Origin of the sequence: Methylobacterium thuringiense (genome assembly GCF_022179645.1) — a bacterium.
In the GTDB taxonomy this organism is placed as follows: domain Bacteria; phylum Pseudomonadota; class Alphaproteobacteria; order Rhizobiales; family Beijerinckiaceae; genus Methylobacterium; species Methylobacterium thuringiense.
This window is the reverse complement of sequence record NZ_BPRA01000008.1, coordinates 110,328-165,016: the sequence shown is the minus strand read 5'-3', so window position 1 is coordinate 165,016 and position 54,689 is coordinate 110,328. Positions and strand designations below refer to the sequence as shown.

Genomic DNA, 54,689 nt, shown 5'->3' with positions numbered 1-54,689 from the left:
GCGGCGAGGCCGAGCCCGGCGAAGGCGGCCTGGGCGACGGTGCGGACCCGCGCGGCTTTCCGGCGTTCCGCACCGGCCGTCGCATCGTCCGCCGGACCGAAGGGCGCATCCAGGATCATGGCGTGTCTCCTGGCGGCGGCGGGCATGTTCGGCCTCGGCCTTCGACGTCGCCGTGGGAGGCGAGCAGCCTCGTGAGGCTACGGTGCGAGCCTTAACGAAGTCCGATCGGGGGCTCCGGACACGAGGCCGGACCGGCCGATCGCACCGAACGCAACGGCAGGTGAGGCGGCGTTTACCAATCGCGCATTAGAACTTCGTTCACGACGTCGACCGGCCGCCGCCGCACTCGTACGCGTCGCGGAGTTCTCGATGAGCCACCACACCGAGACGCTGGTGATCGGCGCCGGACCGGCCGGGCTGACGGCCGCCTATCTTCTGGCGAAGGCGGGCCGCGAGGTCACGGTGCTGGAGCGCGACCCGGCCCAGGTCGGCGGCATCAGCCGCACCGTCTCGCACGAGGGCTACCTGTTCGACATCGGCGGGCATCGCTTCTTCTCAAAGTCGAAGGCGGTGGTGGACCTCTGGGACGAGATCCTGCCGAACGACTTCATCGACCGCCCGCGCCTCTCGCGGATCTTCTACAAGGGCAAGTACTACGCCTACCCGCTCAAGGCCTTCGAGGCCTTGAAGAATCTCGGTGTGATCGAGAGCGCCGCCTGCGTTCTCTCCTACGCCTATGCCCGCGCCAAGCCGGTGAAGGATCCGAAGACCTTCCACGAGTGGGTGCGCAACCAGTTCGGCGAGCGGCTCTTCTCGATCTTCTTCAAGACCTACACCGAGAAGGTCTGGGGCATGTCCTGCGACGCGATCTCGGCCGATTGGGCCGCGCAGCGCATCAAGGGCCTCGACCTCGCCTCCGCCATCGTCGACGGGGTCTCCCGCTCCCTCGGCCTGCGCCGCAGGCAGAAGGCCGGCGGCCCGGTGATCAAGACGCTGATCGAATCGTTTCGCTATCCCCGCCGCGGCCCCGGCATGATGTGGGAGGCCGCCGCCGAGAAGACCCGGGCGAACGGCGGCAAGGTGCTGCTCGACCGCGGCGTCGAGCGTCTGACCTGGGATGCACGCCTCGGCCTCTGGACCGTCACCGCGCGCCGCGGCGACGGCAGCCTCGAAACCCATACGGCGAAGAACCTCGTCTCCTCCGCCCCGATCCGCGAGCTGGTGGATTCGATCCGCCCGACTCCGCTCTCGATCTTCAACGCGCGCTCCCTGAAGTACCGCGACTTCCTCACCGTCGCCCTGATCGCCAAGGCGCGCGAGGATTTCCCGGACAACTGGATCTACATCCACGACCCGTCGGTGAAGGTCGGCCGCGTGCAGAACTTCCGCTCGTGGTCGCCGGAGATGGTGCCGGATGCCTCGCGCACCTGCCTCGGCCTCGAATATTTCTGCTTCGAGGGCGACGGGCTCTGGAACGCGCCGGATTCCGAGCTGGTGGCGCTGGCCAAGCGCGAGATCGCGCAGATCGGCCTGCTCACGGAGGACGACGTCGTCGACGCCTGCGTCGTGCGCCAGCCCAAGGCCTATCCGGTCTACGACGAGGACTACAAATCCCACGTCGACACCATCCGGCGCGACCTGGAACGCGGCTATCCGAGCCTGCACCTCGTCGGCCGCAACGGCATGCACAAGTACAACAACCAGGACCACGCGATGATGACCGCGATGCTCACGGTGAAGAACATCGTCGCGGGCGAACGCCTGTTCGATACCTGGTGCGTGAACGAGGACGCGGAGTACACCGAGGCCGGCGTCTCGGGGGCCCAGGAGGCCCTGGCGAGCGAGCGGCTGGTGCCGCGGAAGGTGGCGTGAGGCCGCCACCTCCTCTTCCGCACAGGGGGAGAAGGCTTGGTGGCTAAGTGTCTCTCACAAAACTCTCGCTGCACCGTTGGCGCCAGAGAGAGAACTCCCGGTGATCGGGAGTTTTGTGAGGTGCACTAATCCACCCGCCGCATCACCAGCGACGCGTTCGTCCCGCCGAATCCGAAGGAGTTCGACAGCACGACGTCGACCTTCTTGCGCTTCGCCTCGTGCGGCACGAGGTCGATCTTGGTTTCGACGCTCGGGTTGTCGAGGTTGAGCGTCGGCGGCATCACGCCGTCGCGGATCGTCAGCACCGAGAAGATCGCCTCGACCGCGCCGGCCGCGCCGAGCAGGTGGCCGACGGCGGATTTCGTCGAGGACATCGCGACCTTGGGGGCGGAGTCGCCGAGCAGGCGTTCGACGGCCTTGAGCTCCAGCTCGTCGCCGGCCGGGGTCGAGGTGCCATGGGCGTTGATGTAGTCGATCTGGCTCGGCTGCAGGCCGGCGCGCTTGAGCGCGGCCACCATGCAGCGATAGCCGCCGTCGCCGTCGGGCGAGGGCGAGGTGATGTGGTAGGCGTCGCCCGAGAGGCCGTAGCCGACCACCTCGGCGTACATCTTGGCGCCGCGCGCCTTGGCGTGCTCGTATTCCTCCAGCACGACGATGCCGGCGCCCTCCCCCATCACGAAGCCGTCGCGATCCTTGTCGTAGGGCCGGGAGGCGCGGGTCGGGTCGTCGTTGAAGCCGGTGGAGAGCGCCCGGCAGGCGGCGAAGCCCGCGAGCGCGAGGCGGTTCACCGGCGATTCGGTGCCGCCGGCGACCATCACGTCGGCATCGCCCAGCGCGATCAGCCGGGCAGCGTCGCCGATGGCGTGCGCGCCGGTGGAGCAGGCCGTGACGACGGAATGGTTGGGGCCCTTCAGGCCGTGCGCGATCGAGACCTGGCCCGAGGCGAGGTTGATGATGCGGCCGGGGATGAAGAACGGGGAAATCTTGCGCGGACCCTTCTCGTGGAGGGTGATCGACGCGTCGTAGATGGAGCCGATGCCGCCGATGCCGGAGCCGATGAGCACGCCGGAGGCGCACTGGTCCTCGTAGGTCTGCGGATGCCAGTCGGCGTCGTCGAGGGCCTGGCCGGCGGCGGCCATGGCGTAGACGATGAAGGGGTCGACCTTGCGCTGCTCCTTGGGCTCCATCCAGCGATCCGGATTGAAGGTCCCGTCGGAACCGTCGCCCAGCGGAATGGTGCAGGCGATCTTGCAGGCGAGGTCGTCGACCTCGAAGGCGGTGACCTTCGAGGCGCCGCTATCGCCGGCGACCAGACGGCTCCAGGCATGCTCGACGCCGCTCCCCAACGGCGACACGATCCCCAGCCCCGTCACGACCACCCGACGCATCATGCTATCCCGAACCGATCCCCGTCATCACCGGAAACGCCCGGAGCGGGAGACCGGTTCGACCCGCCCGGGCGTCGTGCCTTGCAGTTCGGCCTCAGGCCGAGTTCTTCTCGAGGAACTTGATCGCATCGCCGACCGTCTGAATGGTCTCGGCGGCGTCGTCCGGGATCTCGACGTTGAACTCTTCTTCGAACGCCATCACCAGCTCGACCGTGTCGAGGCTGTCGGCGCCGAGATCGTCGATGAAGTTCGCGCCTTCGGTCACCTTCTCGGGCTCGACGCCCAGGTGCTCGACGACGATCTTCTTCACGCGCTCAGCGATATCGCTCATCGTTTTTTGTCCTCGTCTTCTCAGATCGATGGTGAAGGCGCCGTGGCCACCCGTCCCGCTCAGGGGATCTTGTCAGGTAGCCGGTGTCCGATCGCGCGTGTTCTCGCAAGCCGTAACCCGCTGAACCGTCAACTCCCCTCGCACGGCTGAGCCGGGTGTTAACACAGGGCTTTGGCTCTGGCGAGAGCGGGTTCAGAAACCGTTCATCGCCGTGGTTTTCGGGTCGTTTGCGCTCTGAACGCGATGCTGCGGAGCAGCAAAATCCGCATGTTCAATACATCGCCATGCCGCCGTTGACGTGCAGCGTCTGGCCGGTGACGTAGGCGGATTCGTCGGCCGCCAGATAGACCGCCGCCGCGCCGATTTCGGCGCCGGTGCCGAGACGGCCCGCGGGCACGCGGGCGAGGATCCCCTCGCGCTGCTTCTCGTTGAGCGCATCGGTCATCGCCGACGTGATGAAGCCCGGCGCGATGCAGTTCACCGTGATGCCGCGGGTGGCGACTTCGGCCGCGAGCGCCTTGGTCATGCCGACGAGGCCGGCCTTGGCGGCGGCGTAGTTGACCTGACCCGGATTGCCCGTGGCGCCGACGACCGAGCCGATGTTCACGATGCGGCCGTGGCGGCGCTTCATCATCCCCCTTGTGGCGGCCCGCGACAGCCGGAAGGCCGCGGTGAGGTTGACCGCGATCACCGCGTCCCACTCGTCGTCCTTCATCCGCATGGAGAGGTTGTCGCGGGTGATGCCGGCATTGTTGACCAGGATGTCGAGCCCGCCGAGGGCGGCTTCCGCCGCCGGCACCAGCGCCTCGACGGACGCCTTGTCGGAGAGGTCGGCCTCGACCACCGCGACGCGCTCCCCGCCGAGTTCGGCCGCGAGTTCGTCGAGCACCGCCCGCCGCGTGCCGGAGAGCGCCACGTGGGCGCCCTGCGCATGAAACGCCCGGGCGATGGCGCCGCCGAGACCGCCGGTGGCGCCGGTGACGAGGGCCTTGCGGCCGGTCAGATCGAACATCGTCAAATCATCCTCAAGCGTAGGCGGCGACGTCGTCGGCCGTGCCGATGGCGCCGGCGGTGGCTCCCGGCGCGATCCGCTTGACCAATCCCGTCAGGACCTTGCCGGCGCCCAATTCGTAAAAGCGGTCGACGCCGGAGGCCGCCATGGCGGCAACGCTCTCGGCCCAACGCACGGTGCCGGTGACCTGCGCCACCAGTGCCTCGCGGATCGCCTCCGGATCGCTCAGCGGTCCGGCGGTGACGTTGGCGTAGATCGGCACCGACGGCGCCCGCATCGAGACCTGACGAAGCGCCTCGCGCATGGCGTCGGCCGCCGGACCCATCAGACTGCAGTGGAAGGGGGCGGAGACGTTGAGCAGGATCGCGCGCTTGACGCCGCGCTTCTGCGCGATGGCCACGGCGCGCTCGATCGCATCCTTGTGGCCCGACAACACGACCTGCCCCGCGCCGTTGTCGTTGGCGACGCCGCAAACCCGACCCTCTGCAGCCTCCTCGGCGATGGCGTGGGCGGTGGCGAGGTCGGGGCCGATCAGCGCCGCCATGGCGCCCTCCCCCGGCGCCACCGCACGCTGCATCGCCTCGCCGCGGATGCGCAGCAGCCGGGCGGTGTCGGCGATCGAGAAAGTGCCGGCGGCGGCGAGCGCGGAATATTCGCCGAGCGAATGGCCGGCGACGCAGGCGGCGTCCCGGGCGATGTCGAGACCGCGCTCGCTTTCGAGCGCCCGCACCACCGCGAGGCTCGCCGCCATCAGGGCCGGCTGGGCGTTGGCCGTGAGCGTCAGCTCCTCGACCGGCCCCTCGAACATGATGCGCGAGAGGTTTTCGCCGAGGGCGTCGTCAACCTCGGCGAAGACGTGGCGCGCCGGCTCGGAGATCGCGGCCAGCGCCTTGCCCATGCCGACGACCTGGCTGCCCTGGCCGGGGAAGATGAAGGCTCGCGTCATGACGTTCGGTCCGTCTCGTGCCGCATCGCCGCGCGCTGCGCCGACGGGTCGGCGGGCGCGGCCTCAAGGCGCGGCGCACTCGCATCGCAGGCCGCGGGTGTCAACAATGCAACGCACAAGCCCGGCGGCGGCCCATCGCGATCGCCTCCACAGCGAGGCGGGCCGCGACAGGACCGGGCGCTTCCCAGTGCCGCGGGTGAGGGCAAGCGCTATCTTAATCGTGGAGACTGGGCTACAGAAGTATATCGTCAGCAACTCGTATCGGGCGCTGATGCCTGAGAGATGAGTGTGCTCCCGCCTGAAAGATTCAGGGGGGCGTATGCCGCGCTATTATTTCGATATCGACGACAGCATTTCGATCCATGACGAGCAGGGGCAGGATTTTTCGGATTCCGCCGCCGCTCAAGCGGAGGCGTTCCGTCGGGCTGCGGTCTATGGCGGCGACCCGGCCAATCTCGAGAAGAGCGGCGTCATCGTCGTCACGGTTCGGGACGGACCGGATTCGGTGGTGGTGCGGGTTCGCCTGATCTGTCAGGTCGACGATCGGAAACCCGGTGCCGGCGCGAATTCGGGCGTGCAGGGATCGATGCCGCATGTCGCATAGTTGGTGAAGCGATGCCGAGGGCAGCCCGCCCTCCGGCAAGACGCAACCCTTGGGTATGCTTCTTTATTTCTTCGACATCAGCGGCAGCGTCCGGATCGCTGACAAGACCGGGCGGCATGTTCGCGATTCGCTCGACCTGCGCGCTCAGGCCCTGATGGAGGCGGCGAGCGTCGCCGCACGCGAATCCCGTCACGGCAAGGAAGCGGAGATCGTCGTGACGGTTCGCGACCTCACGGGCGCGGTCTGCCTCAGGGTTCGCATGTTGTCCCAGGTCGACGTTCCATAAAGCGCCTTCCGGCCAAGTGGTTGCCGCTTGGTCGAAAAAGCGCGTCACGACAAAAGCTTAGGGACGCCGAGCCGATGCGGTCGGATCGGATACGGCTCCAGCAGTCAGCGTCTGGCGTTCCAGCTCGATCATCAGCATCTCGACCAAGGTCCGCACCCGCAACGGCGCGTCGGCGCCGACCAGCCTTTCAAGCTCCTGGCAGAGCCTGATGATCTCGGACATGTCTTTGGATTCGTCGGACATTCGGCCTCGCACGGTGCGACGGTCACGGATCTGCGCGCCGGGAAATAACGTCACGACGGAACGCTAAGTTGCAAGCCGCGTCGGCGGGTTTCATCGTGGATCACGACCGTACGATCGCGCCCGCAAGCATCGAGGCCAAGATACGGACGGCCATGTCAGGATTCGCGTGCATCGGATCGCCGCCTGAACGTTCGACACCGCCCCGATCTTGGAGAACGAAACGATCGACGCGTCACCGGAAAGCTTGCCGATCGGTCGGGTATCCTACGGAGCGGCCGGCTTTATATCTGTTGCGATCACATTCTTCGCTCAGGCTTCGTCGAAGAAGTCCACGCCGCCGGTGTCGAGGCTGTAGGCGGCACCGACCACGCGCAGCTGCCTGTGCTCCAACGGATCGATCAGGGCCGGCTCCGAGGCCGTACGCAGGCGCGAGACGATGCGCGAGACGTTGGCCCGGACCGCGTTCTCGACGAGATCGCCGGGCTTGTCCCTGACCGAGAGCACCGCCGGCACGATCGGCTCGATCATCCGTCCGATGGCGCCGGGATAGACGGTGTTGTTCTTTACGACGTCCACGGCGGCGAGCACCGCGCCGCAGCGGCTGTGGCCCATCACCAGGATCAGCGGCACGCCGAGTTGCGAGACGGCGTACTCGATCGAGCCGAGCGCCGCGGTGTCGACGGTGTTGCCGGCGTTGCGCACGATGAACAACTCGCCGAGCCCGCGTCCGAACAGGATCTCTGGCGAGACGCGGGAATCGGAGCAGCTCACCAGCACGCAGAACGGCGTCTGCGCGAGCGCGATCTCGATGCGGCGCTCGCGGCCCTGGACGGCGCGCACCGGGCTGTCGGTGGAGAAGGACCGGTTGCCGTCCTTCAACGCCTGCAGCGCCCGATCGGGCGTCAGATCGGTCTTCTTGTGGGAGAGTTCCGCGGCGAAGCCGGGCCGTGGAAGCGCGGTTGCCGCGAAGCAGCCGAGCCCGGCGGCGCAGCCGCAGCTCAGGAAGGCGCGTCGATCGAGCTGCTGGCCCACGGTGCACTCCCTCGTCGGATCGAACGACGGCGCTTCCTGTCCCGAAAGCCGTCCCGGACGGTAGCGTGCGGATCGCGGGTTGTAACCCGGATTCGCCCGGCCCGCCGCTTCAGCCCGCCGCCGCAGGTCTGCCGAGGCCGACGACGATCGATTTGGCGAAGGCGTCGACGAGGCCGGCCTCCAGCTTGCCCTCCATGCTCTGGAGGACGCGCAGGGCCTCGCTCTCGGGCATCGGCGCCTTGTACGGCCGCCGCTCGATCAGCGCCGCGTAGATGTCGCAGATCGTGAGCAGACGGACCGGATCGCCGATCGCCGACCCGCTCAGGCCGTCCGGATAGCCCGAGCCGTCGAGCATCTCGTGGTGATGGCGCGTCACCGCCAGCGTGATCGCATCGCAGGAGCCCGACGCCAGCAGGATCTCGTGCCCGATGGCGGCATGCGTGCGCATCACGGTGCGCTCGTCGGGATCGAGCCGGCCAGGCTTGTTCAGGATCGCCGCGGGGATCCGCGACTTGCCGACGTCGTGGACTAGCGCGGCGCGCACCATGCGCTGGGAATCGCCGCCCGACAGGCGGAGCGAGCGTGCGAAGCCGGCCGTGAGGCCGGCCACGAGCAGGCAATGCTGAAAGGTGATGTCGTCGTGCATGCGCACGACCTCCAGCCATCCGGTCAGACCGCCGTCCTTGACGGCGTCCATCACCGGATCGAGCCCGCGCTCGACCTCCTCCATGTCGATGCCGCCGGTCTCGGCCGTGTGGAACATGCTGTTGATGAGCTCGCCCGTGCGCGCGACGTGACGCCGGACGATGAGTTCGGCGATCGTGTCCTCGGGATGGATCTGACGGAACAGGGCCTCCACGACGACGCTCGGGTCGAGCGTGGCGGGAAGGCAGGCCGTCGCCCCCAGGGACTGCGCCTCGTGGACGGCCGCCGCCTGGCTGCTGCGCACGAGATGGATCGCCGGCAGACGCCGCCCTTGGAGGCGGCCGAGCAGCCTGTTGAGGCAAACGCGGGTCTCGGATCGCGTCGGCGTGACGTCGGCGATGATGCCGATGGTGGCGTCGAGATCCGCCCAGTGCTCCTCGACCCCGGCCAGACGGCAATCCGCGACCGGCGCGACGGCTTCCGCGAGATGGCGGCCCCGATCGGGCCGGTCGCTCAGAACCACGACGTTTCCGCTCGCCATCAGGCTTCGGTTCGCGTGCGTTCCCTTCATGTTTGAGCCTTCGTTCCATGGTGGCGTCGCGCTCTTGTGAGCCGAGATGGTTTTCAGAGCGTTCTCGTCGGCGGAGAAAGGCGCGTCCGCGATCGCGTCAAGATTCTGCTCCCCGAATACCGCAATCCTGCGGTCGTCCGGCAGGATCGGATACTTGAAGTAAAGCTTTGCTGCCGCGTCTCGAAACATCGCGAGAAATCCAGCAACGGCTCGAAAACCATGTATCGCAGTATCACGAATTCCGTCGTGTCGTCGACGGAGCGTCGCGGGCGAGCCGTCTTGCGCGCAGCTCTCCGAGATCCGTTCGGCGCGCCGACATTCGGGATCGAAGTGCATTTCCGGTGTCTGCGCACCCGAACGCCGCGTTCCGTCGGCCCGGGCCCGGAGCCCCCGGTCCGACCGGCGCGGGCCGCGCTTGTTGCAGGGCCGCATCGGGTGTAAGGAGCTGGTTCATACCGCAACACTCCGTATACCTTGGGAAGGGGCCGCTCCGCATGGCTCGCGTCACCGTCGAAGACTGCATCGAGAAGGTCGAGAACCGGTTCGAGCTGGTGCTGCTCGCCAGCCACCGTGCGCGCCTGCTCGCCTCCGGCGCCCCGCTGACCGTCGATCGCGACCGCGACAAGAACCCCGTCGTGGCGTTGCGCGAGATCGGCGACGCGACCATCACGGCCGACGACCTCAAGGAGCAGCTGATCCATTCGCTGCAGAAATACGTCGAGGTCGACGAGCCGGAGGCCGAGACCGTGCCGCTGCTGTCGAGCTCGCCCGCGGCCGCATCCGTTGCGCCGCCATCGGCCAACGGCGACGAAAGCGCGCCGAACTTCGACCGCATGAGCGAGGAAGACCTGCTCCGCGGCCTCGAGAACCTCGCGCCGCCGACCGAGACCGACGACGAGGGCGACTGAGCCGCCGCGTTCACACCGCGATGTCTGAACGAGCCCGGTCGCAAGGCCGGGCTTCTTCGTTTCGGCCTTCCCGGTGTGTCGGCCGCATAAACGCGACCCCATATCCACGCGATCGTGTCTGGTGCCGGGCGCGCCGATGCGGGAATACTCCCGCTTTCGGGTCTCTGGCCGTGTTTGCGGAAGGTGATGTCGGCGGATGATGCGCCAGTACGAACTCGTCGAGCGGGTCAAACGCTACAACCCGGCCACCGACGAGGCTCTCCTCAACCGAGCCTACGTCTACGCGATGCGCGCCCACGGCACCCAGAAGCGGGCCTCGGGCGATCCCTTCTTCGCACATCCGCTGGAAGTGGCCGCGATCCTCACCGATCTGCGGCTCGACGATGCCACCATCGTCGCGGCCGTCCTGCACGACACCGTCGAGGACACGGCGGCGACGCTCGAGGAGATCGGCCGGCTGTTCAGCCCCGAGATCCGGGCGCTGGTCGACGGCCTGACCAAGCTCAAACGGCTCGACCTCGTCTCGAAGCGCGCCGTGCAGGGCGAGAACTTCCGCAAGCTCCTGCTGGCTGTGGCCGAGGACGTGCGCGTGCTCCTCGTGAAGCTCGCCGACCGCCTGCACAACATGCGCACCCTGAGCTTCATGAAGCCCGAGAAGCGCGCCCGCATCGCCGAGGAGACCCTCGACATCTACGCGCCGCTTGCCGGCCGCATGGGCATGCAGGAGCTGCGCGACGAGCTGGAGGACCTCTCCCTCCAGAACCTCAAGCCGGAGGTCTACGCCACCATCGCCAAGCGGCTGGAGGCGTTCTCCGAGACCTCCCGCAGCCTGATCGCGACCATCGAGAAGGATCTGACCGCGCGCCTCGCGGTGCGGGGCATCCCGGCCGAGGTGAAGGGGCGGCTCAAGAAGCCCTATTCGATCTGGTCGAAGATGGAGCGCAAGTCCGTCGCCTTCGAGCAGCTCTCCGACATCGTCGGCTTCCGCGTCGTCGTCGGCACCACGCCCGAATGCTACGGCGCGCTCGGCGTCGTCCACACCAGCTGGCCGACCGTGCCCGGCCGCTACAAGGACTACATCTCGACGCCGAAGCAGAACGACTATCGCTCGATCCACACCACGGTGATCGGGCCGAAGCGCCAGCGCGTCGAACTGCAGATCCGCACCTACGCCATGGACGAGATCGCCGAATACGGCATCGCCGCGCATGCGCAGTACAAGGAGGACGGCGAGCGCGACGACGCCGAGAACCGCCCGAGGCTGGCCACCGAGAGTGGGGCCTACCAGTGGCTGCGCCGCACCATCGAACTCCTGGCCGAGGGCGATTCCCCGGAAGAATTCCTGGAGCACACCAAGCTCGAACTCTTCCAGGACCAGGTCTTCTGCTTCACGCCGAAGGGCCGCCTCATCGCCCTGCCCCGCGGCGCCACGCCGATCGACTTCGCCTATGCGGTGCATACCGACGTCGGCAACTCGGCGGTGGGGGCCAAGATCAACGGCCGCATGGCCCCGCTGCTGCACGAACTCGCCAACGGCGACGAGGTCGAGATTTCCCGCTCGGACGGCGCCTCGCCGCCGGCCGCGTGGGAGTCCCTCGTCGTCACCGGCAAGGCCCGCGCCGCCATCCGCCGCGCCACCCGCACCGCCGTGCGGCGGCAATATGCCGGCCTCGGCCGCCAGATCCTCGATCGCGCCTTCGAGCGCGCGGGCAAGAGCTTCACGGAGGAGAAGCTGCGGGGCTCCCTGCCGCGGCTCGCCCGCGCCACGCCCGACGACGTCTTCGCGGCGGTGGGCCGCGGCGAGATGTTCTCGGGCGACGTGGTCAAGGCGGTCTATCCGGACTTCAAGGATAACCGCAGCACGGGCTCGCCGGGCTCGGCCCAGGGCGGCGCCGACGGGGCCGGCCGGCTCAGCCGCAAGGACCAGACGATCCGCCTGACCTTTCCCGAGGGCGGGGCCGTGCCGGACGCAGGGATCCCGATCCGCGGCGTCGCCGGCGACCTGCCGGTGAGCTTCGCCCCGAATGGCGGTGCGGTGCCCGGCGACCGCATCGTCGGCATCCTGACGCCCGGCATCGGCGTGACGATCTACCCGATCCAGTCGGCGGCGCTCGCCGATTTCGACAACGAGCCCGAGCGCTGGCTCGACGTGCGCTGGGACGTAGAGGCCGGCTCCAACGAACGCTTCCCCGCCCGCCTCATGGTGGAGTCGATCAACGAGCCCGGCGTGCTGGCCCAGATCTCCCAGGTCATCGCCGACCACGACGGCAACATCGACAACGTCAAGATGACCCGCCGCACCCAGGACTTCACCGACATCGTCATCGATCTCGCCGTCTGGGACCTGAAGCACCTCAACGCCATTGTGATGGAATTGCGGGCGAAGCGCTCGGTGAGCCGGGCGGAGCGGATGAACGGGTGAGGTGGAGAGACACCGTTTGACGGAATAAGTTTTCGTACGTACAAAAAGCTGTGACGATCATCTACGACGAGTCGAAGCGACAGGCGAACATCGCCAAGCATGGATTCGACTTCTCGGAGTTCGAGGCGGCCTTCAGCTTCGACCGGTTCGTGACCCTGCCCGCCAAGGCCAGCAGGACTGGGCGCATCCGCTTCACGCTGGTCGGGACGTGGAAAGGGGCGACTGTCGTCGTCGCGATCGTCTCGCCACTGGGAACCGAGGCGGTCTCGCTCGTCAGCATTCGCCACGCCAACGCGAAGGAAAGGGCCGTCCATGACCAAGCCTGAACACGCCCCCGGCTACGTTCCGAACGAGGCCTACAGTCAGGAGGACTGGGACGAGGTCTCGGACAATCCGGAACTGACGGACGAGCAGCTGGCGCAGCTGCGGCCTGCAAAGGACGTGCTGCCGCCGGCGCTCTATGAGGCGCTGGTGAACCGGGGCGGCCGACCGCCGGCCGTCATCCGCAAGGTGCCGGTGACGATCCGGCTCGACCCGCACGTCGTCGACGCCTTCAAGGCCACCGGGCCGGGCTGGCAGACCCGCATGAACGACGCCCTCGCAAAAGCCGCCACCGGCCTTCCGCGTGCGTGACGGGCCATGACAGAACCAACCAGCGTTCGGGGCCGGTAGCCACGCATCATCCGGAGCCTTGCCTCCACGGCCCCCGCTTGCGAGAAGCCGTGCGCTTTTCCCGCTCCGCGAAGGCCCTGCCCGCATGACCCCTGAGGCCGTCCTCGACGAATTCCGCGATGCCGGCGCATTGCTGCAGGGGCACTTCATTCTCAGCTCCGGCCTGCACTCGCCGACCTTCCTGCAGAAGATGACGATCTTTTCCGATCCCGCGCGCACCGAGCGGCTCTGCCGCGCCCTGGCCGCGGCGATCACCGAGCGGTTCGGGCGGATCGACATCGTGGTCTCCCCGGCGATCGGCGGCATCATCCCCGGTTACGAGACGGCACGGCATCTCGGCGCGCGGGCGATCTTCGTCGAGCGCGATCCCGGCAAGCCGTTCCAGCTCCGGCGCGGCTTCAGCATCCCCGCCGGCACGCGCGCCGTGATCGTCGAGGACATCGTCTCCACGGGGCTGTCGGCGCGCGAATGCCTCGCCTCGCTTGCCTCCGAGGCCGGCGAGATCGTCGGCGCGGCCTGCCTGATCGATCGCTCGGGTGGTCGTGGCGAGATCGGCCTGCCGCTGGTTTGCCTCGCCGCCCTCGACATCCCGGCCTACCCCGCCGACGCGCTGCCGCCCGAACTCGCGGCCCTGCCCGCGGTGAAGCCCGGCAGCCGGGCGATCCCGGCGGCGTAAGCGCGGGAGCGTCGATCGTCTCGACGCGCGGTTGTTCGCAAAGGCTTCGTGCCCGCGGCCGCGCGATCGACGGGCCGGCGGCAAGCAAAACCTTGCTTTAGCTTGACAGAGCTGCCGATTTTTACCAAGACTAGTCGCTGTCGACTGTGTCTGTTTTTCGATGCAGGAAAGCTGTTTTTCCTCGCGGGCCGTCCCGCCGCATAAATTTGAAAGGTTTTAAAGCCGAATACACGTGCGCCCTCGCGGTCACGGGCGGCGTTGCCACACGCGCAAAACCCCATTCGGCTCCCGGCTGACATCAGTCGCGCCATCATCATTCCCATTGCCTTTCCAGTACAACGGATTTTTCAATGCCGGCACAGCAGCGCAGCGCCCTCTTCATCGACGGCGCAAATCTCTACGCCACCACCAAGGCCCTCGGTTTCGACATCGACTACAAGCGGCTCCTGAAGGAGTTCCAGGCCCGCGACAATCTCATCAGGGCTTTCTACTATACGGCCATGATCGAGGACCAGGAATACTCTTCGATCCGCCCGCTGATCGATTGGCTCGACTACAACGGCTATCGCGTCGTCACCAAGCCGGTGAAGGAGTTCACGGATTCGGCCGGCCGGCGCAAGATCAAGGGCAACATGGACATCGAGCTCGCGATCGATGCGCTCGAGCTCGCCCCGCATATCGACCAGATGTACCTGTTCTCCGGCGACGGCGATTTCCGCTCGCTGGTGGAGGCGATGCAGCGCCGTGGCGTTCGTGTGACCGTGGTCTCGACCATCCAGACCCAGCCCGCGATGATCGCCGACGACCTGCGCCGGCAATGCGACGAGTTCGTCGACCTGACCCAGCTCATCGCCCGCGTCGGTCGCGACCCCGGCGACCGCCCGGCCCGCCCCGCCGGCGACACCGGTCGCCGCGAATTCGCCGAGCGCGGCGGATCGCGTGCCTCGAGCCCGGCCCTGGAGAGCCGCTACGGCATCCGCCAGCCGGGCGATCCGGAAGACCCCGCCGAGGCTTGAACTGGTGTGCGGAAGCCCTGGTGATCAGGGCTTCCGCATCCACCGCATGGGCGGCGGCGCGCGGTCGCGCTTGCGCTGCGCGAGGGGTTGGATCACGCCTCCGCGTCGAGCCAGTCGATGACCTGCTCGGCGCTGCGGTCCGGCGGAAACACCGGATAGAACACCTTGGTCACGACGCCGTCGTCGAGGACCAGGGTGAGCCGCTTCAGGAGCACCGTGCCGCCGGCCTCGAAAGTCGGCAGCCGTGCTCCGAGCGCCAGGGCACGGTGCCTGTCGGAGAGCAGCGTGTAGGGCAGGTGCAGCCGCTCGGCGGCCTCGCGCTGGTAGTCGCTCGCTTGCGTCGACAGCCCGTGCACCTGCGCGACGCCGCGCGCGATCAACGCGCCATGCCGATCGCGAAAGGCGCAGGCCTGCGGCGTGCAGCCCCGTGCACCGGGAATCGCATCCCAATCCGCGACGAGGTTCGGCTGTCCCGGCTCGCCGGTGCGCGGATAGGCGAAGACGACGGTGCGGCCCGGAAGCCGCGCGAGCGAGATGGTTTGCCCATCGGTCGCCGTCAGCGCCACGTCCGGCAGTCGTCTGCCCTGCAGATGGTCGGCGGCGCCGTCATCGACAGGCGCCGGCAGATCGGGTGGCAGGGTGGAATAATCCTGGGTCACGCGCGCCTCCGACGGGATGGAGCCCACGAGATGATGCGCGGGAGCTGCCGCCGCAAGGGATGGGCGAGGACGGCGGTTTCATGCCCCCGGTCGTATTCTGTCGCCTCATGATCGAGAGGTGACTCTACTCATCTATAGGAATAATAGCGGATGAGCGTCACGCCGTCAACCGGTTTTCGCGCGCCCGTGACCAAGCGGAGCCATTCCGTGCGGCGTTCCTGCCAGTGGGACGGCATGGGACAGGCGGGACGTCCGTCCCAAACGTTCGCTTCGCCGAACGCGTCTTTTCAACCCTTGTCCCGCATCAGCCGCGCCTTGTCGCGCTGCCAGTCCCGCTGCTTGGTCGTCTCGCGCTTGTCGTGCAGCTGCTTGCCCTTGCCGAGGCCGAGCTCGACCTTCGCGCGGCCGTCCTCGTTGAAGTAGATCTTGAGCGGGACCACGGTCATGCCCTGGCGCTGGGTCGCGCCGATGAGCTTGTCGATCTGGCGGCGATGCAGCAGCAGGCGGCGGGGGCGCTTGGGCTGGTGATTGAAGCGGTTGGCCTCGAGATATTCCGGGATGTTGCAGTTGAACAGCATCAGGTCGTTGCCGGACGGCCCGGCATAGGACTCGCCGATCGTCGCCTTGCCGTTGCGCAAGCTCTTTACCTCGGTGCCGCTCAACGCGATGCCGGCCTCGATCACGTCCTCGATCGCGTAGTGATAGCGGGCCGAGCGGTTGTCCGCGACGACCTTGCGGTTGGGTTCGGTCTTGGGAGCCATGGTCTTCGGGATGCAATCGTGTCGGGGCCAAGCTGCCGGATATGGTGTCGATCGGCCCGTCCGGCGAGCCTTGCCGTCTCATCTCAGTGGCCCTTACGGCTGACGCCTTCAGGGCCCTCCGCCGCACGAGCGGCGACGCGCCGTCGCGCTTGCCGATGGCCGGTCGCAGCGAGGGTCGCAGCTTTCGGCCATTGGTATCAGTCCGCGATCAATCCGGCGAAGCGGAGCGCCGCGTCGACGGCCTGCTTGCAGCCCTCGGAGGGCGGCACCATCGGCAGCCGCACCTCGTCCGACATCAGGCCGAGCCGGGCCAGCGCGTACTTCGTCGGCACCGGATTCGACTCGTAGAAGAGCGCGGCGTGGAGCGGGGTCAGCCGGTCCTGGATCTGGAGGGCCTTGGCGTAGTCGCCTGCCAACGTCGCCTCCTGCAGGTCGGCGCTGAGGCGCGGCGCGACGTTGGAGGCCACCGAGATGCAGCCGCAGCCGCCATGCGCGTTGTAGGCGAGCGCCGTCGCATCTTCGCCTGAAAGCTGGATGAAGCTCTCACCCATGGCATGGCGCTGGAGGCTGACGCGGTCGATCTTGGCGGTGGCATCCTTCAGGCCGGCGATATTCTTCAGTTCGAAGAGGCGCGCCATGGTGTCGACGCTCATGTCAACCACCGAGCGGCCGGGGATGTTGTAGATGATGATCGGGATGCCGATGGCGTCGTTCACGGCCTTGAAGTGAGCGTACATGCCCTCCTGCGTCGGCTTGTTGTAATAGGGCGTGACGGTGAGCACCGCCTCCGCGCCGACGGCCTCCGCGTGGCGCGCCCGCTTCACCGCCTCGAGGGTCGAGTTCGAGCCGGCGCCGGCGATCACGGGCACCCGGCCGGCGGCCTGCTCGACGCAGATCTCGACGACGCGGTCGTGCTCCTCGTGGCTGAGCGTCGGGCTCTCGCCTGTGGTGCCGGTCGGCACCAGTACGTGCGTGCCTTGCTCGATCTGCCAGTCGACGAACTTGCGGAAGGCCGCCTCGTCGACGGCGCCGTCACGGAACGGCGTCACCAGCGCGGTCATCGAGCCTCTCAGGCGCGCACGGGTCTCGGTCATCCTGCTGGTCCCAGCCGTCTCTTGGTGTGCCGTCGGTCCGCCTCTGTGGGGCGGCGCCCGCAAATCGGGGCGGGCAGACATAGGCGCTCGGCCGACGCCGCGCAAACCCTTCGCAGACGCAGTTAATGCCTTCTTAACGCACGCGGGGCCAGCTTGACGTTTGGCCTCCCGACTCGGGGTGAACCATGGCGGTCTTTCATCGACCTCGCCTGACTCTCGCGGCGCTCCTGCTCGGTGGCGTCGCCCTCGCCGGCCCGGTGGGTGCGGCCGACGCCACCGGACCCGCCACGACGGCGGCGTTGCCGGCGAGCGATGCCGACGCCTCCTCCGCCGCCCTCAAGGACACCGCGCCCTCCGATCCGGTCGCCGCCGACGCGCTCAAGGTCGAGCCCTCGAAGAGCGAGGCCTCCAAGGGCGAATCCGCGACCGACGCGCCGCTGCCGGCCGCCGCCAGTTCCTACGCCTCGACCGACACGGAGACGCCCGTTGCCTTCCCGCTGCCGGATGCGTCGGTCTCGCCCGCCGCCCCCGTGCCCGAGGTGCCGGACCCGGCCCGTGCCCTGTTTGCCGGCGACACCGATCTCGGCCAGCTCCGCCAGGCGATCGACCTCTACCGCAAGGGCAAGTTCGCCGACGGCGACCGCCTGCGCGACGGCTTCAAGGACCCGGCGGCGCGCGCGCTCTGCGAATGGGTGGCGATCCGCGCCGGCACCGGCGTGGATCTCAGGCGCATCGCCGCCTTCCTGCGCGACAATGCCGGCTGGCCGGCGGGCCCGCTGGTGCGCCGCCGCGGTGAAGAGCGGCTGCTTGCCGAGAAGAAGGATCCGGCCCAGGTCCGAGCCTACTTCGCCACCGCCAAGCCCGAGACCGCCCCCGGAAAGCTCGCCCTGGCGCTCGCCTTCAAGGCCGACGGGCTCGATGCGGACGCCGCCGACCTCGTGCGCGACCTCTGGCGCAGCGAGAGCTTCGGGCGCGTCTTCGAGGCCAAGGTGATGGACGCCATGCCCGGCATCCTCACCACGATCGACCACCGCACCCGCATGGAGCGCGCGCTGCTGAAGGAGGACTGGGAAATGGCCGGGCGCGCGGCCGGCTATGCCGGCGGCTCCTATGCCAGCCTGGTGCGGGCGCGCCGCGTGGTCGAGGCCAAGGGCGCGGGCGCCCCGTCCGCCCTCAACGCTGTGCCGCCGAGCCTTCGCAACGATTCCTCGTTCATGCTCTCGCGGGCGCAGTACTATCGCCGCGCGGACAAATTCGAAGAGGCCGCCAAGATCCTGGCCGCCGCGCCGACGAACCCCGAGGTTCTCGTCGACGGCGACGAATGGTGGGTCGAGCGTCGCATCGTCGCCCGCAAGCTGATCGACCAGGGCGACACCAAGGCCGCCTACGCGGTGGCGAGCGGCCACAGCGCCCGCACCACCGAGAAGCGCATCGAGGCCGAGTTCCATGCCGGCTGGATCGCGCTCCGGTTCTCGGGCGACGCCAAGGCGGCGCAGGCGCACTTCGCCAAGGCCGCGGACATCGCCGAGACGCCGATCTCGATCGCGCGGGCCACCTACTGGCAGGGTCGCGCCGCCGACCAGCTCGGCAACGCGCGCGAGGCCAAGACCTTCTACGAGCGCGCCGCCGGCCAGCCGATCGCCTATTACGGCCAGCTCGCCCGCGCCCGGCTCGGCCAGTCGAGCTTCGATCTGCGCCGCGCCGCCGATCTCGACGGGGACGCCCGCAAGGCCTTCGACGACCGCCTGTTCGTGCGCGCCCTGAAGCTGCTCTCGGCCGCCGCGATGAAGGATCTGGCGCTGCCGCTCTACATCGACGCGGCAAAACTCCTGACCAACGAGGCGGAGGTGAATGCGCTGGGCGACGTCGCCCTGCAGACCGGCGACGCGCGGGCGCTCGTCGCCATCGGCAAGCTCGCGACGCAGCGCGGCCTGGCGCTCGACGTCCACGCCTACCCCACCATCGGCATCCCCGAATACGAGGCCTTCGTGGCCGTGCCGCAGGTGGAGCGCGCCATGGTCTTCGCCATCGCCCGGCAGGAGAGCCAGTTCGACCCGCGCGCCCAGTCCGGCGTCGGGGCGCGCGGCCTGATGCAGATGATGCCGGCCACTGCCTCGCGCACCGCCAAGCGCGTCAGCACCGCCTACGAGCAGGGCCGCCTGACCAGTGATCCGGCCTATTGCGCCCGGCTCGGCCAGGCCCATCTCGGCGAGCTGATGGAGGATTGGCGCGGCTCCTACATCCTCGCCTTCGCCTCCTACAATGCCGGCGGCGGCAACGTGAAGAAGTGGATCGACGCCTACGGCGACCCCCGCAAGCCCGGCATCGACCCGATCGACTGGGTCGAGCGCATTCCCTTCACCGAGACCCGCAACTACGTGCAGCGCGTGATGGAAAACCTGCAGGTCTACCGCAACCGCCTCGGCGGCAAGGGGGACGGCAAGAACGCCCTGCTGATCGAGCAGGATTTCGCCCGCGGGGCCAAGCCGGCGGCGAGCGCCGAGGCCGCGCCGGTCGCGCCGTAGCCGCGGGTTTTCTTTGGAGCTCTCGCCGAAGGTCACGCTCCTCAGGCCGTGCCGACCCGGTACTCGCGCGGCGGCCGCGTGCCGCTGACGGCGAATTCCCCGACGCTGCGCTCGCGGTAGATTCGCGGATTGTGCGAGGTCAGGGTGCGGGCGTTGCGCCAGTGGCGGTCGAGCCCGTGCTCTTCCTTCACCGCCGAGGCCCCGAGGGCGTCGAACAGGGCGGTGGTGGCCTCCAGCACGAGGTTCGTCACCACGGTGACGGCCTGGTTGATCTCGACGTCGGCGATCGCCGTGGCCGGCTCGGCCGCATCTCGGCCGCCGGCCCGGACCGCCTCGTAGGCGCGCTGCACGGCCTCGGCCGCCTTCAGCACGATCGCGCCCGCCGCATAGGCGTTGCTCCGCACGCGCCCGACGACCGCCAGGATCTGCGGGTCGTCCGCCGTGCGGCCGGCATTGCCGTGGCTGTAGACGCGGGTTCGAGCCTGGACGAGCCGGGTCACGTCCTCGGCGGCGGCGCGGCCGATCCCCGCGAGCGTCGCGAGATGCACGAGCTGGAAGAAGGCCATGGCATAGGGAAAGCGCACCGTTTCCGGCTTGATCAGATCCGCGCTCAGGACGACGCCGGTGAAGCGGGCGGTGCCGCTCGCGGTGAGCGCCTGCCCGAACCCGTCCCAATCGTCGTCGATCGCGACGCCGGGCGTCCGCGTCGGCACGGCGGCGATGACCGGCGCGCCGCTCTCGTCCTGCGCCGAGAGGTGGATCCAGTCCGCGAACAGCGAGCCGGTGGTGTAGAACTTCCTGCCGTCCACCACCCAGTCCTCGCCGCGGCGGCGCACCACGGTATCGAACTGCCCGACCTTGGCCGGCCCGGTCTCCGAGACGCCGCTGCCGACGGTCTCTCCGGCCGCGATCCGGGCGATCCAGCGCGCGCGCCACTCCGGCGACGCGGAGGATAGCACGTCCTCGGTGAAGCCGAAATGCGCGCGCAGGGCGTTGGTGACGTTCGAATCGGCCTGCGACAGCTCGATCAGCAGGTTGAACAGTTCGGGCAGGCCGGCGCCGTGGCCGCCGTCCGACGGATCGAGGCGAAGCGTCGTGAAGCCCGCCTCCTTGAGCCAGCCGATCTCGGCATGGGGCAGTGTTCGCCCGGCGTCTCGCGCCACGGCGGTGGCGCGAATCTCCGAAAAGATCGGCCGGAACCGCGCCGCGAGAGCGTCGTAGCGCCCGCTCGGACCCGCCCCCCAACCCGCATCTGTCTGCGACATCGCTCGGCCATCCCGTTCTGAATGCCGCCGCGCAGGAACGATGGGAGAAGCGACGGCCGGCGCGGCGGCCTCATGGAATCGGCAAATTCCGGGTAGAACTCAAGGTGTGGCCGCCTGTTATTGGGATCGTCTCGCCATTTTGAAATCGGTTTCTTCCAATAATCGAGCATATGCACGATCGTTCTACTGAGAATCTACAATATAGAATAAGAATCTATTTGATCGTCGCGGTAGGCCGTCTACGCTCGACGGCCGGTCCTCCGCCGTCCCAGCGCCCCGAGTTGTCCTGCATGATCCTGTCCCGCCGCCGTTTCGCAGCCTCGCTCGGAGGCGCGCTCGGCCTCGGCCTGGCGGGAGCCGGGGCGGGCCGTGCCGCCAAGACGGTGCGCTTGAGCTTCCAGCGCTCCTCGACCCTGCTGACGGTGCTCAAGACCAACGGGACGCTGGAGACACGGCTCGGCGCGGCGGGCAGCGGGGTAAGCTGGCACCAGTTCACCAAGGTGATCGAGCCGATGAATACCGGCGCGGTCGACCTCCATGCCGACGTCGCCGACGCGGTGCCGATCTTCACCCAATCGGCTCGGGCGCCGTTGACCTTCTATGCGATGGAGGCGGGCTCGCCCCGCGCCGACGCGATCGTCGTGCCCGCGGAATCCGAGATCCGCTCGATCGCCGACCTGAAGGGCCGGACGGTGGGCGTCTCGAAGGGCTCCGGCTGCCATTTTATCCTCGCCGCCGCCCTGAAGCGCGAGGGCCTGAGCTTCGCCGACATCAGGCCGGCCTATCTCGAAGCGCCGGACGGGGCCGCCGCCTTCGGGCGCGGCAGCCTCGACGCCTGGGTGATCTGGGATCCGTTCCTGGCGATCGTGCAGGCCAAGCGGCCGGTGCGCGTGCTCGCCGACGCCGGCGGCCTGTCGAGCTACAACCGCTACTATACGGTCAACGATAGCTTTGCCGCCGCGCATCCCGAGATCGTCGCCACGGTGTTCTCGGCCCTGGTGGAGGCTGGCCGTTGGGTGAAGGCGAATCCGAAGGAGGCGGTGGCCCTGCTCGCGCCGCTCTGGGGCGACCTGCCGCCCGAGGTCGTCGCCACCGTCAACGAACGGCGCAGCTACGCCGTCAAGCCGGTCGACCGCGCGGCTTTGGCCGAGCAGCAGAGCATCGCCGACACCTTCCTGGAGGCCGGCCTGATCCCGCGCAGGCTCGACGCCACCGACGTGCGGATCTGGCAGCCGCCGGCCGGGAGGGGCTGAGCCGCATGACTTTCGCCGAGAACGCAAATTGCCTAGTTTGCAACCTGGCCGAGAGTTCGCGGTCGAGGCCAAGAGATCGGGTGAATGCCGCGCTACTTCTTCGACATCGTCAACGGCGGCAGTGATATCGACAATGAAGGCAGCATCTTAGCGAATTTTGAGGCCGCCAGGGAAACAGCCGTTAGGATAGCGTTCGATGCCGCGATCTCCGCACCGCCGATCGACGGCGAACACCCGGCCGTTGTGACGGTGCGCGACAGCTCGGGACGCACGATCCACAGCGTCTGGATCCAGGTGTGCGAACAGGCTCATACCTGAACCGACGTGGCCCATCTCCTTGGTGCATTTGCTCCACAAGGCTGCAGGATCGAGCATTGCGGTGCCGCCTGCACCACCGCCAGCACCTCCTCCCTCGTCGCAACGAGGGCGAGGAGAGCGCTCATCGCGATCGAACCGCGTATCCGGAGCCGGCATGACCCACCCTCTCCGCTTCGGCATCTGGGCCGCCGTCCACGGCTCGCGCGCCGCCCACCACGACCCGGACGAACCGGACGACGCCGGCTGGGCTCGAAACCGTGATCTGGTGCTGGAGGCCGAGGCGCTCGGCTTCGACGCCGTGCTCGTCGCCCAGCACACAATGAATCCCTACGACGAGGGCCGCGACCAGCTCGAAGCCTGGACGGCCTCGGCGGCGCTCGCGGCGCTGACCCGCCGCATCGAGATCATCGCGGCGATCAAGCCGGGGCTCTACCACCCGGTGGTGCTCGCCAAGATGGCGCTGCAGATCGAGCATGTCAGCGAGGGCCGCTTCGGGATCAACCTCGTCAACGCCTGGAACCGCGCCGAATTCGAGCGGGCCGGCCTGCCGTTTCCGGCGCATGACGAACGCTACGCCTATGGCCGCGAGTGGATCGGCCTCGTCGACCGCCTGATGCGGGGCGAGCGCGTCGATTTCGAGGGCCGGCACTTTCGCGTCGAAGACTACCGGCTGAAGCCCGCCGGCACGTTCCGCCCGCGCCCGACGATCTATGTCGGCGGCGAGTCGGAGCCGGCGCGGGCGCTGGTCGCCGACCACGGCGACGTGTGGTTCATCAACGGCCAGCCGCACGGCGACGTCGCCGCCCTCATCGCCGATGTCGCCCGCCGGCCCGCCGCGCAGGGCCGCCTGCGCTACGGCCTCTCGGCCTTCGTCATCGCCCGCGAGACGGATGCCGACGCGAAGGACGAGCACGCGCGCCTGCTCGACCTCAGCCGCCGCGACGAAGCCTTGCGCGCCGACACCCGCGCCCGCACCGACACGGCGAGCGTGATGTTCGCAAAGACCGATGCGGCGGCGACGCGGCATGTCGGCACCAACGGCGGTACGGCCGCGGGACTGGTCGGCAGTTACGGGACCGTCGCCGAGCGCGTCGGCGCATTCCATGCGGCCGGCATCGAACTGTTCATGCTGCAGTTTCAGCCCTTCGAAGCCGAGATGCGGCGCTTCGCGCATCACGTGATTCCGTTGGTGCGGCGGTGACGGCGCCGCCTCGGGATCAGCCTCGCTTCGCCGCCAGCCGTCCGGCGCCGCCGGCGAGGCATCCGGCGAGATAGGCGGCGAGCATCAGCGTGGCGGTTTCGACCCAGAGCCCGGGCTGGCCCGGCACGGTCTGCAGCAGGGCGAGGGCGGAGAGGATCGCCAGGAGTGCGAACGGGATCGCGGCGGCGGCGAGAGCGAAGCGGTCGCGGGGCAGGCCCATGACTGCGCCGATGCAGGCGCCGAGCAGCAGCGCGCCCGCGAGGCCGGGCCACAGCGTCGAGACAAGAAGCGTCATGAGCGCAGCGCCAATCCGATGCCCTGGCGGTCGTTGAGCGGCGCGCTGCCCTGCGCCGCGAGCGCCCGGCCGGAGGCCACCCCCGCCTTCAGGAGATAGTCGACGATCGCCGCGGCGCGGGCGCCGGCGAGGTCCGGCGACGGATCGGGGTCTTTCGCGGGCGGCGGCGGCTCGGTGGGGGTGGGGGCCGGTTTTGCCTTGTCCGCCTTCGTGTTGTCCGCCGCCTTGCCGGCTTCGGCTACCTTGCCCGGTGCCTTGTCGTTGCCCGTCGTCTTCTCTTTACTTGAAGTCTTGGCTTTGTCGGCTTTCGCCTTGTCGGCCTTGTCTTTTTCGGCCTTGGCCTCCGGCAGGGTCTCGGGTTTCGGCGGCTTTGCGCCGGGGGGATCGAGATGGCCGATCACCTCGACGCGCTCGGCCCGGCAGGCCTTGACGAGTTCGGCGACGGCGTCGAGCACCGGATAGAAATCCGGCTTCAGCTCGCTGCTGCCGGGGGCGAAGCGCAGCGTGTGTCCGGCGAGCCGCTCCGAGAACAGCCGGGCGCAGGTCGGCGCGTCGTAGGCCGGGGCCGCGTCGCGGGTGGTGACGGCGACCGTGCTCTCCCAGCCCGGCGGCACGGCGCGGCGCAGGTCCTCTCCGGTGCGGCGGGCGCTCTCGGCATAGAGGCTCTCGCCACCGAGTTGCATCGTGCGGCCGGTGACGGCAATCTCGCCGCTTGCGAGCGTCGAGAGCGGGCCGAGGGTGGCGGTGAGCGCGGCGACGAGGCCGGGGCGCGCGCCGGAGGAGAGACGCGAGCGGTCGACGATCGCCTCGCGCAGGAAGCGCAGTCGCAGGGCGGCGTTCAGCGATTCGCGCGCCGCCCGGTCGGGCAGATAGCCCGACAGCGTCACGCTGCCCGAATCGCGCCGGATGCGCGTCGTATAGGGCGAGACCGGCCGCACCTCGAGCGAGACCGTGCCGGCGCCGATTCCGGCCGGACGGGCGTCGCGCAGAGCCGCCTCGGCCTCGCCGACCGCCTCCTCGTCGAGCGCGGTACCCGAGACCGACAGGTTGCCGCGCTCGAAGCGGACCGAGCCCTCGCGGATCAGGCCGGCGAGGCGAAGTGCGGCCTTGGTCAGGGCGGCCGGGTCGATCGCGGGGTCGAGGCCGCGTGCGGTGCGCATCGCGTCGTCCACCCCGGCCTGCATCCCGGTGTTCGCCAGGACTATCCCCGCCATCTTGAGCGCCTCGGCCCGGGCCGCCTCGGAGACGACGTTGCCGCCGAGGGTCAGGCCGCCGTCGGGACGGCGCTCTACGACGAAGCGGAAGTCGTCGACGCGGGGCGGCAGGATCTCGATCGCCCCGAGTCCGAAGCCCTGCGGCGGCGCGTCCTGTCCTGCCGCGTAGGCCGCCGGATCGAGGGCCTCGCCGCGTATCGAAAGTGTCGTATCGCTCAGGCTCGCGACGGCGCCCGGAGCGAATCCGCCAAGGCGCGCAACGAGATAGGAGGCGCCCTCCATGAAGCCCGCCGGACCGCCGCGGGCCGCCCTCGCCCGGTCGCGCAGGTCCGTTTCAGGTGGCAGCGCGGCCGCAAGGCGCGCCGCCAGCGCCGCGGCGCCGACCTCTGCCGGGCGGTTTCCGCCGGTCTCGACCTGGTCCGCGCGCGTGCGCGTCGCGGTCCAGACGAAGGGCGAGGCGGTTTCGATCAGGCCGGTGCGGTCGCCGACGCGGCGCAGGCCTGGAATCGACGCGAGACGCCCCAGCGCCGCTTCGCGGGAAGCCGAATCCGGCGCCTCCCCGAGCGCCAGCAGGTCGCGGCCCTCCGCCTCGATGCGCAGCCAGGGCTCCGGCTCGCCCCTGCCCGTCTCGCGCACGATCGCGGCGCTGCCGACCCGCAGCGCGTCGGCGACGATGGGTGCGGTGGCGAGGGTCGCGGCTGCCCAGAGCAGCGCGAGCACCGGCAGGCCGGCGAGCCATCCGACGCGATTTCGGAAGGCGGATGAGGAAGTTGGGGACGTCACGGACCTCGAGGACCCTCGATCGCCGTCGAGCCGGACACGGTGAGGACGATCCCCGCAATGTCCGCCCGCTTCGCGGCATCATGAAGGCTGCGGCCGACCCGCATCCGAGGCGTCACGGCATAAAAAGACCCCGACCGGTGAAGGTCGGGGCTCGGAGGTGCTCGGTGCGAAGACGTGTGCGCGAACTAGAAGTCGCGCTGCACGCGGAAGCGGGCTTGGTAGGTGTCTTCGCTGCTCTTCGGATAGAGCGGCAGACCGGCGAGCGTGGTGGTCTTGTCCGCGTTCGTGGTCCGGCCGTTCGCCAGGCTGGTGCGGATGTACTGGCCCTCGACGCCGATATCGAGATCCTTGACCGGCGACCAGATCAGGCTCGCGCCGGTGACGATCTGGGCGGTGTCGCGCAGGGACGGGCTCAGGACATACCCGACCCCGTTCGTCGTGGGTGACGGCGGGGCGACCGCGGTTCCTGCGCCGACCTCGAAGTTGGCGAGGCCTACCGCAGCGCGAGCCCGCTCGCTGAAGTTCATCTGGCCATAGCTGCCGTAGAAGGCGGAACGCCATTCCGGCGACCAGTAATGCAGGTAGGAGGCGACGACCGTGAAGCTCTGCGACAGTTCGATCTTGCCCGTCAGCGGGTTCACGATGGCGTCGGACAGGTATTGGTTGAACGGGTTGCCCGCGAAGACGGCGGCGTTGCTGAGGTACCCGGCCGTGAAGCGGTTGATGCCGGTGTAGAACGAGGCACCCTCGCCGTAGGCACCCTGCAGATAGAGGCCGTCACCCGGAGCGATGAAGGGCATGTTGAACTTCAAACCGCCCTGGATCGCCCAGCCGTACTCGGTCTGTGCGCCGCTGCTGACGCCACGGGCTGCCAACAAGGCTGCGGCCGCGTTGGGAGCCAGCGCAATCGGCGCTCCAGGGGGGCCGGTGATCGCCGAGCCGGCGATGAACCCGCCCGTGTTGACGTCCTTGACGGCGCCCGAGAGCTGAGCCGATCCCCACGGAGCATCGTAACGAAGCGAGCCCACGAAGTCGGGCATGCGCGAGCGCTGCACGGCGTCGACGAAGGCGACGCTGGTGGCGTTTCCGTTCGCGTTCTGGGACAGGATGATCGGCGTCGGAGCGGTGGTGAAGACGTTGTTGGTTCCGGCGACACCGGCGCCTGCACCGGCGGCCGTGACCGCGTCGGAATAGAGCGGGTTCTTGCGGAAGGTCGGGTCTTCCATCGAGAGTGTCGCGGAGAAGCCGCCCTCGAAGGTCTTGGTGTAGGCGAGCAGGTTCGTCGAGGCGAGATCGGAGCCGAGGGAGGTGCCGATGATTTCGTAGTCGTGTGCGTAGAAGTCGAAGAACGACGACGCACGACCGGCCGTCAGGCCTGCGAACTGGACGAAGGCCTTGTCCACGTTGATGAAATTCTCGACGCGGCCGAGCGTATCCTGGCCGGTGCCGGAGAAGGCCTGAGCGCCGCGGACGATCGTGCCCGAGGAAATCTTGGTGTTGCCGGTACGGCTGGCTGCGTCGAGGCGCAGGAAGGCGCGGAGCGTGCCGTAGCCGGTCTGCGTGCGCGCATCGACGTTGAGGCGCATCAGGCCGGTGAAGCCCGAAAGATCGCCACCACCGGGAACGTTGCGGCTGTTGCTGTTGATGTAGCCCGTCTCGAACCGCGCGCGGCCGGAGACGCGCAGGCAGGTATCGGTACCCGGGATGTAGAAGAAGCCTGCGCCGTAGGCGCCGCAGACGCGGACGTATTCGATCGGCGCGGCCTTCTTGACCGGAAGATCGGCTGCCTGTGCCCCTGCGACCGCGGTCAGCCCCGCCGCCGATCCCAGGAGAAGGCTCTTGATGAGCTTCATTGTGGAAACCTCCGAAGTTTCGAGACCCTTGGGAGCGGACTTGTTTCGGTCCACGGCGCCACCCCAGCGAGGCCCCGCGATCCTTCGTCCATTTTCCCTTTATTGGTTTGGCCATCCCCGATGGGGTATCGGCCAATCCAGCGGCGAGGCTTTTGTCTCTGCCGCCGGGGCACCATGGGCGAGCGTGGCCGCACGGGCAATCGACTTCGATGTCGTCGAACCGTCCTAAATCTGCTTCCACAAGAGCTGTTGCCCGCTCGCAACGCTTTGTTCCCGCAGGAAAACAAATCCCGCTACCGGCAGGTGCTTTCGAGCAATGACGGTCTCGCAGGCTGTGAGCCGAAGCTGACCTGCCGTAAGCGACGCCAAGACGCCGCCGTCACGTCGCCGCGTTGAGAGCCGGTTTCGATTCGGCCTCATCTGCTGCCGCAGGTGCAAATTCCGCCTCTGGAGGCCTACGACTCGCGCAACATCTCCAACGCGAGCCAGCGATCCTCAGCCGCGCTCAGTTCCGCCTGCGCTGCCGAGAGCATCGACGAGGCCTTCTCAAATCGTGCAAAATCGCGGGCGTAGAGATTGGGATCGTCGAGTACGGTCTTCAGGCGCGCGATGCCGGTCTCCAGTTCGCGCATTCGCACGGGCAGCGTCTTGAGCTCATGCTGCTCCTTGAACCCCATCTTCTTGCGGGACGACCCGGCTGCGGGTTCGCCCCGGAGCTCCGTGCGCTCGCGGGCGCCGCCACGGGGCTGCGCCGTCCGGGCGTCGACGCCCTTGCCGCGCTGCGTGAGCATGTCGCTGTAGCCGCCGGCATATTCGGTCCAGCGGCCCTCCCCTTCGGAGACGAGGACGCTGCCGACGACGCGGTCCAGGAAGTCGCGGTCGTGGCTGACCAGGATCAGGGTGCCGGCATAGTCGTCGAGCATCTCCTGGAGCAGGTCGAGGGTCTCCAGGTCGAGGTCGTTGGTGGGCTCGTCGAGCACGAGGAGGTTCGAGGGCTGCGCCAGGGCGCGGGCGATCAGCAGGCGGTTGCGCTCGCCGCCGGAGAGCACGGAAACCGGCGTACGGGCCTGCTCGGGAGCGAACAAAAAATCCTTGAGGTAGCCGATGACGTGGCGGCTATGGCCGCCGACCATGATGCTGTCGCCGCGCCCCCCCGTGAGCACGTCGGTCACGGTCATCGTCGGTTCGAGCACGGCGCGGGCCTGGTCGAGGAGCATCATCGACAGGTTGGTGCCGAGCCGCGCCACGCCGGAATCCGGCGCGAGCTTGCCGGTAAGCAGGTTGATCAGCGTGGTCTTGCCGGCGCCGTTGGCCCCGACGATGCCGAGCCGGTCGCCCCGCGTCACTCGGATCGAGAGATCGTCGACGATCGTGCGCTCGCCGTAGCTCTTCGAGATGCCCTTCGCCTCGACTACGAGCGTGCCCGAGGCTTCGGCCTCCATCGACGTCATGGTGGCGGTGCCGACCGGGCGGCGGTCGTCGCGTCGCTCCTTGCGCAGGGAATGCAGGTTGCCGAGCCGCCGCACGTTGCGCTTGCGCCGGGCGGTGACGCCGTAGCGCAGCCAATGCTCTTCATCGGCGATCTTGCGTTCGAGCTTGTGCCGGTCGCGCTCCTCCTCCTCAAAGAAGTTGTCGCGCCAGGCCTCGAAGGCGGAAAAACCCTGTTCGATCCGCCGCGTCACGCCGCGGTCGAGCCAGATCGTGGCGCGCGTCAGGCCGGACAAAAAGCGCCGGTCGTGGCTGATGAGCACGAGAGCGGCGCGCGTGCGGCCGAGTTCATTCTCGAGCCATTCGATCACAGGCAGGTCGAGATGATTGGTCGGCTCGTCGAGGAGTAGAATATCGGGCTCGGGCGCCAGCGCCTGGGCCAGCGCAGCGCGGCGCGACTCGCCGCCGGAGAGCCGGGACGGGTCTTCCTCGCCGGTCAGGCCGAGGTTCTCGACGAGATAGCGGGCACGATACGGATCGTCGCCGGGGGCGAGGCCCGCCTCCACGAAGGCGAGAACCGTATCGAAGCCCGCGAGATCCGGCTCCTGCGCGAGGTAGCGCAACGTGGTGCCGGGCTGCAGGAAGCGTACGCCCCGATCGGGCTCGACGAGCCCGGCGGCGATCTTCATCAGCGTCGACTTGCCGGAGCCGTTGCGCCCGACGAGGCAGGCGTGCTCGCCGGGCGAGATCGCGAGTTCGGCTGACTCGATCAGCGGAGTGCCGCCGAAGGTCAGCGCGATGTCTTTGAGGGTAAGAAGCGGGGGAGCGGCCATGGCCGGGGGCTTAACCCGGCGCAGGGCCATCACGCCAGGGCGGTTCAGGCCGTCGGGTTGGCCGGGCCGGTCGGGGTCGGCTCCGAAGGCGGCGGCAGCGGAACCTCCACGGGGCTCTCGGCCGGCGACTCCGCGGGCGAGACACCGGGAATTTCCGGAGAGGGGGCGGGTGGCGGTGCCTGCGGCGGATCGTAGGGCGTGTCCGGTGGCGGCTGGGGGGTCGGGACTTCCGGGATCGGACCAGGATTCGACATCGAGACTCCAGGCAGGCGGGACGCGGCGCTCGTGCGCCATCGGGTCCGGTCCAAACGGGCGCCCGCCGTCGACGGTTCCGGGGATCGCCTTCGATCCTATTTCTTGGTGAGGAGCTTGGTGCCCTCGTTGCCGACGATCTTCTGCAACTTCTCGGCGAAGAACGAGAGCAGCAACGGCAGCCGGACTTCGAGGCGGACCGTGTCGAGGTTCACGTCGACCTGACCGTCTATCTTCTGACCGAGGCTCGACAATGCGAAATCGAGGTGGTCGCCGGTCCAAGTCATGGCTTCGACGGTGATGCCGCTCTTCTGCAGCAGGGCCTTGCCCTTCTCGGTCCCCTCCTCGAGCCGACGCTTGGCCTCGTCGCGCCCGAGGTCGTGCGGAATTTCCATCACCAGCGGCTTGGCCATCGCGCAGTCGTCTCCCTCTGCGGCGCAAGCTCTGCAAATGGGAACCGGCCGGCGTCACGACAACGCCGACCGGCCCGAAGTCTTTACCGTTGGCCCTTTCGGCTGACGCTTGCAGGGCCGTCCGCCGCACCAGCGGCGGCGCGCAGTCGCGCTTGGCCCACGGCCGAACGTTGAAAGTGTCGGTTTCGACTGCCGTGGGTCACGAGTCAGGCGGGTGCGATCAACGCACCACCGCCATCGAGACGTAGCTGGTGCCGTTCATGCCGATGGCGCGGGCGGCGCCGGCGGCCAGATCGATCTGGCGGCCGCCCACGAACGGGCCGCGGTCGTTGATGCGCACCACGACCGAGCGGCCGGTGGCGCTGTTTGTCACCCGGACGCGGGTGCCGAAGGGCAGGCTGCGATGTGCGGCGGTCAGGCCGCCCGAGTTGAAGCGCTCACCGCTGGCGGTGCGATGGCCCTGGAAGCCGGGGCCATACCAGGAGGCGTTGCCGCCCGACGCGTGGCGGACATGGCGAACCCGGTTGGCGAAACGAAAGGCGAAGCGGCCGGAATGAGCCGAGCGGATGCGGTGGCTGAAATGCGCGTGACGGGAGGAATGGACGTGATGTCCGCGTGCCTGAAAACCGGCATGCCCGGCCCTTGCCTCGGCAGGTGCGGCCAGCGTGAGCATGGCGAGCACGAGGCCGAACAGGGCCACGGCGTTTCGGATGACAACCTTCATGTGCGATCGCTTTCCCTTGTTGTTGCGAACGCCGCGGAAAATGATGGGGAAGGCGGCCAAATTGCGACATCGACTTAGCGGTGCGGCAAAGGCACACATCAGGCTATTTAACAGTTTAGTTTCTCGTGCTTTCCACCAAAACATTCGCAAGATGTGAGTTGTTGAGCCGTTGCGCTGCCGCCGAGCCCCTCACCTTCGGCTGGAAGCATTCGGAAGTCGCTTGCGGCAGGCGCCGGATGTCGCGCCATTACTGTCTCGCATGCATGGTGGCGGATGCACGGTTGCGGCGAGCGCAAGGCTGAGGGTCCGGGCGGGGGTATGAAGACGGCGCGACGACCGGGCTGGCGGGCACCCGGCAAAAACTGCAGCCCCAAACTGAGACGCGCCGACAAATTTTCGAGGAACCCGGCCTTTACCCTAGCTGGGCCATTGTCCGGTTGTCAGTCGCGTAACCGGTGTTTGCCATGGCTTCCCCGCGTACCGCGGTCGCCGGCGCCACCGCCCGGGTTCATGTCTCGCGTTCCGGGCGGGCAGCGTCGGCGCCGCGGATGGGTCTCGCACCCTCCGTCCAGCGTCTTCCTACCACTTTCCCTCTCGACGAGATCTTGGTCGGCGATTGCATCGCCTCCATGAACGCGCTGCCGCCGTCGAGCGTAGACTGCGTCTTCGCGGATCCGCCCTACAATCTCCAACTCGGAGAAGCGGGCCTGCTGCGTCCCGACCACAGCCGCGTCGACGCCGTCGACGACGACTGGGACAAGTTCGCGACCTTCGAGGCCTACGACACCTTCACCCGCGCCTGGCTCACCGCCGCACGCCGCGTGATGAAGCCGAACGCGACCCTCTGGGTGATCGGTTCGTACCACAACATCTTCCGGGTCGGCAGCGCGTTGCAGGATCTCGGTTTCTGGATCCTTAACGACATCGTCTGGCGCAAGGCCAACCCGATGCCGAACTTTCGCGGCAAGCGTTTCACCAATGCGCACGAGACCCTGATCTGGGCTTCCCGCTCGGCGGAGTCGAAGGGCTACACCTTCCACTACGAGGGGCTGAAGGGCGGCAACGACGACGTCCAGATGCGCTCGGACTGGTTCATTCCGCTCTGCACCGGTGACGAACGCCTGAAAGGCGCCGACGGGCTGAAGGTCCACCCCACCCAGAAGCCGGAGGCGCTGCTCGCCCGCACGTTGCTCTCGGCGACCAATCCCGGCGACGTGATCCTCGACCCGTTCTTCGGCACCGGCACCACCGGCGCCGTCGCCAAGCGCCTCGGACGCCGCTTCATCGGCTGCGAACGCGATCCTGTCTACGCAGACGCCGCACGGAAGCGGATCGATGCGGTCGAGCCGCTCTCCACCGCCGCCCTCCTCGTGGCGCCGACCAAGCGCGCCGAGCCGCGCGTGGCCTTCCTCAGCGTGATCGAGGCCGGGCATATCCGCCCCGGCGAGATGCTCAGCGATGCGCGGGGCCGCCACACGGCGATCGTGCGTCCCGACGGTACCCTGATGGCCGGGCCGGTGGCGGGGTCGATCCACAAGATCGGCGCCCTCGTCCAGGGCCTGCCCTCCTGCAACGGCTGGGATTTCTGGCACGCCAAGCGCGACGGCAAGCCGGTTGTCATCGATACCTTCCGTGCCAAGATGCGCGCCACGATGGGCTCGGCAGCCTGAACCCCGTCCGGCCTCGGCTTAGCGCGGGCGCGTCCGCGGCCGACCGCGCTTGCGCTTTGCCGCAGGCGCCGGCTCGGCCTCGGCCGGGCTCTCGAAATCCCCGTCGATCGCCTCCGCCGGCGGAGCCGCGATCATCCGCGGGGCCGGCTTCGGCACCGGGCGAAAGGTCCGGCGCAGCTCTGCCGGGACCGGCTCGGGCTCGGCAAACAGCGGTGCGGGGGCCAGGGCCGGCACTGCCTCGACCTTCGGTGTCTTGGCTTTCGGATCGGGCTTCGGATCGAAGGCGTGGGCGATCACCTTCTTGATCACGCCCGGCAGCGGCTCTTCGTCGAGATCGCGCCGAGGCGTGAAGCGCATGCCCGGTGGCGGCGCGGTGCTCAGGGAGACGCGGGCGGCGAACACCGTCAGTTCGAGCGGGAAATGCGTGAAGGCGTGGCGGACCAGCCCCGGCAGGCGCTTCCAGCGGGCATCGAGCGGCGCGTCGAGCAGGGCGCGGGCCGGGTCGTAATCCGGCTCCCAGGGGCTCATCGGGGGCTCGGCCATCGAGCCGAGAAGCCCCTCGGGTGGGCGCGTCCGCAACAGGATCGCTTCGTCGCCGGCACGGATCGCCACGAAGGCCGCGCCCCGGCGGAGCGTGCCCTTCACCGCCTTGAGCTTGCGCGGAAACGTCTCCTGCAGCCCCAGGCCTCGGGCCCGGCAGGGCGCCATCCAGGGACAGAGCGCGCAGGCCGGACGCTTAGGCGTGCAGATCGTCGATCCGAGATCCATCACGGCCTGCGCGAAGTCTCCGGGCCTGTCGGCCGGCACGAGGGCCTGCGTCAGGGACCGGATCTCAGGACGTGCAGCCGGAATCACCGTCTCGATCGCGAAGAGCCGGGTCACCACCCGCTCCACATTGCCGTCGACGGCCGCGGCCTGCCGGTCGAAGGCGATCGCGGCGATGGCGCCGGCCGTGTAGGCGCCGATGCCGGGAAGTTTTCGCAGCCCCTCCTCCGTGTCCGGGAAGGCGCCGGCGGCGGCCACCGCCTTGGCGCAGGCGTGGAGGTTTCGCGCCCGCGAGTAGTAGCCGAGCCCTGCCCAGGCAGCCATCACGCTCTCCTCCGGCGCGGCGGCGAGCGCCCAAACGTCGGGAAACAGGCCGAGGAACTTGGCGAAGTACGGTTTGACGGCGGCGATCGTGGTCTGCTGCAGCATCACCTCGGACAGCCAGATCCGGTAGGGATCCGGCGCTTCACCCGGCAGCGCCCGCCACGGCAGCACCCGGCGGTGGCGATCGTACCAGACGAGGAGATCGTGGGCTTTGGGCCGGGCAGGCGCGCGAGAGGTGTTTGCGGGCGCGGGCATGGCGAGGGTCTTATCGGCAGCGCGAGCCGCGGCAAAGGCGGCAACGACGCCTTGCGAAAAAGATCGCAGCCCGTGTCGGATACCGGCCGGCTCGATCGTCCTATGGCGGTTCTATCACTGCCAACGAGGAGGTTCGCATGCCCTATGTCGACGGGTTCGTCGTCCCGGTGCCGAAGGCCAAGCTCGACGCCTACAAGGCGTTGGCCCGCAAGGCGCGCGACGTCTGGATGGAGTATGGGGCCACCGGCTTCGTCGAGTGCATCGGCGACGACGTGCCTCACGGACGGCTGACCTCGTTCCCCCGCGCCGTGCAGCTCGCAGAGGACGAGGTCGTGGTCTTCTCCTGGATTGTCTACGCGTCGCGGGAGAGCCGTGACGCCGTCAACGCCAAGGTTATGGCAGACCCGCGCATGCAGCCCGACCCCGATATGCCCTTCGACGGCAAGCGCATGATCTATGGCGGCTTCGTTCCGTTCCTCGACGCGTAGCGGCGACGCGCGGCACCGCTTGCGCTATCGTCGTGAAGCGGCGCGTATCGCGCCGCTTCAGCGATGGGCACCACCCGGCCATGGCCCGCGTCAAACCGCTCGCCGATCTGATCGAGGCCTGCATCGGCCCGGCCTTCGCCGCGCAGGGCTTCGCTTCGACCGATATCCTCGCGGCTTGGCCCGAGATCGTCGGCGAGCGCCTCGGTCGCGCCTGCCAGCCGGTGAAGCTCGAATGGCCGCGCCGACCGCGCGGCGAGACGACCGGGCGAGCCGAATCCGGCACGCTGGTGGTGCGGGTCGAGGGCGCCTTCGCGCTCGAGCTCCAGCACCTCGTGCCGGTGGTGATCCAACGCATCAACGCGCATTATGGCTGGGCCTGCATCGGCCGCATCGTGATGAAGCAGGGCCGCGTCCATACCGGCCAGCGCCGATCGGTGCTGCCCACCATCGATCCGGCCCGGCGCGGCGAAATCGCGCTGGCGGTCTCGCGGATCGAGGAAGACGGCCTGCGCGACGCCCTCGACCGTCTCGGCATCGCCGTGATCGCGTCGGAACCGAAGCGCCGCTGAGATCGCACGGTTTCGCGATCGACTTCTCCGAGCCTGCCGGCGCCTTGCCATCGCCCGTTCCCGGTTCTACCGCACGCCTATAGAGTGCCAGTCGTCCCAGCGGAGCTTGCCAACGCCATGATCACCCGTCGCGACGTCGTCAAATTCACCGGTCTCGCAGTCGGCGCGGCCGCTCTCCTGCCCCGCCTGTCGCTCTCGGCGCTGGCCCAGTCCGCCGACACCGCGGCGCTGATGCAGCCGGGTCCGCTGGGCGATGTCTGGCTGGGTCCGGCGGACGCCAAGTGCACGATCATCGAATACGCCTCGCTGACCTGTTCGCATTGCGCACATTTCCACAAGGTCACCTGGCCGGTGCTGAAGGAGCGCTACATCGACACCGGCAAGGTGCGCTTCACCCTTCGCGAATTCCCTCTCGACCCCCGTGCGACGGCCGGCTTCATGCTGGCGCGCTGCGATGGCAACGAGAAGTACATTCCGATCACCGACCTGCTCTTCGACCAGCAGGAAGCCTGGGCCTTCGTGAAGCCGCCGGAATCGCCGATCGACGCCCTCGAGAAGCTGCTGCGTCAGGCCGGCTTCACCAAGGACAAGGTCGAGGCTTGCCTCAAGGACCAGAAGATCTACGGCGCCATCAACGCCGTGAAGACGCGCGGCCTCGACGTGCTCAAAGTCGAGTCGACCCCGACCTTCTTCATCAACGGTCAGAAATTCTCCGGCGCCATGACGATCGAGGATATCGAGAAGGTCATCAAGCCGATCCTCGGCGCCTGACAGCGCGCCGACCGAGGCGGTGCAAAAATCGCTGATTCCTCAAGATCTGGAATGACTTGAAGGAAAGCGTGGCTGCCTTGACTCGGCAGGGGGGCGAAACTATGGTCCGCGCCGTTCGAGGGGTGGCCGGACGGTTCCCTTCGCTCTCGCCGATGTGAGTAGCCTGTGAGCGGCAACGAAGCAGGAGACGGGAGCGGGGACGCTCCCGGCAACTCCGACGGCGACCTCTCCGAGAGGCTCAAGCGTCTCGGGACGCAGCTTGATCAGAAGCGGCCCCCGGCCGCTCCCGCATCGTCGCCGCGCTCGGGTCGGTCCGACGGGTCCTCTCTCGGACAGGCCATGCGGCTCTCGACCGAGTTCGTGGCGGGCGTCATCGCCGGTGGGATCCTGGGCTGGATCTTCGATCGGCTCTTCGGCACTGCGCCGTGGGGGCTGATGGTGTTTCTCCTGCTCGGGTTCCTCACGGGCATCTACAATGTGATGCGCCTGAGCGGGTTTACCGGGCAGGCGGGCGGAAAAGACCCGCGTTAGGGCATTTTCCTCCGAAACGACGCCGGGGGTCTTGAGACTCGGGGCGCATCGTGTATGGCCACGCGCACAGACCGGTGCGGACGTCGGCACGAAGGATAAGGGGCGGAACAAGGCATGGCGGGCAGCATCGACCCGGCGCACCAAGTGGCGTTGCGACCGGACCCGATCCATCAGTTCGAGCTGCATTCGCTCGTGCCGTTCGGTCATATCGGCAACCAGCAGATCGCCTTCACCCAGTCGGCGCTTTACATGTTCGCCGCGGTCGCGGTGATTGCGCTGATCACCATCGTGGCTACGTCTTCGCGCTCGGTCGTTCCGGGTCGCATGCAGTCGCTGGCCGAAATCTTCTACGAATTCATCGCCGACACCGTGCATCAGGCCACGGGCGACGAGGGCAAGCGGTTCATGCCGCTGGTGTTCTCGCTGTTCATGTTCGTGCTGGTCCTGAACCTCTTCGGCATGATCCCCTACGCCTTCGCGGTGACCAGCCACCTCGTCGTGACCTTCGGGCTCGCGGCCCTGGTGATCGGCGTCGTCGTGGTCTTCGGCGTGATGAAGCACGGCACGCACTTCTTCGGCCTGTTCGTACCGTCGGGCGTGCCGAAGCCGCTGCTCGCGCTGCTGGTGCCGATCGAGATCATCTCCTTCATCTCCCGGCCGATCAGCCTTTCGGTGCGTCTCTTCGCCAACGTTCTTGCCGGTCACATCGCGATGAAGATCTTCGCCTTCTTCGTCGTCGGGCTGTTCTCGGCCGGCGCCTGGGGCCTGCTCTTCCCGCTGCCGCTGTTCCTGACGATCGCGCTGACCGCGCTGGAATTCCTGGTCGCGGCGCTTCAGGCCTACGTCTTCGCGACGCTGACGGCGATCTACCTCAACGACGCTCTTCACCCCGGCCACTAACGCCGGCTTCTTCCGCCCTAACGCATACCAGATCAAGGAATCAGGAGTTCATAATGGATCCCGTCGCAGCGAAGTACATCGGTGCCGGTCTGGCTTGCCTCGGCATGGCCGGCGCAGGCATCGGCCTCGGCAACCTGTTCGGTCAGTTCCTTGCCGGCGCCCTTCGCAACCCCTCCGCCGCCGACGGCCAGCGCGCCACCCTGCTGCTCGGCTTCGCGCTGACGGAAGCACTCGGCATCTTCTCGCTGCTGATCGCGCTGCTCCTGCTCTTCGCCGTCTGATTTTTTTGGGAGTTCGCCGTTCCGGACCATCGGTCCGGGGCGGCGGCTTCCTCAATCGACGCGTAGGCGCTCCGCTCGTCGGAGCTGACAATCTCCGTCACCGGACGAGGCCATGGCCGAGCACAACTCCCTCACGACCCCGCCCGCCAATTCCGACGTGAAGGTGGTCACGCCTCACGGTGGTCACGATGCCGGCCACGGCGCCGCTCACACCGAGCAGCCCGCGCATGGCGCAGCCTTTCCCCCCTTCGAGACCCACACCTTTCTCTCGCAGCTGATCTGGCTCGCGATCTCCTTCGGCCTGCTCTACTACCTGATGGCCAAGGTCGCCCTGCCCCGGATCGAAGCGATCCTGCATGCACGCTCGAGCCGCCTCGCCACCGATCTCGACGAGGCGCAGCGCATGAAATCCGAGGCCGATGCCGCGGGCGTCGCCTACGAGACGTCGCTCCGCGACGCTCAGGGCAAGGCCCAGGGCATCGCCCAGGAGGCCCGCGCCAAGCTCGCCGCCGAATCCGACAAGCGCCGCAAGGACAAGGAAGCGGAGCTCAACGCCAAGATCGCCGCCTCCGAGACGACGATCCGCGAGAGCACCGCCCGCGCAATGGGCAACGTCCGCGAGATCGCCGGCGAGACCGCTTCGAGCATCGTCGAGCGCCTGACCGGCCATGCGCCGGATCGCGCCAGCCTCGACCGCGCCCTCGGCGCCGTTCACTAGAAACGCCACTTCGTAAGGACTTGTGACCGGCATGTTGATGACCGCAGAATTCTGGGTCGCCGTCGCCTTCGTGATCTTCGGCGGGATCGTCTGGAAGGTCGGCGGCTTCGGCATGATGACCAAGGGCCTCGATGGCCGTGCCAAGCGTGTGCGTCACGAGCTCGACGAGGCCAAGCGCCTGCGTGAGGAGGCCGCCGCCGTCCTTGCCGATTACAAGCGCCGCCGCACCGAGGCCGAGAAGGACGCCGAGCGCATCGTCGCCGACGCCCACGAGGAGGCCAAGCGCATCGATGCCGAGGGCCATGTCCGGCTTGAGGATTACATCGCCCGCCGCACCAAGTCGGCCGAGCAGAAGATCGCCCAGGCCGAGGCCCAGGCAGCCGCGCAGGTTCGCGCCGCTGCCGCCGACGCCGCGGTGAAGGTCTCCGAGACGATCCTGCGCGAGCGTCTTCAGGGGCAGACGGCCCAGGACCTCGTCAAGTCGAGCCTCGGCGAGGTGAAGACCCGCCTCCAGGCTTGATCGCCATCGCCTATATGATCGACCAAGCCGCCTTCGGGCGGCTTTTTCGTTCAGGAGGTGTCCGGCTGTGAGCACGTTCCTGATCTACGGCGCGACCGGCTACACGGGCCGCCTCTGCGCGGAGCACGCCGTCGCGCGCGGGCTGCGTCCCGTCCTCGCGGGTCGAAGCGTCGATGCGGTGCGTGGGTTCGCCGAACGCCTCGGGCTCGAATGGCGCGCCTTCGGCCTCGAGACACCTGCCGCGGTGCGTGACGGCCTCGCCGGGATCGAGGCCGTGCTGCACGCGGCCGGACCGTTCTCGGCGACATCCCGGCCGATAGCCGAGGCCTGCTTGACCACGGCCACGCATTACGTCGACATCACCGGCGAGATCGACGTGATCGAAGCGCTTGCGGCGCGCAGCGGCGAGGCCGAAGCCGCCGGGATCATGCTGCTGCCGGGGGCGGGGTTCGATGTCGTCCCCAGCGATTGCCTCGCCGCCCACGTGGCCGGGCGGCTGCCCGGCGCCACGCGCCTGCGGATTTCGATCGGCGGTTTCCAGGGCATCAGTCGCGGCACGGCCAAGACCATGGTGGAAGGCGTCGCTTGCGGCACCCGCATGCGCCGGGGCGGCCGCATCGTCGAGATCGCCGACACGCCCCGAGCCAGCGCCGATTTCGGCTCCGGCCCGCGTTCGGCCATCGGGCTCGGCTGGGGCGACGTCGCCACGGCCTGGTACTCGACCAGGATCCCCGACATCGACGTGTTCTTCCAGGCCTCCCCGTCGCTCGCCCGGGCGGCGGCTATGCCGCGACCGTTCAAGCGGCTCCTGGCGACGGGGTTCAGCCAAGTGCTGCTCAAGCGTGCCATCGAACGCCTGGCGGCGCCCGGTCCCACACCGGAGGAGCGCGCCCGTTCGCGATGCCTGTTCCTCGCCGAGGCGTGGGACGATAGCGGCCTCCGCGTCGCGAGTCGGATGGAATCGCCCGAAGGCTACACGCTGACCGCGCTGACGGCAGTGGAGATCGCCCGTCGGGCCGCGCAGGGCGAAGCAAGCCCCGGATTTCAAACGCCGGCAACGGCTTATGGTGCGGACTTCATCCTGTCGTTCGAGGGCATCGAACGCCGGGATCTCTGAACCCTCGCCGCCGTTGCTTCGCTACGCTCGCAATGACCGTTACCTCCCTGGACGGCCGGCACCCTCCCCCGCTATTCCTCCAGCAAGCAAGGCGAGGGACGGCGGTGACGCCGATCGAGGCATGCACGACGACGATTCCCGGCCCCGCCGGCTCGCGACCCACGAGATCGGGCAGAAGCTCGACGAACTCTCCGTCGGCGATCTGGCCGAGCGCATCACTCTGCTGCGGGCCGAGATCGAGCGACTGGAGGCGGCCAAGACCGCCAAGGAAGCGGCGCGTCAGGCGGCCGGCTCGATCTTCAAGAGCTGAAATCGGGCGGCGATCGTCCGGTGCCATCCTGCGACACCCACACGTCCGACCGCGTCCCGAGGGACGTGCTATAGCCGCCCTCCCCGCGCTGGCGGGTCGATTTTGCGCATAAAGGCCGCGATGCAGCCGATCATCACGATCACCGATCTCTCCAAGACCTATGCCTCCGGCCTCTCCGCGTTGAAGAACGTGAACCTCGAGATCCGGCGCGGCGAGATCTTTGCGCTGCTCGGACCCAACGGCGCAGGTAAGTCGACGCTGATCAACGTGGTCTGCGGCATCGTCACGCCCACCACCGGCACCATCGTCGCCGACGGTCACGACATAGCGATCGACTATCGCGCCGCCCGTCGCCTGATCGGGCTGGTGCCGCAGGAACTCACCACCGACGCATTCGAAACGGTGTTCAATACCGTGAGCTTCAGCCGCGGTCTGTTCGGACTGCGCAAGGACCCTGGCCATATCGAGCGGGTGCTCAAGGAGTTGTCGCTCTGGGACAAGCGCGACAGCAGGATCATGACGCTGTCCGGAGGCATGAAGCGCCGGGTGCTCATCGCCAAGGCGCTGAGTCACGAGCCGAAGATCCTGTTCCTCGACGAGCCGACGGCCGGCGTCGACGTCGAGCTGCGCCAGGACATGTGGCGCATGGTGCGGCGCCTTCGCGAATCGGGCGTCACCGTCATCCTTACCACGCACTACATCGAGGAAGCCGAGGAGATGGCCGATCGGGTCGGCGTGATCCGCAAGGGCGAGATCGTGCTGGTGGAGGAGAAGGCCGAGCTGATGCGCAAGCTCGGCAAGAAGCAGCTCACGCTGCACCTGCAGGACAAGCTCGATGCGATCCCCGAATTACTGGCCGACCACGACCTGAGCCTCTCCGGCAACGGCCAAGAACTCATCTACACCTATGACACGCGGGGTGGCCGCACCGGCATCACCGGGCTCCTCACCGACCTCGCCGCCGCCGGCATCCGTTTTCAGGATCTCCAGACGAGCCAGAGTTCGCTCGAAGAAATCTTCGTGGATCTGGTGAGGGAACAGGCATGACACCGACGGCGAAAAGCGTCGACCCTTTCAGCCGCAGGCCGTCGGCAAGCGCGACTGCGCGCCGCCGCGCGTGCGGCGGACGGCCCTTGCAGCGTCAGCTGCGAGGGCAACAGATATGAACGCCCCCGCGATTCGCGCCATCTACGGCTTCGAGATGGCCCGCTTCTGGCGCACGGCCTTGCAGAGCATCGTCGCACCGGTGGTCTCGACCTCGCTCTACTTCGTGGTGTTCGGCGCGGCGATCGGCGCGCGCGTGCAGGAGGTCGACGGCGTCCCCTACGGCGCCTTCATCGTGCCGGGGCTGATGATGCTCTCCCTGCTGACGCAGAGCATCGCCAACGCCTCCTTCGGCATTTACTTCCCGCGCTTCGCCGGCACGATCTATGAGCTGCTCTCGGCTCCGGTCTCGCCCTTCGATATCGTCGCCGGCTATGTCGGCGCCGCGGCCTCGAAGTCGATCCTGATCGGGCTGATCATCCTCGGCACGGCGGCGTTGTTCGTGCCGCTGCACATCGCGCATCCGGTCTGGATGGTCTTCTTCCTGCTGCTCACGGCCGTGACGTTCAGCCTGTTCGGCTTCGTGATCGGGCTCTGGGCCGACGGCTTCGAGAAGCTGCAGCTCGTGCCGTTGCTCATCGTGACGCCGCTGACATTCCTCGGCGGCAGCTTCTACTCGATCGACGTACTGCCCCCGTTCTGGCGGGCGGTCAGCCACCTCAACCCCGTCGTCTACCTGATCAGCGCCTTCCGCTGGGCCTTCTTCGGCCGGGCCGATGTCGGCATCGGCATCAGCCTCACCATGGTGGCCCTGTTCCTGGTGCTCTGCCTCGGGGCGGTGAGCTGGATGTTCAAGACGGGGTATCGGCTGAAGAGCTGACGTCTCTCAGGCCCGCTTGGCCAGAAATTCCAGCACGCCCTTGCGGTGCGCTCTGTCGCCGACCGCGCTGCTGTGGTCGCGATCGGTGAGTTCGAGATAGGTCGCGTTCGGCATCAGCTTGGCCAGCGCCTCGCCCGAGCCGGCTACCGTGTCGAGGGTGCCGACCGAGACCAGCGTCGGCGTCTCGATCAGGGCGAGTTCCGCCCGCGACAGCCGATGCCGCGCGCAGCGGATACAGGCGGCCAGCGCGCGCAGGTCGCTCTTGGTCTGCTCGGCGAACGCGCGGAAGGCGGCCGCCGTCGGGTTCGCCGCCGGCGTCCCGGGGGGGGCTTCCAAAGCCTCGGCGATGCCGTCCGGCAGGCCGCCCTTGCCGTCGACCATGTAGAGGCCGAGCCCGCCCATCAGCAGCGAGCGCACACGCTCGGGATGGTCGAGCGCCAGCACCGCGCTGATCCGGGCGCCCATCGAGTAGCCCATCACGTTGGCGCGTTCGATGCCGAGATGTTCGAGCAGCCGCAGCGCGTCGCCCGACATGATGTCGGTGCCGTAGGCCTCAGGTGCGTAGAGCTTCTGGCTCTGGCCGTGGCCGCGGTTGTCCAGCGCGATCACCCGGTAGCCGGCATCCGTCAGCGTGCGTACCCAGAGCGTGTTCACCCAGTTGACCGCGTGGGTCGAGGCGAAGCCGTGGACGAGCAGCACGGGATCGCCCGTGCCGCCTTTGGCCGGAACATCGATGAAGGCGATGGTCACGCCGTCGGAATCGAAGGTCTGCACGGGCTCGGCTCCTCGTTTGGCGTGTCTTGGCGCGGGGGCAAGCAAAAATCAAAGCGTGTGCGGTCGGTTACACCCGACTTGCCGAGGATCGATCCGGCTGGCATCACCCCTCGGCATGAAGGACACGCAGCCCTACGGCACCTACGCCCCGACCGGGCTCGTCGCCCGCATCGCAGCCCACACGCAGACGCTGCCCGAGGGCAGCTGGCGCGGGCGCCGCACGGCGATGCTGCTGCGGCGGATCGCGATCTCGATGCTGAGGGGCAAGCCGCTCGATGTCGAGCGCTACGGCGCACGCATGCGGCTGCACCCCTACGACAACAATTGCGAGAAGAAGGTGCTGTTCACGCCGCAGTTCTTCGATCCCGAGGAGCGGGTGATCCTCAAGGCCCGCATGCCGCAGAACGGCGTGTTTCTCGATATCGGTGCGAATATCGGCGCCTACGCGCTTTTCGTCGGCGCCTTCGCCGGACCGCGAGCCAAGATCCTGGCGGTCGAGCCCCAGCCCGCCGTGTTCGACAAGCTGATCTACAACATCGGCCAGAACCCCTACGGCACCATCAAGGCGGTGGCCTGCGCGGTGGCCGACAAGGCCGGCGAGCTGACGCTCTTCATCGATGCGCGCAACCAGGGCGAGTCGAGCGTCAAGATCGTCGGCACCAACCAGGGCGCCGAGATCAAGGTGCCGGCGGTGACGCTGCTCGGGCTGTGCCAGTCGGAGGGGATTTCGCAGATCGACGCGGTGAAGCTCGACGTCGAGGGCGCCGAGGACCTGATTCTCGAGCCGTTCCTGCGCGAGGCGCCCAAGAGCTTGCTGCCGAAGCTGCTCATCGTCGAGAACGGCACCGAGCAATGGCACATCGACCTGCCGGCGCTGCTGGAGGGCTACGGCTATCGCCGCCTCGCGGCGACCCGGCTGAACCTGATGTTCGAGCGGGACTGATCAGCCCGGGCCCATCACCGGGATCGCGTCGGCGATGACGACCTCCTCCGGCGTGATGCGGCAGCGATAGGCGTGGACCTCGACGCCGGCCTCACGGGCCGCCCGGAACGCCCGGTCGAAGGCCGGATCGATGTCGCGGGCGACGTCGAAGACCTCCGCCCGCATCTGCACCACGACGATCAGCATCGCCCGGCCCCCACTTGCGACGACGTTGGCGAGTTCGACCATATGGCGGGCGCTGCGGGCGGCCTTGCAATCGGGAAACTCGGCGAGGCCGGCCTGCCGCATCAGGTGGCAGTTCTTCACCTCGACATGGCAGGGCGGCAGCCCCTCGCCCGTCGCGAGGAAGTCGACCCGGCTCGCCGTGCCGTAGGCGACCTCGGGCCGTAGGCCGGTATAGCCGGCGAGCGGCGCCAGCGCTCCGGCGTGAAATGCCTCCTCCACCAGGGCGTTCGGGCGCAGCGTGTTGATCCCGACCCATTGCGGGCCGCCCGGCAGTTCGGCCTCGACCAGCTCCCAGGAATACGGGAGCTTCCTGGTCTTGCTGTCGGAGGTCGAGAGCAGCACGCGGCTGCCCGGCGCATTCAGCCCGAGCATCGCACCGGGATTGGCGCAATGGGCGGTAACCGTCGTGCCGTCGGCCAGCACCATGTCGGCGAGGAAGCGCTTGTAGCGCTGGACCAGCCGCGCTTCGATCAGGGGCTTTTGAAAACGCATCGCGCCGCGTAGCACCAGCGTGCCGTGAGGCGAAGGCGCTGGCGTATAATCCGGGGCGCGCTACTTGCCACGCTCAGCCGATCCACGCTCGCCCCCGAGTCCCGATGTCCGAGCCGACCCCAGCCGTCACCGCCGCCGTGCTCGTCATCGGCGACGAGATCCTGTCCGGCCGCACCAAGGACAAGAACATTGGGTCGATCGCCGAGCGGCTCACCGAGATCGGCATCGACCTGCGCGAGGTCCGCGTCGTGCCGGACGTGACCGAGGAGATCGTCGCGGCGGTGAATGCGCTGCGTGAGCGCTACACCTATCTGTTCACCACCGGCGGCATCGGCCCGACCCACGACGACATCACCGCCGACAGCATCGCCGCCGCCTTCGGGGTCGGCATCGGCATCGACGAGCGCGCCCGTGTGATGCTCCTGGAGCGGCACAAGCCGGAAGATCTGAACGCGGCACGCTTGCGCATGGCCCGCATCCCCGACGGAGCCGACCTGATCCCGAATCCGGTCTCGAAGGCGCCGGGCTTTTCCATCGGCAACGTCTTCGTCATGGCCGGCGTGCCGCAGATCATGAACGCTATGCTCGACGCCATCCTGCCGGGCCTCTCGCAGGGCGTCCCCGTGATCTCCGAGACCATCGAGGCGGGAAAGCTCCCCGAAGGCAGCTTCGCGGGTGGTCTCGCGACGATCGCGGCGGCGCATGGCGCCGTGTCGATCGGGTCCTATCCCTCAATGACGCAGGAGGGTTTTGCCAACCGTATCGTCGTGCGCGGCCGGGACGCCGGGGCCGTGGCCGCTGCACGCGTCGAGATCGAGGCCCTGCTCGCCGGACTGCGTCGGTGATCTCCGTGCCGATGCTCCGCGCAGTACGTGTCAGGGGATAGAATTCGCGATGCCGGACGTTTGGCCTCATCGTCGATCGTTCGAGGGCGTCATGACCGAGGAAAGCCGCGCCGAGGCAGCCGAGAAGCAGCGGGATACCGAGGAGGAGGTCGAGGAGAAGCATCGGCCAGACGCGCTGCTCCTGCACGAGATCATCCGGGCCGAGGGCGAAGAGGAGTTGCGCCGTACGGTGACCGCGCTGGCACTGTCTGCCTTCGCCGCCGGGCTCACGATGGGGTTCTCGCTGATCGTGCCGGGGGTCCTGAAAGCGCACCTGCCGGAATCGCCCTGGGCCGAACTCGTCTCCAGCTTCGGCTACTCGATCGGCTTTCTGATCGTCGTGCTCGGGCGCCAGCAACTCTTCACCGAAAACACGGTTACGCCAATCCTGCCGCTGCTGCACGAGCGCACGCTTGCCAACCTCTGGCGCGTGGGGCGGCTCTGGGGGATCGTGCTAGTCGGCAACGTCGCGGCGACCCTGCTGATCGCCTACGCCCTCGGTCATTCCGACGCGTTCAAGCCGGAGGTCCGCGCGGCCTTCACCGAGCTGAGCCGGCACGCCGTCGAGGGGCCGTTCCTGACGACTCTGGTCAAGGCGGTCTTCGCCGGCTGGCTGATCGCGCTGATGGTCTGGATCCTGCCGGCCACCGGCTCCGCGGCGCCGTTCATCATCATCCTGATGACGTGGCTCGTCTCGATGTGCGGGCTCGCGCACATCGTCGCCGGCTCAGTCGATGCCTTCTACCTCGTCGTGACGGGCTCGATCGGCATGGGCGACTACGTCTGGCACTTCTTCGTGCCGACGCTGGTCGGCAACGTGATCGGCGGCGTCGCCCTGGTCTCGGTGCTGAACTACGGCCAAGTCGCACCGGAGGTGGCGGAGAACGATGCGGCGGCCGGGAAGCGTCAGCGCAGCACGTAGCCTTCCGGCTTCGGAGCAGCGGGTGCGGCCTCGCCCAAAGCGTCGAGGATGGCTGCGTCGACGACGCTGAGCAGGGCGTCCAGCGGCAGGTCGTTGGCGTCGGTGCCGAAGGGCTCTTCGAGTTCGTCGCCCAGCGCGTCGAGGCCGAAGAAGGTGTAGGCGACGAGGGCCGCCGCCAGCGGCGTCGCCCAGCCGAGGGACGCGGCGAGGCCGAAGGGCAGCAGCAGGCAGTAGAGCCAGGCCGTCCGGTAGAGCAGCAAGGTGTAGGCGAAGGGCAGCGGCGTACCGTGGATGCGCTCGCACACCGCCTGGATCTGCGACAGGGCCGCGATCTTCTGTTCGATCACTCCGTAGAGGACGTCGCTGAGAGCACCTCCGCGCTGGATGGCGCCGAGATCGACGGTGAGGTCCGCGAGGATGGCGTCGGCTACGCTCGGACGCTGCGCCAGCGTGCCGGCCTCCGCGGCCGGGAGCCAGGGCATGGCAGCCGCCACCACGCTGCCGCCCCGCAACGAGGCGTGCAGCGCGTGCGAAAACCCTGCGATCCGGCGTAGGGCGCGCCGGCGGAACGCCTCGTGCTCCGGCCCCGGCAGGAGCGCCGGCAGCGTCCGGGCGAGGCCGCGCACCTCCACGATCAGCGCCCCCCAGGCTTTGCGCGCTTCCCACCAGCGGTCGTAGCAGGCGCCGTTGCGGAAGCTCAGGAAGATCGACAGCGCCAGCCCGATCAGCGTGAACGGCCCGACGCCTACGGCCTCCGGAAACCGCCCCGGCCATTGCCGCTCAGCTGCCGTGACGAGGCAGGCGACGAGGGCGATGCCGAGCACCTTCGGCGCCACCTGCGGCAGGATCGAGCCGCGCAGGGTGAACAGGATCGCGACGAGGCCGGGGCGGGGACGAATGATCATGTTTCCCTGATCAACGACGACGCACCGTCGCGCCAGAGGCTTCGTCAAGTTTCCCAGGTGAGACCGCAGCGCACATGGCCTTGCGAGAATAGCCAGTCGCGGCGCAGCGTGCGGCGCTCGGCTTCGCGGAGATCGACGGGAGCGTTCTCGACCACCGGGCGCATCGCTACGGCTCCGATGAGCGGCTGGGTCCAGCTGAACGGTTTCCGTGTGCGGGCGCACGGATTCGTTCAGCTCGGCCGCGCGATGATCCTGCTTGCAACGACGGCGCGTCTTGCGACCGCTCGTGGCTGTTCAGGAATTTCGACCATGTCGCACCCTGTCGTGAGACGGCTTGCCGGTCTCGGCCTCGGCACCCTGGCGGTGCTCGCGGCCGTCCCCGCGCTCGCCGCCGATTTTGCCGATCCGCCGTATCCCGGCATCGAGCCGGTTCCGCACCGGGTCTACCGGGACGAGCGCATCGAAGAGGAGTTGCCGCCTCCCCCGCGCCGGCCCGTCGCCTACGGACCGCGCTTCGTTGCCGGCCCCCATTTCGCTCCGCCGCCGCCCGACGAAGAGTGCCGGACCATCGTCAAGCACCGTATCGACGCCTTCGGCGAGGAGGTGGAACGGCGCGTGCGCATCTGCGACGAACGGCCCGGAGCGCGCTTCAGGCCGAGCTTCTACCGGCCCCATCCGCTGCCGCCGGCCGACGTACCGTATGGCGGCTGGGACGGCCCGCCGCGCTGGTAGCGGTCTCCGCTCCATCTGAACGAGAAACGGGCGCATCCGGCAAGGACGCGCCCGTCTTCGTGTCTGGCTCAGTCTGCGGTGCCGGCTTCCAGAGCCGTCGTCGCAACGACGTCACGCCCGCAGGGCGGCCGGCTTTGACTTGAGTGCAGTCGCCAGCGCCTTGAGCTGGCGGTCGAGGTCGGCCAGCTCGTTGAGGGCGATGGTCTTGTGGCCGTCCTTCACCGCACGTGTGATGTCGCTGACCTGCGAGGAGGCCATGCGCTTCAGCTCGGCGGCGAGTTGCTCCCTGGTCATCGGCGCTCCTTGTCCTCACTGGAAACCATGAGGTCGGTGATACGGCCTCATGCTTAACCGGTGGTTCTTTCGGGTGCGCCCGACGCGGTTCAGGTCCGCCAGGGATGCTCTGGCAGCTCGGTGTTGCCGATGGCCTGGGCTCCGGCCAGCGCCACCGCATCGTCGTTCTCCACCGACGAGCCGCTGACGCCGATGGCGCCGGACATCTCGCCGTCCGTGTCGACGATCGGAATGCCACCGGGGAAGGTGATCAGCCCGTCATTCGAGTGCTCGATGCCGTAGAGCGGGCCGCCAGGCTGAGAGAGGCCGCCGATGGCACCGGTTTTCATGCCGAAGAACACGGCGGTCTTGGCCTTCTTCTGCGCGATGTCGATGGAGCCGACCCAGGCGCCGTCCATCCGGTAGAAGGCCTTCAGGTTACCGCCGGAATCGACGACGGCGATGCACATCTGCGTGCCGAGTTCGACCGCCTTCCGGCGCGCGGCTTCGATGGCCTTTTCGGCGTGTTCGATGGTGACGTGCATGGCTGGTGACTCCTGCTGGCTCTGGGACCGACCGGCCCCGGTGAAGAAAACGAAAAAGCCGCCCCGGTCGATCCGGAGCGGCTTCGCGATCAGGCCGGAAAGCCCGAATCGATCACTTGCCGGACATCGCGTCCGCCTTCGAAATCAGCGCCTCGGCCATGCGGATCGAGGCGATGTCGATGAGGCGGCCGTCCAGCGAGACGGCGCCGCGGCCGGCCTTGGCGGCTTCCTTCATCGCCTCGAGGATGCGACGCGCCTTGGTGACCTCGGCCTCGGAGGGAGTGAACACCTCGTTGGCGAGATCGATCTGCGAGGGGTGGATGGCCCACTTGCCCTCGTAGCCTGCCGACGCGCAGCGCCGGGCAGCGGAGATGTAGCCGTCCTGGTCGGAGAAATCGCCGAAGGGACCATCGATCGGGCGCAGGCCGTAGGCGCGGCAGGCGACCAGCATGCGCTGCTGGGCGAACAGCCACGGGTCCTGCCAATGCGTCTCGCGCTTGCCGGCCTCGTCCTTGTCGGTGAGCACGCTGAAGTCCGGGTTCACGCCGCCGATCACCTGGGCGCGGGCGCGGGTCGAGGCGGCGTAGTCGGCGACACCGAACGACATCGCTTCGAGGCGCGGCGAGGACTGGGCGATCGCCTCGACGTTGGCCATGCCGAGCGCGGTCTCGATCAGCACCTCGAAGCCGATCTTCTTCTCGCGCTTCTTCGCCTGCTCGATCTGGGTGGTCAGCACGTCGATGGCGTAGACGTCGGCAGCAACGCCAACCTTGGGGATCAGGATCATGTCGAGGCGCGGACAGGCCTCCACGATGTCGACGACGTCGCGGTACATGTAGTGGGTGTCGAGACCGTTGATGCGGATCATCATGGTCTTGTTGCCCCAATCGATATCGTTGAGGGCGGCGATGATGTTGGTGCGGGCCTTCTCCTTGTCGTCCGGAGCGACCGCGTCCTCGAGATCGAGGAAGATCACGTCGGCGTTCGACGAGGCCGACTTCTCCATGAAGGTCGGGTTCGAGCCGGGAACGGCCAGCTCGGAGCGATGCAGTCGCGCCGTCGGCGTCGGGATCAGGGTGAAGCTCATTCTCGTTTCCTCCGTTTGAAGATTTAGCCGGTGGCTCCGAAGCCGACGGCGATGCAGTTGATCGAGAGAAGCAGCGCGGACTTCACAGCCTCGCGCCGGTCCTCGTCCTCCTCGCTGCGATAACGACGCAGCAGCTCGACCTGTTCGCGGCTGACCTGGTTGATGGTCGGCAGTCGCCCGTTGAGGCGGTCGCGGAACAGCGGGAAGCGCTCGGCGAGTTCGGTGTCGCCGCTGACGCGCAGCACCATGCGCTTGGTCAGCTCGTATTCCGCCTCGATCATCGAGAAGACGTCGTGGCGGATTTTCTCGTCTGCGACGAGCCCGGCATAGTCGCGGGCGATGTCGAGGTCGACCATGAGCAGCGTCTTCTCCACCTCGTCGAGGACGAGGCGGAAGACCCGCGATTCCTGGAACAGCCGCTTGAGCAGCCGCTCGCCGCTCTCGCCGCGCACCTCGATGAAGCTCTGCAGCCCCGAGCCGACGCCATACCAGCCGGTGATGGCGTGCCGATTCTGGGCCCAGGCGAAGACCCAGGGAATCGCGCGCAGGTCGTCGAGCGACTTTGCGCCGAAGCGCCGGGCCGGGCGCGAGCCGATGTTGAGCAGCGCGATCTCGTCGAGGGGGCTCGCGGCCTGGAAGTAATCGACCAGCCCATCGTGCTGGAGCAGGTTCACATACGCTGCCCGCGAGGCGCCGGAGAGCGCTTCCAGCGCGTCGTCGAACTCGTTGCGGGGCTGGCCCTTGGTCTCGCGCTCGGATTGAAGCGCATGCTCCAACACCGAGGAGGCGAGCAGCTCCATCTGGTAGGCCGCGGTGCCGCGGTTCGCGTATTTGAACGAGACCACCTCGCCCTGCTCGGTGGTGCGGAAGCGCCCGTTGATCGAGCCCGGCGGTTGCGCCAGGATTCCGCGTCGCGTCGGCACGCCGCCGCGGCTCACCGAGCCGCCGCGGCCATGGAAGAAGGCGATCGGCACGCCGGCCTGCTTGCCGAGATCGGTCAGCCGGCTCTGGGCCTTCGACAGCTCCCAGTTCGAGGCGATGAAGCCGCCATCCTTGTTCGAGTCCGAATAGCCGATCATCACCTCCTGCACGCCGCCCTGCCAGCGCGTGGAGCGACGCACGACGGGGACGTTCAAGAGCTCCTTCATAATGGTCGGCGCGGCGCGCAGGTCGTCGATCGTCTCGAACAGCGGCACGATCGGCAGCGGGCAGATCTCGGTGCCGGCGGCGTCGAGGAAGATGCCGGCTTCCTTGGCCAGCAGGTAGGCGCCGAGCACGTCGTTGGTCGAGCGCGTCATCGACAGGATGAAACTGCCGAAGGCCTCGCGGTCGAGCTGCTCGCGCATCTCGCCGACGAGGGCGAAGGTTTCAAGCGTCTCCCTGGCCTCGTCGGGCAGGTCGTCGAAGGTGGCCTCGGGGTTGCGCGGCCGGCCGAGCTCGGTCAGCAGCCACTCACGCCACTCGGGCGTATCCTCCTTCGGCATCGGCTTGCGGTCGCCGATCCTCTGCTTCCAGAGCGCCTGCAGCGTCTTGGTGGTGCGCGTGGTGTTCTCGCGCAGATCGAGCCTGACGGTCGAAAAGCGAAAAATCTCGACCATGCGACGTACCGGACGCACCATGTCGGTGGCGAGCGACAGGCACTTCGCGTCGGCGAGCCCCTGCTCAAGCACCCGCAGGTCGTTGATCAGCCCGTCGGCGCTCGGATAATCGGCGCCGGTCGGGCGCGAGCCCTTGTTGCGCTGGATGGTGGCTTCGAGCTTACGCAGGATGCAGGTCAGGAACTGCCGGTATGGCTCGCCGGGATTGCGGCTGGCGACGGCCCGGCCGTCGCCGCTCTCGGAGAGCGCCTGCGTCAGTTCCTTCTGGAATTTCTCTGGCACCGGCAGCGAGCGTTCGGTGATCGAGAGCACGCGGCCGAGATGGGTGATGCGGTCGCGGTAGCGCCGCAGGCTCGCCAGTGCGTTCTTCTGCAGCGTCTCGCGGGTGACCGAGGACGTGACGTAGGGGTTGCCGTCACGGTCGCCACCGATCCAGGAGCCGAACTGGAAGAAGGCCGGAACCTCGAAGGTCTCGTCCGGATAGTACTGCGCCAGGCTTTCTTCGAGCGAATATAAAACCTCGGGCAGCATTTCGAACAGCGACTCGTCGAAGAAGTGCAGGCCCCAGGCGACCTCCCGCTCGACGGTGGCTTTTTCCAGATGCAGCTCGCCCGTCATCCAGATCAGCTCGATCTGGTCGCGCAACTCGTTCATCAGGCCGTTGCGCTCGCGCTCGGTCCAGCGCGGGATCTCTAGCTCGCGCAGCACGAGATAGATCCGGCGCAGCTTTTCCAGCACCGTGACGCGCTTGCCCTCGGTGGGATGCGCGGTGATGGTCGGGCGGATGCGCAGGTCCTTCAGCAGCGCATGGATCTGCGGCCCGTCGATGCCGTTGGCGGAGGCCTCCGCCAGCACCTTCGCGAAGGAGCCGCCCAGCGCAGAACGTCCCTCGTCGCGCTCGATATGGCGGCGGCGGCGCATGGCGGCGTTCTGCTCGGCGATCGAGAGCAGCTGGAACCAGATGCCCTGTACCTGGAGCGCGCGGGCGAGCATCTCCGGCGTGAAGGTCGAGATGTCGGCGCGGCCGTGCAGCACCTCTTCCAGTTCCGGATCGTGACGCCGGGCGACGTCGACCAGCGCGTGGAACAGGATGTCGAGCGCATCCTTCGCCGACGTGCCCGTGATCACGGGCGGCGCGAAGGTGTCGCCGGTGCTCGGCGTCGGTGACGGGTGAAGGGTGACGGTCATCGGAGGGTCACCTTGGAATTGGTGGGTGTCGCGACGCCAAACCCTCTCCCCCTCTGCGGAAGAGGGTGGCCCGCGAAGCGGGTCGGGAGAGGGGAGCGCCGGTTCTGGAGAGGGTGCTCCCCTCTCCCGCCTCGCATCTGCGAGGCACCCTCCCCCGCAGAGGGGGGAGGTTTGGAGATTTTTCAGGCCGCCTTACGCTGGCCGAGCACCTGAGCGACGGTCGTGCCGAACGAGCCCGGATCCGGCGCGACGGTGAGGCCGTAGGACTTCATGATCTCGGCCTTCTCGGCAGCGCTGTCGCCCGAGGCGGAGATGATCGCGCCCGCATGGCCCATGCGGCGGCCTTTCGGGGCTGTGAGGCCAGCGACGAAGCCGACGACGGGCTTGGAGAAATTGTCCTTGATCCAGGCCGAGGCCTCGGCCTCCTGCGGGCCGCCGATCTCGCCGATGATCAGCACGGCTTCCGTCTCCGGATCCTCCTCGAACAGGGCGAGGTGGTCGAGGAAGGACGAGCCGTTGATCGGGTCGCCGCCGATGCCGACCGAGGTCGAGATGCCGATGCCGAGCGCCTTCATCTGCGCCGCGGCCTCGTAGCCGAGGGTGCCCGAGCGCGAGATCACGCCGACATTGCCCTGCTTGTAGATGCTGCCGGGCATGATGCCGAGCATCGACTTGCCGGGCGAGATGATGCCGGCGCAGTTCGGGCCGACCACCATGGTGCGGCGATCCTTGGGGTAGCGCATCAGGTAGCGCTTCACCCGCATCATGTCCTGGGCGGGGATGCCGTCGGTGATCGAGCAGACGAGCTTCAGGCCGGCATCGGCCGCCTCCATGATCGCGTCCATGGCGAAGGGCGGCGCGACGAAGGTGATGGAGGTGGTGGCGCCGGTCTCGCGGACCGCGTCCTTGACGGTGTTGAACACCGGCACGCCGACATGGGTCTTGCCGCCCTTGCCGGGCGTGACGCCGCCGACGACGTTGGCGCCGTACTCGATCATTTCCTTGGCGTGGAACGTACCCTTGTCGCCCGTGATGCCCTGGACGATGATCGGGGTCTTCTCGTCGATGAGAATGCTCATGGCGTAATCCTCCCTTTCGCGGGCTTAGTGCTTGGCGTGTCTGCTGGCTTCGACCGCCTTCTGGGCAGCCTCGGACAGGCTGTCGGCGGTGATGAGGTCGAGCCCCGAATCGGCGAGGATCTTCTTGCCGGCCTCGACGTTCGTGCCGGCGAGACGCACCACGAGCGGAACCGCGAGCTTCACCTCCTTGGCCGCCTGCACCACACCCTCGGCGATCCAGTCGCAGCGGTTGATGCCGGCGAAGATGTTCACCAGGATCACCTTCACGTTGTCGTCGGACAGGACGAGGCGGAAGGCGGTCGCGACGCGCTCGGGGCTGGCACCGCCGCCGACATCCAAGAAGTTCGCCGGCGAGCCGCCCGCATGCTTGATCATATCCATGGTTGCCATGGCCAGACCCGCAC

At 68.1% G+C, this 54,689-nt stretch carries 58 protein-coding genes and 1 pseudogene (2 of these 59 cut by a window edge); 30 read left to right on the top strand and 29 right to left on the bottom strand.

Annotated features, from left to right (window positions below; genetic code table 11):
- Positions 1–119, bottom strand: the 5' end (the start) of a protein-coding gene (locus MFF07_RS09690; protein ID WP_187272625.1) for a glycosyltransferase family 87 protein. It extends 1,141 nt beyond the left edge of the window; 119 of the gene's 1,260 nt are visible here — the first part of the coding sequence; it begins with the start codon at positions 117–119; the stop codon falls past the left edge of the window.
- 250 nt (positions 120–369) lie between these two features.
- Here MFF07_RS09690 and MFF07_RS09685 point away from each other — a divergent pair, with 250 nt between their 5' ends.
- Positions 370–1,872, top strand: coding sequence for an NAD(P)/FAD-dependent oxidoreductase (locus MFF07_RS09685; protein WP_147818639.1), 1,503 nt, complete (start codon positions 370–372; stop codon positions 1,870–1,872).
- Between the two features lie 125 nt (positions 1,873–1,997).
- On the opposite strand, the gene fabF is transcribed toward MFF07_RS09685, so the two are convergent.
- From fabF to fabD, 4 genes are all read right to left on the bottom strand, one after another.
- A complete protein-coding gene (gene fabF, locus MFF07_RS09680; RefSeq protein WP_147818649.1) occupies positions 1,998–3,260 on the bottom strand; it encodes a beta-ketoacyl-ACP synthase II in 1,263 nt (420 codons plus the stop codon).
- Positions 3,261–3,354: 94 nt separating this feature from the next.
- Positions 3,355–3,591, bottom strand: coding sequence for an acyl carrier protein (locus MFF07_RS09675; protein WP_147045707.1), 237 nt, complete (start codon positions 3,589–3,591; stop codon positions 3,355–3,357).
- A gap of 271 nt (positions 3,592–3,862) precedes the next feature.
- Positions 3,863–4,603: a 3-oxoacyl-[acyl-carrier-protein] reductase gene (gene fabG / locus MFF07_RS09670; protein ID WP_147818637.1), complete on the bottom strand. Its 741-nt coding sequence runs from the start codon at positions 4,601–4,603 to the stop codon at positions 3,863–3,865.
- A gap of 13 nt (positions 4,604–4,616) precedes the next feature.
- Positions 4,617–5,549 (bottom strand): ACP S-malonyltransferase, encoded by a 933-nt coding sequence (fabD, locus tag MFF07_RS09665; RefSeq protein ID WP_147818635.1) that lies wholly within the window; start codon positions 5,547–5,549, stop codon positions 4,617–4,619.
- Positions 5,550–5,868: 319 nt separating this feature from the next.
- Between fabD and MFF07_RS09660 the strand changes: the two genes are divergently transcribed.
- Together MFF07_RS09660 and MFF07_RS09655 are read left to right on the top strand one after the other, a co-directional pair.
- Positions 5,869–6,153 carry a DUF6894 family protein gene (locus MFF07_RS09660; RefSeq protein WP_147818633.1) on the top strand — a complete coding sequence of 95 codons (285 nt, stop codon included), beginning with the start codon at positions 5,869–5,871 and terminating at the stop codon, positions 6,151–6,153.
- A gap of 55 nt (positions 6,154–6,208) precedes the next feature.
- A complete protein-coding gene (locus MFF07_RS09655) occupies positions 6,209–6,439 on the top strand; it encodes a DUF6894 family protein (protein WP_373322304.1) in 231 nt (76 codons plus the stop codon).
- A 57-nt stretch (positions 6,440–6,496) separates the two neighbouring features.
- Here MFF07_RS09655 and MFF07_RS09650 read toward each other — a convergent pair whose 3' ends face one another.
- From MFF07_RS09650 to MFF07_RS09640, 3 genes are all read right to left on the bottom strand, one after another.
- Positions 6,497–6,682 carry a hypothetical protein gene (locus tag MFF07_RS09650; protein WP_187272624.1) on the bottom strand — a complete coding sequence of 62 codons (186 nt, stop codon included), beginning with the start codon at positions 6,680–6,682 and terminating at the stop codon, positions 6,497–6,499.
- A gap of 309 nt (positions 6,683–6,991) precedes the next feature.
- On the bottom strand, positions 6,992–7,714 hold the full coding sequence (locus MFF07_RS09645) for a carbonic anhydrase (RefSeq protein ID WP_210245151.1): 723 nt from the start codon (positions 7,712–7,714) through the stop codon (positions 6,992–6,994).
- Between the two features lie 109 nt (positions 7,715–7,823).
- Positions 7,824–8,930, bottom strand: coding sequence for an HD-GYP domain-containing protein (locus MFF07_RS09640; RefSeq protein WP_238231707.1), 1,107 nt, complete (start codon positions 8,928–8,930; stop codon positions 7,824–7,826).
- 494 nt (positions 8,931–9,424) lie between these two features.
- On the opposite strand from MFF07_RS09640, the gene rpoZ reads away from it, so the two are divergent.
- From rpoZ to MFF07_RS09610, 6 genes are all read left to right on the top strand, one after another.
- Positions 9,425–9,838: a DNA-directed RNA polymerase subunit omega gene (rpoZ, locus tag MFF07_RS09635; protein ID WP_147818630.1), complete on the top strand. Its 414-nt coding sequence runs from the start codon at positions 9,425–9,427 to the stop codon at positions 9,836–9,838.
- 196 nt (positions 9,839–10,034) lie between these two features.
- A complete protein-coding gene (locus MFF07_RS09630; RefSeq protein ID WP_147818629.1) occupies positions 10,035–12,260 on the top strand; it encodes a RelA/SpoT family protein in 2,226 nt (741 codons plus the stop codon).
- A gap of 50 nt (positions 12,261–12,310) precedes the next feature.
- On the top strand, positions 12,311–12,586 hold the full coding sequence (locus MFF07_RS09625; protein ID WP_147818628.1) for a BrnT family toxin: 276 nt from the start codon (positions 12,311–12,313) through the stop codon (positions 12,584–12,586).
- A complete protein-coding gene (locus MFF07_RS09620) occupies positions 12,573–12,893 on the top strand; it encodes a BrnA antitoxin family protein (protein WP_147818627.1) in 321 nt (106 codons plus the stop codon). Before MFF07_RS09625 ends, MFF07_RS09620 begins: the two co-directional genes overlap by 14 nt.
- 124 nt (positions 12,894–13,017) lie before the next feature.
- Positions 13,018–13,608, top strand: coding sequence for an orotate phosphoribosyltransferase (pyrE, locus tag MFF07_RS09615; RefSeq protein ID WP_147818626.1), 591 nt, complete (start codon positions 13,018–13,020; stop codon positions 13,606–13,608).
- Positions 13,609–13,958: 350 nt separating this feature from the next.
- Complete coding sequence (locus MFF07_RS09610) at positions 13,959–14,624, top strand: LabA-like NYN domain-containing protein (protein WP_238231705.1); 666 nt, start codon at positions 13,959–13,961, stop codon at positions 14,622–14,624.
- A 92-nt stretch (positions 14,625–14,716) separates the two neighbouring features.
- On the opposite strand, the gene MFF07_RS09605 is transcribed toward MFF07_RS09610, so the two are convergent.
- From MFF07_RS09605 to dapA, 3 genes are all read right to left on the bottom strand, one after another.
- Positions 14,717–15,283 carry a peroxiredoxin gene (locus MFF07_RS09605; protein WP_238231703.1) on the bottom strand — a complete coding sequence of 189 codons (567 nt, stop codon included), beginning with the start codon at positions 15,281–15,283 and terminating at the stop codon, positions 14,717–14,719.
- 287 nt (positions 15,284–15,570) lie between these two features.
- Positions 15,571–16,044 carry an SsrA-binding protein SmpB gene (smpB, locus tag MFF07_RS09600; protein ID WP_147820340.1) on the bottom strand — a complete coding sequence of 158 codons (474 nt, stop codon included), beginning with the start codon at positions 16,042–16,044 and terminating at the stop codon, positions 15,571–15,573.
- A 197-nt stretch (positions 16,045–16,241) separates the two neighbouring features.
- On the bottom strand, positions 16,242–17,138 hold the full coding sequence (gene dapA, locus MFF07_RS09595) for a 4-hydroxy-tetrahydrodipicolinate synthase (RefSeq protein ID WP_147820338.1): 897 nt from the start codon (positions 17,136–17,138) through the stop codon (positions 16,242–16,244).
- Positions 17,139–17,323: 185 nt separating this feature from the next.
- Between dapA and MFF07_RS09590 the strand changes: the two genes are divergently transcribed.
- On the top strand, positions 17,324–19,663 hold the full coding sequence (locus tag MFF07_RS09590) for a lytic transglycosylase domain-containing protein (RefSeq protein ID WP_147820336.1): 2,340 nt from the start codon (positions 17,324–17,326) through the stop codon (positions 19,661–19,663).
- A gap of 41 nt (positions 19,664–19,704) precedes the next feature.
- Here MFF07_RS09590 and MFF07_RS09585 read toward each other — a convergent pair whose 3' ends face one another.
- Positions 19,705–20,928, bottom strand: a complete 1,224-nt coding sequence (locus MFF07_RS09585; RefSeq protein WP_147820334.1) for an acyl-CoA dehydrogenase family protein — start codon at positions 20,926–20,928, stop codon at positions 19,705–19,707.
- A 290-nt stretch (positions 20,929–21,218) separates the two neighbouring features.
- On the opposite strand from MFF07_RS09585, the gene MFF07_RS09580 reads away from it, so the two are divergent.
- The 3 genes from MFF07_RS09580 to MFF07_RS09570 all read left to right on the top strand — a co-directional run bounded on the left by MFF07_RS09580 (position 21,219) and on the right by MFF07_RS09570 (position 23,700).
- Positions 21,219–22,181, top strand: a complete 963-nt coding sequence (locus tag MFF07_RS09580) for an aliphatic sulfonate ABC transporter substrate-binding protein (RefSeq protein WP_147820332.1) — start codon at positions 21,219–21,221, stop codon at positions 22,179–22,181.
- An 84-nt stretch (positions 22,182–22,265) separates the two neighbouring features.
- Positions 22,266–22,499, top strand: a complete 234-nt coding sequence (locus tag MFF07_RS09575) for a DUF6894 family protein (protein ID WP_147820330.1) — start codon at positions 22,266–22,268, stop codon at positions 22,497–22,499.
- A gap of 154 nt (positions 22,500–22,653) precedes the next feature.
- On the top strand, positions 22,654–23,700 hold the full coding sequence (locus tag MFF07_RS09570) for an LLM class flavin-dependent oxidoreductase (protein ID WP_147820328.1): 1,047 nt from the start codon (positions 22,654–22,656) through the stop codon (positions 23,698–23,700).
- A gap of 16 nt (positions 23,701–23,716) precedes the next feature.
- Here MFF07_RS09570 and MFF07_RS09565 read toward each other — a convergent pair whose 3' ends face one another.
- From MFF07_RS09565 to MFF07_RS22625, 7 genes and pseudogenes are all read right to left on the bottom strand, one after another.
- Positions 23,717–23,995, bottom strand: a complete 279-nt coding sequence (locus MFF07_RS09565) for a hypothetical protein (RefSeq protein ID WP_238231701.1) — start codon at positions 23,993–23,995, stop codon at positions 23,717–23,719.
- Complete coding sequence (locus MFF07_RS09560; RefSeq protein ID WP_238231699.1) at positions 23,992–25,992, bottom strand: OmpA family protein; 2,001 nt, start codon at positions 25,990–25,992, stop codon at positions 23,992–23,994. The genes MFF07_RS09565 and MFF07_RS09560 overlap by 4 nt, the downstream gene beginning before the upstream one ends.
- A gap of 185 nt (positions 25,993–26,177) precedes the next feature.
- Positions 26,178–27,845: a porin gene (locus MFF07_RS09555; protein WP_147817556.1), complete on the bottom strand. Its 1,668-nt coding sequence runs from the start codon at positions 27,843–27,845 to the stop codon at positions 26,178–26,180.
- A gap of 455 nt (positions 27,846–28,300) precedes the next feature.
- The gene (locus MFF07_RS09550) at positions 28,301–30,106 is read right to left on the bottom strand and encodes an ABC-F family ATP-binding cassette domain-containing protein (protein ID WP_238231697.1); all 1,806 of its coding nucleotides are present in this window, start codon (positions 30,104–30,106) and stop codon (positions 28,301–28,303) included.
- Between the two features lie 44 nt (positions 30,107–30,150).
- Positions 30,151–30,360: a hypothetical protein gene (locus tag MFF07_RS09545; protein ID WP_147817558.1), complete on the bottom strand. Its 210-nt coding sequence runs from the start codon at positions 30,358–30,360 to the stop codon at positions 30,151–30,153.
- 96 nt (positions 30,361–30,456) lie between these two features.
- Complete coding sequence (locus MFF07_RS09540) at positions 30,457–30,771, bottom strand: polyhydroxyalkanoic acid system family protein (RefSeq protein ID WP_238231695.1); 315 nt, start codon at positions 30,769–30,771, stop codon at positions 30,457–30,459.
- Positions 30,772–30,991: 220 nt separating this feature from the next.
- Positions 30,992–31,273 (bottom strand): annotated as a pseudogene (locus tag MFF07_RS22625) (septal ring lytic transglycosylase RlpA family protein); the annotation flags it as partial.
- 686 nt (positions 31,274–31,959) lie between these two features.
- Here MFF07_RS22625 and MFF07_RS09530 point away from each other — a divergent pair.
- Positions 31,960–33,165, top strand: a complete 1,206-nt coding sequence (locus MFF07_RS09530) for a site-specific DNA-methyltransferase (protein ID WP_147817560.1) — start codon at positions 31,960–31,962, stop codon at positions 33,163–33,165.
- Between the two features lie 18 nt (positions 33,166–33,183).
- Here MFF07_RS09530 and MFF07_RS09525 read toward each other — a convergent pair whose 3' ends face one another.
- Complete coding sequence (locus MFF07_RS09525; protein WP_147817561.1) at positions 33,184–34,509, bottom strand: A/G-specific adenine glycosylase; 1,326 nt, start codon at positions 34,507–34,509, stop codon at positions 33,184–33,186.
- A 137-nt stretch (positions 34,510–34,646) separates the two neighbouring features.
- Here MFF07_RS09525 and MFF07_RS09520 point away from each other — a divergent pair, with 137 nt between their 5' ends.
- The 12 genes from MFF07_RS09520 to MFF07_RS09465 all read left to right on the top strand — a co-directional run bounded on the left by MFF07_RS09520 (position 34,647) and on the right by MFF07_RS09465 (position 42,638).
- Entirely contained in the window at positions 34,647–34,997 is a 351-nt protein-coding gene (locus tag MFF07_RS09520; RefSeq protein WP_147817562.1) for a DUF1428 domain-containing protein, read from the top strand.
- A gap of 80 nt (positions 34,998–35,077) precedes the next feature.
- On the top strand, positions 35,078–35,566 hold the full coding sequence (locus MFF07_RS09515; protein ID WP_147817591.1) for a DUF721 domain-containing protein: 489 nt from the start codon (positions 35,078–35,080) through the stop codon (positions 35,564–35,566).
- A 117-nt stretch (positions 35,567–35,683) separates the two neighbouring features.
- Complete coding sequence (locus MFF07_RS09510) at positions 35,684–36,337, top strand: thioredoxin domain-containing protein (RefSeq protein ID WP_147817563.1); 654 nt, start codon at positions 35,684–35,686, stop codon at positions 36,335–36,337.
- Positions 36,338–36,502: 165 nt separating this feature from the next.
- Complete coding sequence (locus MFF07_RS09505; protein WP_238231689.1) at positions 36,503–36,868, top strand: AtpZ/AtpI family protein; 366 nt, start codon at positions 36,503–36,505, stop codon at positions 36,866–36,868.
- A 144-nt stretch (positions 36,869–37,012) separates the two neighbouring features.
- Positions 37,013–37,768, top strand: a complete 756-nt coding sequence (locus MFF07_RS09500) for a F0F1 ATP synthase subunit A (protein WP_147817592.1) — start codon at positions 37,013–37,015, stop codon at positions 37,766–37,768.
- A gap of 53 nt (positions 37,769–37,821) precedes the next feature.
- A complete protein-coding gene (locus MFF07_RS09495) occupies positions 37,822–38,049 on the top strand; it encodes a F0F1 ATP synthase subunit C (protein ID WP_007566773.1) in 228 nt (75 codons plus the stop codon).
- Positions 38,050–38,161: 112 nt separating this feature from the next.
- Positions 38,162–38,767 (top strand): F0F1 ATP synthase subunit B family protein, encoded by a 606-nt coding sequence (locus MFF07_RS09490; RefSeq protein ID WP_147817565.1) that lies wholly within the window; start codon positions 38,162–38,164, stop codon positions 38,765–38,767.
- A 34-nt stretch (positions 38,768–38,801) separates the two neighbouring features.
- The gene (locus tag MFF07_RS09485; RefSeq protein WP_187272540.1) at positions 38,802–39,287 is read left to right on the top strand and encodes a F0F1 ATP synthase subunit B family protein; all 486 of its coding nucleotides are present in this window, start codon (positions 38,802–38,804) and stop codon (positions 39,285–39,287) included.
- A gap of 67 nt (positions 39,288–39,354) precedes the next feature.
- A complete protein-coding gene (locus MFF07_RS09480) occupies positions 39,355–40,404 on the top strand; it encodes a saccharopine dehydrogenase family protein (protein WP_238231687.1) in 1,050 nt (349 codons plus the stop codon).
- Positions 40,405–40,525: 121 nt separating this feature from the next.
- Complete coding sequence (locus MFF07_RS09475; protein WP_147817568.1) at positions 40,526–40,714, top strand: DUF1192 domain-containing protein; 189 nt, start codon at positions 40,526–40,528, stop codon at positions 40,712–40,714.
- Positions 40,715–40,834: 120 nt separating this feature from the next.
- Positions 40,835–41,761, top strand: coding sequence for an ABC transporter ATP-binding protein (locus MFF07_RS09470; RefSeq protein WP_147817569.1), 927 nt, complete (start codon positions 40,835–40,837; stop codon positions 41,759–41,761).
- 115 nt (positions 41,762–41,876) lie between these two features.
- A complete protein-coding gene (locus MFF07_RS09465) occupies positions 41,877–42,638 on the top strand; it encodes an ABC transporter permease (RefSeq protein ID WP_147817570.1) in 762 nt (253 codons plus the stop codon).
- A gap of 6 nt (positions 42,639–42,644) precedes the next feature.
- Here the strand turns inward: MFF07_RS09465 and MFF07_RS09460 are convergent, their stop codons facing one another.
- Entirely contained in the window at positions 42,645–43,412 is a 768-nt protein-coding gene (locus MFF07_RS09460) for an alpha/beta fold hydrolase (RefSeq protein ID WP_238231686.1), read from the bottom strand.
- 115 nt (positions 43,413–43,527) lie between these two features.
- Between MFF07_RS09460 and MFF07_RS09455 the strand changes: the two genes are divergently transcribed.
- Positions 43,528–44,355 (top strand): FkbM family methyltransferase, encoded by an 828-nt coding sequence (locus tag MFF07_RS09455; RefSeq protein WP_147817572.1) that lies wholly within the window; start codon positions 43,528–43,530, stop codon positions 44,353–44,355.
- Here the strand turns inward: MFF07_RS09455 and sfsA are convergent, their stop codons facing one another.
- Positions 44,356–45,072, bottom strand: a complete 717-nt coding sequence (sfsA, locus tag MFF07_RS09450) for a DNA/RNA nuclease SfsA (protein ID WP_147817573.1) — start codon at positions 45,070–45,072, stop codon at positions 44,356–44,358.
- Between the two features lie 104 nt (positions 45,073–45,176).
- On the opposite strand from sfsA, the gene MFF07_RS09445 reads away from it, so the two are divergent.
- Both MFF07_RS09445 and MFF07_RS09440 read left to right on the top strand, forming a co-directional pair.
- Complete coding sequence (locus MFF07_RS09445; RefSeq protein WP_238231684.1) at positions 45,177–45,917, top strand: competence/damage-inducible protein A; 741 nt, start codon at positions 45,177–45,179, stop codon at positions 45,915–45,917.
- A gap of 91 nt (positions 45,918–46,008) precedes the next feature.
- Positions 46,009–46,878, top strand: a complete 870-nt coding sequence (locus tag MFF07_RS09440) for a formate/nitrite transporter family protein (RefSeq protein ID WP_147817575.1) — start codon at positions 46,009–46,011, stop codon at positions 46,876–46,878.
- On the opposite strand, the gene MFF07_RS09435 is transcribed toward MFF07_RS09440, so the two are convergent.
- Positions 46,863–47,783: a bestrophin family protein gene (locus MFF07_RS09435; protein WP_147817576.1), complete on the bottom strand. Its 921-nt coding sequence runs from the start codon at positions 47,781–47,783 to the stop codon at positions 46,863–46,865. The genes MFF07_RS09440 and MFF07_RS09435 overlap by 16 nt on opposite strands.
- 309 nt (positions 47,784–48,092) lie before the next feature.
- Here MFF07_RS09435 and MFF07_RS09430 point away from each other — a divergent pair, with 309 nt between their 5' ends.
- Positions 48,093–48,515 (top strand): hypothetical protein, encoded by a 423-nt coding sequence (locus MFF07_RS09430; protein ID WP_147817577.1) that lies wholly within the window; start codon positions 48,093–48,095, stop codon positions 48,513–48,515.
- A 111-nt stretch (positions 48,516–48,626) separates the two neighbouring features.
- Here the strand turns inward: MFF07_RS09430 and MFF07_RS09425 are convergent, their stop codons facing one another.
- The 6 genes from MFF07_RS09425 to MFF07_RS09400 form a co-directional block, all read right to left on the bottom strand.
- The gene (locus MFF07_RS09425) at positions 48,627–48,809 is read right to left on the bottom strand and encodes a hypothetical protein (protein WP_147817578.1); all 183 of its coding nucleotides are present in this window, start codon (positions 48,807–48,809) and stop codon (positions 48,627–48,629) included.
- A gap of 89 nt (positions 48,810–48,898) precedes the next feature.
- Positions 48,899–49,333 (bottom strand): GlcG/HbpS family heme-binding protein, encoded by a 435-nt coding sequence (locus MFF07_RS09420; RefSeq protein WP_147817579.1) that lies wholly within the window; start codon positions 49,331–49,333, stop codon positions 48,899–48,901.
- Positions 49,334–49,445: 112 nt separating this feature from the next.
- Complete coding sequence (locus tag MFF07_RS09415) at positions 49,446–50,420, bottom strand: HpcH/HpaI aldolase/citrate lyase family protein (RefSeq protein ID WP_147817580.1); 975 nt, start codon at positions 50,418–50,420, stop codon at positions 49,446–49,448.
- A gap of 23 nt (positions 50,421–50,443) precedes the next feature.
- Positions 50,444–53,206, bottom strand: coding sequence for a phosphoenolpyruvate carboxylase (locus tag MFF07_RS09410; RefSeq protein WP_147817581.1), 2,763 nt, complete (start codon positions 53,204–53,206; stop codon positions 50,444–50,446).
- 182 nt (positions 53,207–53,388) lie between these two features.
- Positions 53,389–54,285, bottom strand: a complete 897-nt coding sequence (gene sucD / locus MFF07_RS09405) for a succinate--CoA ligase subunit alpha (protein WP_147817582.1) — start codon at positions 54,283–54,285, stop codon at positions 53,389–53,391.
- 24 nt (positions 54,286–54,309) lie between these two features.
- Positions 54,310–54,689, bottom strand: partial view of a malate--CoA ligase subunit beta gene (locus MFF07_RS09400; RefSeq protein WP_147817583.1) — the 3' portion only. Its footprint extends 793 nt past the window's final position; the window shows 380 of its 1,173 coding nt (coding positions 794–1,173); its start codon lies off the right edge, out of view — the gene reads right to left on this strand; its stop codon occupies positions 54,310–54,312.

Bases quoted from the DNA above. Each gene is read 5' to 3' on its own strand.
- MFF07_RS09610 (WP_238231705.1), top strand. From the start codon at position 13,959: ATGCCGGCACAGCAGCGCAGCGCCCTCTTCATCGACGGCGCAAATCTC.
- MFF07_RS09555 (WP_147817556.1), bottom strand. From the start codon at position 27,845: ATGAAGCTCATCAAGAGCCTTCTCCTGGGATCGGCGGCGGGGCTGACC.
- MFF07_RS09550 (WP_238231697.1), bottom strand. From the start codon at position 30,106: ATGGCCGCTCCCCCGCTTCTTACCCTCAAAGACATCGCGCTGACCTTC.
- fabG (WP_147818637.1), bottom strand. From the start codon at position 4,603: ATGTTCGATCTGACCGGCCGCAAGGCCCTCGTCACCGGCGCCACCGGC.
- MFF07_RS09475 (WP_147817568.1), top strand. From the start codon at position 40,526: ATGCACGACGACGATTCCCGGCCCCGCCGGCTCGCGACCCACGAGATC.
- MFF07_RS09525 (WP_147817561.1), bottom strand. From the start codon at position 34,509: ATGCCCGCGCCCGCAAACACCTCTCGCGCGCCTGCCCGGCCCAAAGCC.
- MFF07_RS09630 (WP_147818629.1), top strand. From the start codon at position 10,035: ATGATGCGCCAGTACGAACTCGTCGAGCGGGTCAAACGCTACAACCCG.
- MFF07_RS09510 (WP_147817563.1), top strand. From the start codon at position 35,684: ATGATCACCCGTCGCGACGTCGTCAAATTCACCGGTCTCGCAGTCGGC.
- MFF07_RS09495 (WP_007566773.1), top strand. From the start codon at position 37,822: ATGGATCCCGTCGCAGCGAAGTACATCGGTGCCGGTCTGGCTTGCCTC.
- MFF07_RS09565 (WP_238231701.1), bottom strand. From the start codon at position 23,995: ATGACGCTTCTTGTCTCGACGCTGTGGCCCGGCCTCGCGGGCGCGCTG.
- MFF07_RS09580 (WP_147820332.1), top strand. From the start codon at position 21,219: ATGATCCTGTCCCGCCGCCGTTTCGCAGCCTCGCTCGGAGGCGCGCTC.
- MFF07_RS09540 (WP_238231695.1), bottom strand. From the start codon at position 30,771: ATGGCCAAGCCGCTGGTGATGGAAATTCCGCACGACCTCGGGCGCGAC.
- MFF07_RS09620 (WP_147818627.1), top strand. From the start codon at position 12,573: ATGACCAAGCCTGAACACGCCCCCGGCTACGTTCCGAACGAGGCCTAC.
- MFF07_RS09440 (WP_147817575.1), top strand. From the start codon at position 46,009: ATGACCGAGGAAAGCCGCGCCGAGGCAGCCGAGAAGCAGCGGGATACC.
- MFF07_RS09420 (WP_147817579.1), bottom strand. From the start codon at position 49,333: ATGCACGTCACCATCGAACACGCCGAAAAGGCCATCGAAGCCGCGCGC.
- MFF07_RS09490 (WP_147817565.1), top strand. From the start codon at position 38,162: ATGGCCGAGCACAACTCCCTCACGACCCCGCCCGCCAATTCCGACGTG.
- MFF07_RS09660 (WP_147818633.1), top strand. From the start codon at position 5,869: ATGCCGCGCTATTATTTCGATATCGACGACAGCATTTCGATCCATGAC.
- MFF07_RS09650 (WP_187272624.1), bottom strand. From the start codon at position 6,682: ATGTCCGACGAATCCAAAGACATGTCCGAGATCATCAGGCTCTGCCAG.
- MFF07_RS09435 (WP_147817576.1), bottom strand. From the start codon at position 47,783: ATGATCATTCGTCCCCGCCCCGGCCTCGTCGCGATCCTGTTCACCCTG.
- MFF07_RS09530 (WP_147817560.1), top strand. From the start codon at position 31,960: ATGGCTTCCCCGCGTACCGCGGTCGCCGGCGCCACCGCCCGGGTTCAT.
- MFF07_RS09425 (WP_147817578.1), bottom strand. From the start codon at position 48,809: ATGACCAGGGAGCAACTCGCCGCCGAGCTGAAGCGCATGGCCTCCTCG.
- MFF07_RS09685 (WP_147818639.1), top strand. From the start codon at position 370: ATGAGCCACCACACCGAGACGCTGGTGATCGGCGCCGGACCGGCCGGG.
- MFF07_RS09415 (WP_147817580.1), bottom strand. From the start codon at position 50,420: ATGAGCTTCACCCTGATCCCGACGCCGACGGCGCGACTGCATCGCTCC.
- MFF07_RS09455 (WP_147817572.1), top strand. From the start codon at position 43,528: ATGAAGGACACGCAGCCCTACGGCACCTACGCCCCGACCGGGCTCGTC.
- MFF07_RS09545 (WP_147817558.1), bottom strand. From the start codon at position 30,360: ATGTCGAATCCTGGTCCGATCCCGGAAGTCCCGACCCCCCAGCCGCCA.
- MFF07_RS09445 (WP_238231684.1), top strand. From the start codon at position 45,177: ATGTCCGAGCCGACCCCAGCCGTCACCGCCGCCGTGCTCGTCATCGGC.
- MFF07_RS09515 (WP_147817591.1), top strand. From the start codon at position 35,078: ATGGCCCGCGTCAAACCGCTCGCCGATCTGATCGAGGCCTGCATCGGC.
- MFF07_RS09410 (WP_147817581.1), bottom strand. From the start codon at position 53,206: ATGACCGTCACCCTTCACCCGTCACCGACGCCGAGCACCGGCGACACC.
- MFF07_RS09585 (WP_147820334.1), bottom strand. From the start codon at position 20,928: ATGTCGCAGACAGATGCGGGTTGGGGGGCGGGTCCGAGCGGGCGCTAC.
- MFF07_RS09430 (WP_147817577.1), top strand. From the start codon at position 48,093: ATGTCGCACCCTGTCGTGAGACGGCTTGCCGGTCTCGGCCTCGGCACC.
- MFF07_RS09470 (WP_147817569.1), top strand. From the start codon at position 40,835: ATGCAGCCGATCATCACGATCACCGATCTCTCCAAGACCTATGCCTCC.
- MFF07_RS09570 (WP_147820328.1), top strand. From the start codon at position 22,654: ATGACCCACCCTCTCCGCTTCGGCATCTGGGCCGCCGTCCACGGCTCG.
- MFF07_RS09640 (WP_238231707.1), bottom strand. From the start codon at position 8,930: ATGAAGGGAACGCACGCGAACCGAAGCCTGATGGCGAGCGGAAACGTC.
- sucD (WP_147817582.1), bottom strand. From the start codon at position 54,285: ATGAGCATTCTCATCGACGAGAAGACCCCGATCATCGTCCAGGGCATC.
- MFF07_RS09520 (WP_147817562.1), top strand. From the start codon at position 34,647: ATGCCCTATGTCGACGGGTTCGTCGTCCCGGTGCCGAAGGCCAAGCTC.
- MFF07_RS09655 (WP_373322304.1), top strand. From the start codon at position 6,209: ATGCTTCTTTATTTCTTCGACATCAGCGGCAGCGTCCGGATCGCTGAC.
- pyrE (WP_147818626.1), top strand. From the start codon at position 13,018: ATGACCCCTGAGGCCGTCCTCGACGAATTCCGCGATGCCGGCGCATTG.
- MFF07_RS09465 (WP_147817570.1), top strand. From the start codon at position 41,877: ATGAACGCCCCCGCGATTCGCGCCATCTACGGCTTCGAGATGGCCCGC.
- smpB (WP_147820340.1), bottom strand. From the start codon at position 16,044: ATGGCTCCCAAGACCGAACCCAACCGCAAGGTCGTCGCGGACAACCGC.
- fabD (WP_147818635.1), bottom strand. From the start codon at position 5,549: ATGACGCGAGCCTTCATCTTCCCCGGCCAGGGCAGCCAGGTCGTCGGC.
- MFF07_RS09590 (WP_147820336.1), top strand. From the start codon at position 17,324: ATGGCGGTCTTTCATCGACCTCGCCTGACTCTCGCGGCGCTCCTGCTC.
- dapA (WP_147820338.1), bottom strand. From the start codon at position 17,138: ATGACCGAGACCCGTGCGCGCCTGAGAGGCTCGATGACCGCGCTGGTG.
- MFF07_RS09675 (WP_147045707.1), bottom strand. From the start codon at position 3,591: ATGAGCGATATCGCTGAGCGCGTGAAGAAGATCGTCGTCGAGCACCTG.
- sfsA (WP_147817573.1), bottom strand. From the start codon at position 45,072: ATGCGTTTTCAAAAGCCCCTGATCGAAGCGCGGCTGGTCCAGCGCTAC.
- MFF07_RS09575 (WP_147820330.1), top strand. From the start codon at position 22,266: ATGCCGCGCTACTTCTTCGACATCGTCAACGGCGGCAGTGATATCGAC.
- rpoZ (WP_147818630.1), top strand. From the start codon at position 9,425: ATGGCTCGCGTCACCGTCGAAGACTGCATCGAGAAGGTCGAGAACCGG.
- fabF (WP_147818649.1), bottom strand. From the start codon at position 3,260: ATGCGTCGGGTGGTCGTGACGGGGCTGGGGATCGTGTCGCCGTTGGGG.